The organism is Erythrobacter tepidarius (genome assembly GCF_002155695.1).
Lineage (GTDB): Bacteria > Pseudomonadota > Alphaproteobacteria > Sphingomonadales > Sphingomonadaceae > Erythrobacter > Erythrobacter tepidarius.
Genome location: NZ_MUYJ01000002.1, coordinates 1 through 56,692, shown reverse-complemented (window position 1 = coordinate 56,692; position 56,692 = coordinate 1). Strand labels below are relative to the sequence as shown.

Annotated in this window: 47 protein-coding genes, 2 tRNA genes, 1 pseudogene and 1 riboswitch (1 of these 51 cut by a window edge); of the genes and pseudogenes, 27 read left to right on the top strand and 23 right to left on the bottom strand. The window is 66.6% G+C overall.

Going from position 1 to position 56,692, the window contains the following annotated elements:
- The 9 genes from BZF61_RS02025 to BZF61_RS01985 all read left to right on the top strand — a co-directional run.
- Positions 1–580, top strand: partial view of a Bax inhibitor-1/YccA family protein gene (locus tag BZF61_RS02025; protein ID WP_086616974.1) — the 3' portion only. The gene continues 158 nt to the left of window position 1, outside the view; 580 of the gene's 738 nt are visible here — the last part of the coding sequence; the start codon falls outside the window, past its left edge; it ends in the stop codon at positions 578–580.
- Positions 581–766: 186 nt separating this feature from the next.
- The gene (locus BZF61_RS02020; protein ID WP_086616973.1) at positions 767–1,690 is read left to right on the top strand and encodes a hypothetical protein; all 924 of its coding nucleotides are present in this window, start codon (positions 767–769) and stop codon (positions 1,688–1,690) included.
- A gap of 104 nt (positions 1,691–1,794) precedes the next feature.
- Positions 1,795–1,870 (top strand) — tRNA-Ala (locus tag BZF61_RS02015).
- Between the two features lie 170 nt (positions 1,871–2,040).
- A riboswitch (cobalamin riboswitch) is annotated at positions 2,041–2,232 on the top strand.
- A 119-nt stretch (positions 2,233–2,351) separates the two neighbouring features.
- Complete coding sequence (locus BZF61_RS02010; RefSeq protein WP_086616972.1) at positions 2,352–4,295, top strand: TonB-dependent receptor plug domain-containing protein; 1,944 nt, start codon at positions 2,352–2,354, stop codon at positions 4,293–4,295.
- A gap of 13 nt (positions 4,296–4,308) precedes the next feature.
- Positions 4,309–4,830 (top strand): hypothetical protein, encoded by a 522-nt coding sequence (locus tag BZF61_RS02005; RefSeq protein WP_086616971.1) that lies wholly within the window; start codon positions 4,309–4,311, stop codon positions 4,828–4,830.
- Entirely contained in the window at positions 4,830–5,744 is a 915-nt protein-coding gene (locus BZF61_RS02000) for a cobalamin-binding protein (protein WP_086616970.1), read from the top strand. Before BZF61_RS02005 ends, BZF61_RS02000 begins: the two co-directional genes overlap by 1 nt.
- A gap of 48 nt (positions 5,745–5,792) precedes the next feature.
- Entirely contained in the window at positions 5,793–6,857 is a 1,065-nt protein-coding gene (gene cgtA / locus BZF61_RS01995; protein ID WP_086616969.1) for an Obg family GTPase CgtA, read from the top strand.
- A 23-nt stretch (positions 6,858–6,880) separates the two neighbouring features.
- Entirely contained in the window at positions 6,881–7,999 is a 1,119-nt protein-coding gene (proB, locus tag BZF61_RS01990; protein ID WP_086616968.1) for a glutamate 5-kinase, read from the top strand.
- Positions 7,996–8,913 carry an NAD-dependent epimerase/dehydratase family protein gene (locus tag BZF61_RS01985; protein WP_086616967.1) on the top strand — a complete coding sequence of 306 codons (918 nt, stop codon included), beginning with the start codon at positions 7,996–7,998 and terminating at the stop codon, positions 8,911–8,913. The genes proB and BZF61_RS01985 overlap by 4 nt, the downstream gene beginning before the upstream one ends.
- Before the next feature lie 4 nt (positions 8,914–8,917).
- Here the strand turns inward: BZF61_RS01985 and BZF61_RS01980 are convergent, their stop codons facing one another.
- The 9 genes from BZF61_RS01980 to BZF61_RS01940 all read right to left on the bottom strand — a co-directional run bounded on the left by BZF61_RS01980 (position 8,918) and on the right by BZF61_RS01940 (position 16,927).
- Positions 8,918–9,703 carry a phosphoadenylyl-sulfate reductase gene (locus tag BZF61_RS01980; protein ID WP_086616966.1) on the bottom strand — a complete coding sequence of 262 codons (786 nt, stop codon included), beginning with the start codon at positions 9,701–9,703 and terminating at the stop codon, positions 8,918–8,920.
- Positions 9,693–10,148, bottom strand: coding sequence for a DUF934 domain-containing protein (locus BZF61_RS01975; protein ID WP_086616965.1), 456 nt, complete (start codon positions 10,146–10,148; stop codon positions 9,693–9,695). The genes BZF61_RS01980 and BZF61_RS01975 overlap by 11 nt, the downstream gene beginning before the upstream one ends.
- 89 nt (positions 10,149–10,237) lie before the next feature.
- A complete protein-coding gene (locus BZF61_RS01970; protein ID WP_086616964.1) occupies positions 10,238–11,869 on the bottom strand; it encodes a nitrite/sulfite reductase in 1,632 nt (543 codons plus the stop codon).
- Between the two features lies 1 nt (position 11,870).
- Positions 11,871–12,170 (bottom strand): DUF2849 domain-containing protein, encoded by a 300-nt coding sequence (locus BZF61_RS01965; protein WP_086616963.1) that lies wholly within the window; start codon positions 12,168–12,170, stop codon positions 11,871–11,873.
- A complete protein-coding gene (gene cobA, locus BZF61_RS01960) occupies positions 12,167–12,925 on the bottom strand; it encodes a uroporphyrinogen-III C-methyltransferase (protein ID WP_086616962.1) in 759 nt (252 codons plus the stop codon). The genes BZF61_RS01965 and cobA overlap by 4 nt, the downstream gene beginning before the upstream one ends.
- A 67-nt stretch (positions 12,926–12,992) precedes the next feature.
- Positions 12,993–14,066, bottom strand: coding sequence for a mechanosensitive ion channel family protein (locus BZF61_RS01955; protein WP_211276700.1), 1,074 nt, complete (start codon positions 14,064–14,066; stop codon positions 12,993–12,995).
- Complete coding sequence (metC, locus tag BZF61_RS01950) at positions 14,063–15,265, bottom strand: cystathionine beta-lyase (RefSeq protein ID WP_086616961.1); 1,203 nt, start codon at positions 15,263–15,265, stop codon at positions 14,063–14,065. Before metC ends, BZF61_RS01955 begins: the two co-directional genes overlap by 4 nt.
- Positions 15,262–16,119, bottom strand: a complete 858-nt coding sequence (locus BZF61_RS01945; RefSeq protein WP_086616960.1) for a sulfurtransferase — start codon at positions 16,117–16,119, stop codon at positions 15,262–15,264. The genes metC and BZF61_RS01945 overlap by 4 nt, the downstream gene beginning before the upstream one ends.
- Before the next feature lie 49 nt (positions 16,120–16,168).
- Complete coding sequence (locus tag BZF61_RS01940) at positions 16,169–16,927, bottom strand: hypothetical protein (protein WP_086616959.1); 759 nt, start codon at positions 16,925–16,927, stop codon at positions 16,169–16,171.
- 484 nt (positions 16,928–17,411) lie between these two features.
- Here BZF61_RS01940 and queF point away from each other — a divergent pair, with 484 nt between their 5' ends.
- Positions 17,412–17,885 carry a preQ(1) synthase gene (gene queF / locus BZF61_RS01935; RefSeq protein WP_086616958.1) on the top strand — a complete coding sequence of 158 codons (474 nt, stop codon included), beginning with the start codon at positions 17,412–17,414 and terminating at the stop codon, positions 17,883–17,885.
- Positions 17,886–17,994: 109 nt separating this feature from the next.
- Here the strand turns inward: queF and BZF61_RS01930 are convergent, their stop codons facing one another.
- On the bottom strand, positions 17,995–20,208 hold the full coding sequence (locus BZF61_RS01930) for a putative bifunctional diguanylate cyclase/phosphodiesterase (protein ID WP_086616957.1): 2,214 nt from the start codon (positions 20,206–20,208) through the stop codon (positions 17,995–17,997).
- A 317-nt stretch (positions 20,209–20,525) separates the two neighbouring features.
- Between BZF61_RS01930 and BZF61_RS01925 the strand changes: the two genes are divergently transcribed.
- The 3 genes from BZF61_RS01925 (at position 20,526) to BZF61_RS01915 (ending at position 30,753) form a co-directional block, all read left to right on the top strand.
- Entirely contained in the window at positions 20,526–26,018 is a 5,493-nt protein-coding gene (locus tag BZF61_RS01925) for an AMP-binding protein (RefSeq protein ID WP_169711925.1), read from the top strand.
- Positions 26,019–26,124: 106 nt separating this feature from the next.
- Complete coding sequence (locus BZF61_RS01920; RefSeq protein WP_086616956.1) at positions 26,125–29,817, top strand: SDR family NAD(P)-dependent oxidoreductase; 3,693 nt, start codon at positions 26,125–26,127, stop codon at positions 29,815–29,817.
- 9 nt (positions 29,818–29,826) lie between these two features.
- Positions 29,827–30,753 (top strand): acetyl-CoA carboxylase carboxyltransferase subunit alpha, encoded by a 927-nt coding sequence (locus BZF61_RS01915; protein ID WP_086616955.1) that lies wholly within the window; start codon positions 29,827–29,829, stop codon positions 30,751–30,753.
- A gap of 18 nt (positions 30,754–30,771) precedes the next feature.
- On the opposite strand, the gene BZF61_RS01910 is transcribed toward BZF61_RS01915, so the two are convergent.
- The 3 genes from BZF61_RS01910 to BZF61_RS01900 all read right to left on the bottom strand — a co-directional run bounded on the left by BZF61_RS01910 (position 30,772) and on the right by BZF61_RS01900 (position 33,146).
- A tRNA-Thr gene (locus BZF61_RS01910) sits at positions 30,772–30,844 on the bottom strand.
- Between the two features lie 98 nt (positions 30,845–30,942).
- Positions 30,943–31,827 carry a hypothetical protein gene (locus BZF61_RS01905; RefSeq protein ID WP_086616954.1) on the bottom strand — a complete coding sequence of 295 codons (885 nt, stop codon included), beginning with the start codon at positions 31,825–31,827 and terminating at the stop codon, positions 30,943–30,945.
- Complete coding sequence (locus tag BZF61_RS01900) at positions 31,824–33,146, bottom strand: replication-associated recombination protein A (protein ID WP_086616953.1); 1,323 nt, start codon at positions 33,144–33,146, stop codon at positions 31,824–31,826. The genes BZF61_RS01905 and BZF61_RS01900 overlap by 4 nt, the downstream gene beginning before the upstream one ends.
- A 119-nt stretch (positions 33,147–33,265) precedes the next feature.
- Between BZF61_RS01900 and BZF61_RS01895 the strand changes: the two genes are divergently transcribed.
- Positions 33,266–33,913, top strand: coding sequence for a PadR family transcriptional regulator (locus tag BZF61_RS01895; RefSeq protein WP_086616952.1), 648 nt, complete (start codon positions 33,266–33,268; stop codon positions 33,911–33,913).
- 78 nt (positions 33,914–33,991) lie between these two features.
- Positions 33,992–34,426, top strand: coding sequence for a hypothetical protein (locus tag BZF61_RS01890; protein WP_086617156.1), 435 nt, complete (start codon positions 33,992–33,994; stop codon positions 34,424–34,426).
- A gap of 1 nt (position 34,427) precedes the next feature.
- Here BZF61_RS01890 and BZF61_RS01885 read toward each other — a convergent pair whose 3' ends face one another.
- Positions 34,428–35,615: a glycosyltransferase family 4 protein gene (locus BZF61_RS01885; RefSeq protein ID WP_086616951.1), complete on the bottom strand. Its 1,188-nt coding sequence runs from the start codon at positions 35,613–35,615 to the stop codon at positions 34,428–34,430.
- A 186-nt stretch (positions 35,616–35,801) separates the two neighbouring features.
- On the opposite strand from BZF61_RS01885, the gene BZF61_RS01880 reads away from it, so the two are divergent.
- The 4 genes from BZF61_RS01880 (at position 35,802) to BZF61_RS01865 (ending at position 40,602) form a co-directional block, all read left to right on the top strand.
- Positions 35,802–36,980 (top strand): phosphoserine transaminase, encoded by a 1,179-nt coding sequence (locus tag BZF61_RS01880; RefSeq protein WP_086616950.1) that lies wholly within the window; start codon positions 35,802–35,804, stop codon positions 36,978–36,980.
- A 117-nt stretch (positions 36,981–37,097) separates the two neighbouring features.
- Entirely contained in the window at positions 37,098–38,684 is a 1,587-nt protein-coding gene (serA, locus tag BZF61_RS01875; protein WP_086616949.1) for a phosphoglycerate dehydrogenase, read from the top strand.
- Between the two features lie 243 nt (positions 38,685–38,927).
- Positions 38,928–39,284, top strand: a complete 357-nt coding sequence (locus tag BZF61_RS01870) for a hypothetical protein (protein WP_086616948.1) — start codon at positions 38,928–38,930, stop codon at positions 39,282–39,284.
- 202 nt (positions 39,285–39,486) lie between these two features.
- Positions 39,487–40,602 carry an ATP phosphoribosyltransferase regulatory subunit gene (locus tag BZF61_RS01865; protein ID WP_086616947.1) on the top strand — a complete coding sequence of 372 codons (1,116 nt, stop codon included), beginning with the start codon at positions 39,487–39,489 and terminating at the stop codon, positions 40,600–40,602.
- A 22-nt stretch (positions 40,603–40,624) separates the two neighbouring features.
- Here BZF61_RS01865 and BZF61_RS01860 read toward each other — a convergent pair whose 3' ends face one another.
- Entirely contained in the window at positions 40,625–41,683 is a 1,059-nt protein-coding gene (locus BZF61_RS01860) for an alpha/beta fold hydrolase (protein ID WP_086617155.1), read from the bottom strand.
- 356 nt (positions 41,684–42,039) lie between these two features.
- Here BZF61_RS01860 and BZF61_RS01855 point away from each other — a divergent pair, with 356 nt between their 5' ends.
- From BZF61_RS01855 to BZF61_RS01845, 3 genes are all read left to right on the top strand, one after another.
- Entirely contained in the window at positions 42,040–43,329 is a 1,290-nt protein-coding gene (locus BZF61_RS01855) for an adenylosuccinate synthase (protein WP_086616946.1), read from the top strand.
- A gap of 49 nt (positions 43,330–43,378) precedes the next feature.
- On the top strand, positions 43,379–43,936 hold the full coding sequence (locus BZF61_RS01850; protein ID WP_086616945.1) for a L,D-transpeptidase family protein: 558 nt from the start codon (positions 43,379–43,381) through the stop codon (positions 43,934–43,936).
- 197 nt (positions 43,937–44,133) lie between these two features.
- Positions 44,134–45,135 (top strand): helix-turn-helix domain-containing protein, encoded by a 1,002-nt coding sequence (locus BZF61_RS01845; RefSeq protein WP_086617154.1) that lies wholly within the window; start codon positions 44,134–44,136, stop codon positions 45,133–45,135.
- A 6-nt stretch (positions 45,136–45,141) separates the two neighbouring features.
- Here the strand turns inward: BZF61_RS01845 and BZF61_RS01840 are convergent, their stop codons facing one another.
- The 4 genes from BZF61_RS01840 to argH are packed head-to-tail and all read right to left on the bottom strand — an operon-like array spanning position 45,142 to position 48,833.
- Positions 45,142–45,942 (bottom strand): precorrin-2 dehydrogenase/sirohydrochlorin ferrochelatase family protein, encoded by an 801-nt coding sequence (locus tag BZF61_RS01840; RefSeq protein ID WP_086616944.1) that lies wholly within the window; start codon positions 45,940–45,942, stop codon positions 45,142–45,144.
- A 7-nt stretch (positions 45,943–45,949) separates the two neighbouring features.
- Complete coding sequence (lysA, locus tag BZF61_RS01835) at positions 45,950–47,209, bottom strand: diaminopimelate decarboxylase (protein WP_086616943.1); 1,260 nt, start codon at positions 47,207–47,209, stop codon at positions 45,950–45,952.
- 11 nt (positions 47,210–47,220) lie between these two features.
- Positions 47,221–47,460 (bottom strand): hypothetical protein, encoded by a 240-nt coding sequence (locus BZF61_RS01830; protein ID WP_425429592.1) that lies wholly within the window; start codon positions 47,458–47,460, stop codon positions 47,221–47,223.
- Entirely contained in the window at positions 47,457–48,833 is a 1,377-nt protein-coding gene (gene argH, locus BZF61_RS01825; RefSeq protein WP_086617152.1) for an argininosuccinate lyase, read from the bottom strand. Before argH ends, BZF61_RS01830 begins: the two co-directional genes overlap by 4 nt.
- 34 nt (positions 48,834–48,867) lie before the next feature.
- Between argH and BZF61_RS01820 the strand changes: the two genes are divergently transcribed.
- Positions 48,868–49,440, top strand: a complete 573-nt coding sequence (locus BZF61_RS01820) for a TlpA family protein disulfide reductase (protein ID WP_169711923.1) — start codon at positions 48,868–48,870, stop codon at positions 49,438–49,440.
- 95 nt (positions 49,441–49,535) lie between these two features.
- Here BZF61_RS01820 and BZF61_RS01815 read toward each other — a convergent pair whose 3' ends face one another.
- Positions 49,536–50,276, bottom strand: a complete 741-nt coding sequence (locus BZF61_RS01815; RefSeq protein WP_086616942.1) for an SDR family oxidoreductase — start codon at positions 50,274–50,276, stop codon at positions 49,536–49,538.
- A 244-nt stretch (positions 50,277–50,520) separates the two neighbouring features.
- Between BZF61_RS01815 and BZF61_RS01810 the strand changes: the two genes are divergently transcribed.
- The 4 genes from BZF61_RS01810 (at position 50,521) to BZF61_RS01795 (ending at position 54,829) form a co-directional block, all read left to right on the top strand.
- Positions 50,521–51,807 carry a tyrosine-type recombinase/integrase gene (locus BZF61_RS01810; RefSeq protein ID WP_086616941.1) on the top strand — a complete coding sequence of 429 codons (1,287 nt, stop codon included), beginning with the start codon at positions 50,521–50,523 and terminating at the stop codon, positions 51,805–51,807.
- Positions 51,767–52,339 (top strand): hypothetical protein, encoded by a 573-nt coding sequence (locus BZF61_RS01805; RefSeq protein WP_086616940.1) that lies wholly within the window; start codon positions 51,767–51,769, stop codon positions 52,337–52,339. The genes BZF61_RS01810 and BZF61_RS01805 overlap by 41 nt, the downstream gene beginning before the upstream one ends.
- Before the next feature lie 136 nt (positions 52,340–52,475).
- Positions 52,476–52,694: a helix-turn-helix transcriptional regulator gene (locus BZF61_RS01800; protein ID WP_211276699.1), complete on the top strand. Its 219-nt coding sequence runs from the start codon at positions 52,476–52,478 to the stop codon at positions 52,692–52,694.
- Positions 52,676–54,829 (top strand): phage/plasmid primase, P4 family, encoded by a 2,154-nt coding sequence (locus tag BZF61_RS01795; RefSeq protein ID WP_086616939.1) that lies wholly within the window; start codon positions 52,676–52,678, stop codon positions 54,827–54,829. The genes BZF61_RS01800 and BZF61_RS01795 overlap by 19 nt, the downstream gene beginning before the upstream one ends.
- Here the strand turns inward: BZF61_RS01795 and tnpC are convergent.
- From tnpC to tnpA, 3 genes and pseudogenes are all read right to left on the bottom strand, one after another.
- A pseudogene (gene tnpC, locus BZF61_RS01790) lies at positions 54,727–55,845 on the bottom strand (IS66 family transposase); the annotation flags it as partial. The gene BZF61_RS01795 and the pseudogene tnpC overlap by 103 nt on opposite strands.
- 60 nt (positions 55,846–55,905) lie before the next feature.
- Positions 55,906–56,247, bottom strand: a complete 342-nt coding sequence (tnpB, locus tag BZF61_RS01785) for an IS66 family insertion sequence element accessory protein TnpB (RefSeq protein WP_086616938.1) — start codon at positions 56,245–56,247, stop codon at positions 55,906–55,908.
- Entirely contained in the window at positions 56,244–56,621 is a 378-nt protein-coding gene (tnpA, locus tag BZF61_RS01780; protein WP_086616937.1) for an IS66-like element accessory protein TnpA, read from the bottom strand. The genes tnpB and tnpA overlap by 4 nt, the downstream gene beginning before the upstream one ends.
- Positions 56,622–56,692 lie beyond the last annotated feature (71 nt).

Sequence of the window (56,692 nt, the reverse complement as noted above, 5' to 3'; positions counted from 1 at the left end):
TGCACTGGGCGCGGTCAGTACCGGCATCACCCAGGCGCTGGCCGCGACGCCGCTGATGTGGGTGGTGATGCTCGCGCCGCTCGCCTTTGTGCTGGTGATGAGCTTCGGCCTGCACAAGATCAGCCAGGGCACGCTCAATCTCCTGTTCTGGTCCTATGCTGCGGTGATGGGCCTGTCGATGTCGACCATCTTCCTCGTCTATACCGGGGAATCGATCGCCACGACTTTCTTCGCGACGGCGGGTGCCTTCGCGGGGCTGAGCCTGTTCGGCTACACCACCAAGAAGAACCTGTCGGGCTTCGGCACCTTCCTCATCATGGGGGTGATCGGCCTGATCATCGCCAGCTTGGTGAACCTGTTCCTGCAGTCGAGCGGACTGTCCTTCGTCATCAGCGGCCTGGGCGTGCTGATCTTCGCGGGGCTTACCGCCTATGACACGCAGCGCCTGAAGGAAGAGTATGCCTACCTGCGCGGCACCGCCTATATCGGCAAGGCCGTGATCATGGGGGCGCTGTCGCTCTACCTCGATTTCATCAACATGTTCATGTATCTGCTGCGCTTCCTCGGCAACCGCGAGTAACCGGCGCTGGGCTTTCCCCGGCGCACGGGGCCAACGCAGATGTTGAAATATCGGATGCCCGGGGCCTGTCTGAAGGCTCCGGGCATTTGCTTTGCAAGCCGGGGCGGCTATCCGGTTGCTTCAGGCTGGAGCAAGCCGCGCCGTGGCAGAGCGGCAAGGCTCCGGTGCGAGGAGAGGTTGAAGCCAATGTCCGTCATTCCCCCGCAAGCATCCGCGCCCGTCGGGCGTGTGCCCTTTGGTCTCACGATCACGGTGGTTGCGGCCAGTGCCGCGCTGCTGGCGGCCTGCGCCACCCCGCCGCCACCGCCGCCACCGCCGCCCCCCGCGCCGCCGCCAGTGGTCGAGACCGTGCCCTATCGTCCGCTTCCCCCGGGCGGGGCGCACTATGTGATGAACATTCCCCCGCGCGGTCCTGACGGGCGGCGGGTGACGGTCAACAGCGGCATCTCCAACGACCACCTCGTCTGGCACCTGCGCTCGGCCTGGAACGTGGCCGCGCTCAATTGCCTCGCGCCCGAATACGAACCGATCCTCGAAGGCTATCGCGGCTTCCTGACCAGGAATGCGCGCACGCTCAAGGCGGTGAATGACCGGATCGAGGCGGAGTACCTCAAGAAGCACAAGAACAAGCGCGCGGCGATGGTGGCGCGCGATGGACAGGTGACGCAGGTCTATAACTTCTTCGCGCTGCCCGCCGCGCGCGCGGGCTTCTGCCGCGCGGCGCTTGACATGGCCAATCGTGCGCTGGCCGCCCCGCCGACCAATCCGCTGGCCTTTGCGCAGGAGAATTTCGACGGGCTGCTGGTGCCCTTCGAGACCTTCTTCGACGAATATGAGGCTTATCAGCGCGCCTCGGCCGAATGGGATGCCAAGTGGGGCGCGCAATATGGCCCCTCGCAGCCCGGCTGGGTGGCGGTCCAGGAGGCGCGTGCCAAGGGCCTGCCGGTTCCGAGCGTGGTCGATCTCGCCAGCCAGGGCGTGAACGTGCAGAACGTGATCGATCCGGTGACGGGGCAGCCGGTGCCGGTTGTGCCGGTCAACGAAGGCGTCACCTCGCAGCCGGTGGTGCAGCCGCTCGCCGAACCGCCGCCGCGCAAATCGGGGCAGTAAGCAAAGGCGGCAGCGGCGCTCAAAAACGCCGTTGCAAGCCCGCGCGCTTCTCGCTAATGCGCGCGCTCGCCTGAGGCCTGAAGGCCAGGCGCGAGATCTGGAACGGGGCCGTAGCTCAGATGGGAGAGCGCGTCGTTCGCAATGACGAGGTCAGGGGTTCGATCCCCCTCGGCTCCACCAGTTTTTCCGACTGAGGTTCCGCGTGCGGGCCGTGCGGCCCGGCCGGCTTGTGCCGCAGGAGCGGCGCGGGACGGCCCCGCGGCGCTGCGCGCCGGATCGGCACTCTCAAAATCGGCAGTCGCACATGCTCCCTCGCTTGGCGCGCTTGCCGCAAGGTTCGCCCGACGCTATCATCCGCGCCACGCCAAGGTAACGGGAATGCGGTGCAAATCCGCAGCTGTCCCTGCAACTGTAAGCGGTGAGTATCGGGTGCGCGCTTCCCTGTCCGGGAGGCAGCCACTGGAGCCAAAGCGCTCTGGGAAGGCGAGCATCCCATGCCTTGATCCGCAAGCCAGGAGACCGACCGGGGCGTGTCGCTCTATGCCGGGTTCAGGGATTGGCCGGGCGCGGAAACTGACTTTCGTTGTGAGCGACATCGTCGTGCCGTGGGGGATTTGGTGTCCCTTGCGGGCCATCATGTTGCTGATGACGGGAGGAATCCGTGAAGAATTTTACCTTGTTGGGCGGTGCCGCTGCGGTGGCGCTGGTTTGGGCCGTGCCGGCGGCAGCGCAGGTGAATGCCGAGCCGCAGGAGAGCGAGACTGCCGCGAACGCCGATCCGGGCTTGTCGCCCGAAATCCTGGTCTCGGCCAGCCGCGACGGATCGCTGGGGCGTGACAGCTTCACCGGATCGGCCCTTGTCATCACCGCCCAGCAGCTCGCGCAGCGCCAGACCCGCGACATTGCCGATGTGCTACGCGATGTTCCCGGGGTCGCGGTCGCGGGCGTGGCGGGACAGACCCAGGTCCGCCTGCGCGGCAGCGAGGCCAACCATGTGCTGGTGCTGGTCGACGGGATCGAGGTTTCCGATCCTTTCGCCGGCGAGTTCGACATGGGCACGCTTCAGGCCGAGCCGGGCGCGCGTCTCGAAGTGTTGCGCGGCCCGCAATCGGCGCTTTACGGCCCCGACGCGATCGGCGGCGTGATCGCCTACGAAACCGCCAGCGGACGCGCGGTTCCGGGGTTTGTCGCGCGGATCGAGGGCGGCACCGAGGAGACGGTCAACGGCGCTTTGCGCTACGGCGCTGCGGGCGAAAGCTGGGATGCGGCGCTTGCCGCCGTCCTCGTCAGCACCGACGGCCAGCCCAACGCCCGCAATGGCACCCGCGATATCGGCCGCGACAGCTACACCCTTTCGGGCAAGGGCAGCCTCGATCTGGCCGAGGGCTTCGCTCTGCGTGCCGCCGCCCGCTTCATCCGCACCGAGGGCCGGTTCAACAACCAGGACTTCAATTCTGCCAATCCCACCTTCGGCTTGGTGATCGACAGCCCCCAAACCCGCTTCACCAACGAGGCGGTCTACGCTCTGATCGGCGCGCGGGTGGAGGCGCTGGAGGGGCGCTGGACGCATGATCTTTCGGCCCAGATCGCCAATGTCGAGCGCGAGACCTTCGGCCCCTTCGGGCAGTCGAGCGGCAGCGAGGGCGACCGGGTCAAGGTCTCCTATGTCAGCGCGCTCAGGCTGGCGGACCGACACAATCTCACCTTCGCCGCCGATTACGAGGTCGAAGGCTTCCGCAACACGACGCCCGGCGGCTTTGCCTTCAACGGGCGGCGCGAGATCGAGCAGGTCGGGCTGGTGGGCGAGTATCGCTATGCCGGGACGGCATTCGATTTCACGGCGGCGCTGCGGCACGATTTCAACGATCTGTTCCGCGATGCCACCACCTTCCGCGTGGGTGCAGGGTATCGTCTCACCGACACCACCCGGCTCCGGGCTGCGGCTGGGAGCGGAACCAAGAACCCCGGCTTCTTCGAGCTTTACGGATTTGTCGATGGTCGCTTCATCGGCAATGCCGCGCTGCGGCCCGAGAAGTCCACGGGCTGGGAAGTGGGCCTCGACCACGCCCTCGGTGACAGTGCCAGTCTCGCGGTGACCTATTTCGCCAGCGAGCTGGAGGGCGAGATTTTCACAACCTTCCCGCCGCCGAACTTCATCGCCACCCCCGCCAACCGCACCACCGAAAGCCGCCAGCGCGGTATCGAGGTGTCCTTCAACGCCCGCCTCGGCACGGCATGGAGCCTTGATGCGGCCTACAGCTATCTCGATGCCGAGGAGAACGGGGTCGAGGAAGTGCGTCGCCCAGAGCACATCGCCAGCGCCGCGCTCACCTGGGCCGCGCCGGGCGATGCCGCTTCGGCCACGCTGGTGGTGCGCTACAACGGACAAACCCCCGACGTCGCCTTCACCGATCCGAGCTTCGTGCCGGTGCGGGTGACGCTGGACGATTACACCCTCGTGAACTTCAATGCCCGCGCAAGGCTGGCCGATGGTCTCGATGCCTTCGCCCGGATCGAGAACCTGCTGGATGAACGCTACGAGCAGGTGTTCAGCTTCGTCTCGCCGGGCCGCTCGGCGGCCGTGGGCATCGAGGCGCGCTTCTGAGAGGAGAGCGGACATGACCGGGATCGACAAGACGCTCGGCACGGCGGCGCTGCCGGCCATCCTTGCGGCGACCACCCTCAGCGGCAGCATCGTGCTGGCCTGTATGATGCCTTTCGCCGCCATCGCCACCATCGCTGCCCTGGCGATGCCGGCGCGGCGCGCATTGGCCAGCGTGGCCTTGTGCTGGCTCGGCAATCAGGTGCTGGGTTTCGGCATTATGGGCTATCCATGGGATGCGCCGACCTTTGCGGCGGGTCTTTCGCTGCTGGTGTCGAGCCTGATCGCCTTCGCGGCGGCGCGGGCCGTGAAGGCGCGGGGCGGCAACCCCGTTCTGGCCTTGCTCGCCGCCTTCGCGGGTTTCGAGCTGAGCCTTTTCGCCTATGCGCTGCCCTTTGGCGATCCGGCGCTGTTTGCGCCTGACATCGTCGCTCAGATCGCGCTCAACGATGGGCTGTGGTTTGCCGGCTTGTGGCTCGGCTGGCAGATGCTCTCGCGGCTCCCGGCGCTGGCGCGGCAGATCCGGCGGCAGGTGTGATGAACGCGCCGTGCAGGATCGTCTCGCTGCTCCCCAGCGCCACCGAGATAGCCGTGGCCCTGGGGTTGCAGGATCGCCTCGTGGGGCGCAGCCACGAATGCGATTTCCCCCCGGCGGTCAAGGCGCTGCCCGCGTGCACTTCGACCAAGCTGGACAAGGGGCTGACGTCGCAGGCCATCGAGGATCGGGTCAAGGAAATCGTCGAGAAGGGCCTGTCGGTCTATGATGTCGATGCGCCGCTGCTCAAATCGCTGCGGCCTGACGTGATCCTGACGCAGGCGCAATGCGCCGTCTGCGCGGTGACCCCCGCCGATCTGGAGGAGGCGCTGGCGACGTGGGTGGGGACTCCGCCGCGGCTGGTTTCGCTCGCGCCCGACGATCTGGCCGATGTGTTCGGCGATCTGGAGCGCGTGGCCGAGGCCGCGGGCGTGCCCGAACGTGCGCCCGAGGCGAAGGCGCGGATGCAGGCGGGGCTGGGCGCGCTGCCGCCTGCGCCGGCGATCCGCCCCAAGCTGCTTGCCATCGAGTGGATCGCGCCGCTGATGGTGGCGGGCAACTGGGTGCCCGAACTCATCATCGCCGCCGGGGCCGAGCCGCTGCTCGCCGATCCCGGCACGCATTCGCACTGGATCACCTTCGATGCCATCGCTGCCGCGGACCCCGACATCATTGCCCTGATGCCCTGCGGCTACCAGCTCGGCCAGACCCTGCCCGAAGCCCGCGCCCTGCTGGCCGAGCCGCGCTGGCAGGGGCTGCGGGCGGTGCGCGAAGGACGGATATTCGCGGTCGATGGGCATCACCTGTTCAACCGTCCCGGTCCGCGACTGGTGCAAAGCGCCGAGGTGCTTTCCTGCCTGGTTCACTCGCCCGATGCCGTGCCGGAAGCGCTTGGGCCCTTTATCGCGCGGCTGTAGATTGCCATTCCCCTCGCATTCCGGACGCGAATTGCCTATGCGGCGCCCATGCATTTCCTCGATCAGGCCAAGATCTATGTGAAGTCCGGTGCTGGCGGCCCCGGTGCCGTCTCGTTCCGGCGTGAGAAATATATCGAATATGGTGGCCCCGACGGCGGCAATGGCGGGAACGGCGGGGATATCGTGTTCGAGGCGGTGGCGGGGCTCAACACCCTGATCGACTTTCGCTACACCCAGCACTTCAAGGCCCCGCGCGGCGGCCACGGCATGGGCCGGGATCGCACCGGTGCCAGCGCCAAGCCGCTGGTGATCGCGGTGCCCGTCGGCACGCAGATCCTCTCGGAGGACAAGCAAGAGGTGCTCGCCGATTTCACCGAGGTCGGCCAGCGCGTGGTGTTGCTCCATGGCGGCATGGGCGGGCGCGGCAACGCCTCCTACAAGAGCGCGACCAACCGCGCCCCGCGTCAGCATCAGCCCGGAAAGCCCGGGCAGGAGATGTGGGTGTGGCTGCGGCTCAAGCTGCTCGCTGATGTCGGCCTTGTCGGCCTGCCCAATGCGGGCAAGTCGACCTTCATCAATGCCGTGTCGAACGCACAGGCCAAGGTCGGCGATTATGCCTTCACCACGCTGGTGCCCAAGCTCGGCGTGGTGCGCCACAAGGGCCGCGAATTCGTGCTGGCCGACATTCCCGGTCTGATCGAGGGCGCAGCCGAGGGCGCGGGTATCGGTGACCGCTTTCTTGGCCATATCGAACGCTGCCGGGTGCTGATCCACCTGATCGACATCACCGGCACCGGCGATGCCGATCCGGCCGAGGCGATGCGCATCGTCGCGGATGAACTGGCCGCCTATGGTGCCAATCTGGAAGACAAGCCGCGGCTGGTGGTGCTCAACAAGCTCGATCTGGCCGACACCGAACTGGTCGAGGCGTTCCGCAAGGAATTGCTGGCGGCAGGTGCGGACAAGGTGTTCGCGGTGTCCGGTGCGACGGGGGCGGGAATTCCCGAACTGCTCGACGCGGTGATCGGCTACCTGCCCGATCGCACCGCGACCGAGACAAGGGCGGTGGAGGTCGAGGATGATGGCGATGCGCCCGGCTGGTCGCCGCTGTGATCTGACGCGATGCTGATCGGATCATGCTGAACACTCTGGCAGACATCACCGCCGCACGGCGGATCGTGGTCAAGATCGGCTCGGCCTTGCTGGTCGGCGGCGGGCAGGCGCGTGAGGCATGGCTGATGCGCATGGCGGGCGAGCTGGCGATGCTGCGCCAGCATGGCGCGCAAGTTATCGTGGTCAGCTCGGGCGCGATTGCGCTGGGCGCGGCGCGACTGGCCTTGCCCAGGGGCGGACGCGGGAGCCTCGCCGATGCGCAGGCCGCGGCTGCCGTCGGCCAGATCGCGCTCGCCGATCTGTGGAGCCGCGCGCTCGGGGCCGAGGGCATCACCGCCGCGCAGATGCTGCTGACGCTGGGCGACCTCGAAGAACGCCGCCGCTATCTCAACGCCTCGGCCACGCTCGACCGCCTGCTCGAGGCGGGCGTGATCCCGGTCATCAACGAGAACGATTCGGTCGCCACCGAGGAAATCCGCTTCGGCGACAATGATCGCCTTGCCGCGCGGGTGGCGCAGGCGGCCAATGCCGATCTGGTGCTGCTGCTGTCGGATGTCGACGGCCTGTTCGATCGTGACCCGCGCGAGGAAGGGGCAAGCCTCATTCCCGTGGTGGACGCCGTGACACCGGAAGTGATGGCGATGGCGAGCGGCGCCTCGTCCTCAGGCCTTGGGTCGGGTGGGATGGTGTCCAAGCTGCAAGCCGCGCAGATCGCCACGCGCGCCGGGATTGCGCTCGCCATTCTCAATGGCACGCATGACGCACCGATCACCCATGCGCTTGCTGCCGGGACGGGGACGCTGTTCCTGCCGGTCAGCGCGGCCTCGGCGCGCAAGGCATGGCTCGGCGGACGGCTCGCGCCGGCGGGCGAATTGCGCGTCGACATGGGCTGCGCGGAGGCCTTGAAGGGCGGGGCCAGCCTGCTGGCGGCGGGGGTGATCGGCGTTTCCGGCAGCTTCCGGCGCGGCGATCTGGTCAGCGTGGTGAGCCTGAAGGGCGAGCGGCTGGGGCAGGGCCTTGCCGAATATGACGCGGCCGAGGTCCAGCTGATCGCCGGCAGGCGCGTGGAGGAGCAGGCCGAACGGCTGGGCTATGCGCCGCGATCCTGCGTGATTCACCGCGATCACATGGTTCTGCTGTGAGCAATCTTGCGCTTACCGGCGCGACCGGGTTCGTCGGCAGCGCTGTGCTCGATGCGGCGCTGGCCGAGGGGCATCAGCTGCGCGCGCTCGCCCGGCGCGACCAGCCTGCCCGCGATGGCGTGAGCTGGGTGCGCGGCGACCTTGGCGACAGGGCGGCGCTGGCGGCCCTGGTCGCGGGCGCGGATGCGGTCATCCATGTTGCCGGGCTGACCAACACGCCCGATCCGGCCGCGTTCGCGACCGCCAATGTCGCCGGCACCGCCAATGTCCTTGCCGCCATGGACGCGGCGGGAGTGCGGCGGCTGGTGTTCGTCTCCTCGCTCGCCGCCCGCGAGCCGCAGCTTTCGGCCTATGGCGCGTCCAAGGCCAAGGCAGAGGCAGAGGTACAAGCCTCTGGCCTTGATTGGACCACGGTGCGCCCGCCCGGGGTCTATGGTCCGCGCGATATCGATTATCTCGAGATGTTCCGCACCGCCAAGTGGGGCTTCGTGCCGCTTCCGCCCGGCGGAGCCAGCTCGATCATCCATGCCGATGACTTGGCGCGGCTGTTGGTCTTGCTCGCGCGCGCTGATGCTGCGCCGACCCGGCACCAGACTTACGAGCCCGATGACGGGCGCGAGGGCGGGTGGAGCCACAAGGAGCTTGCTGCGGCCATCGGCCGGGCGGTCGGGCGCGAAAGGGTGTTTGCGCCGCACCTGCCGCGCTTCGTGCTCAAGGCTGCTGCCGCGGCCGACCGGCTCCTGCGCGGCGACCGCGCCAAACTCACCGCCGACCGGATCGGCTACATCTGCCACCCCAACTGGGTCGTCCGCGCGCATCTGCGGCCTCCGCCGGCCATCTGGCAGCCGCGGATCACCGGCGAGGAGGGGCTGAGGGCGACCGCCGAATGGTATGCCCGCGAAGGGTGGCTCTGATGCCCTAGAGGAACGGTTCCTCGCCCGGCTTGTGGATGCCGCATTCGGTTTTGTCCCAACCCTTCCAGCGGCCCGAGCGCGGGTCTTCGCCCGGAGCGACCTTGCTGGTGCAAGGCGAGCAGCCGATCGAAGGGTAGCCCTGCGCGATCAACGGGTGGCGGGGCAGATCGTGCTGGATGAAATAGCCCTCGATCTGTGCGGGATCCCAGTCGATCAGCGGGTTGATCTTCAATCGTCCCTGCGCGTCGGAGGTGTCGATCTCGAAGCGCGGCAGGTTGGCGCGGGTCTTGGCCTGAAACGCCTTCCGGCCGGTGAAGCTCGCATCGTAATTCACCAGCGCCTTTTCCAGCGGCCGCACCTTCCTGATCTCGCAGCAGCCGTCCGGGTCATAGGACCACCTGAGGCCGGTTTCGTCCCGCTTTGCCAGTTCCTCGGCGTCGGGGGTCAGCACCACGAGGTTGAGGCCGAGCCGTGCCACCAGCGTGTCGCGATAGGCCAGGGTTTCGGCAAAATGCTTGCCCGTGTCGAGGAACAGCACCGGCACCGATGCATCGATGCTGGCGACGAGATGCAGCAGCACCGCACTTTCCGCACCGAAGCTGGAAACCACCGCCAGATCGCCCGCCAGCCGATCACGGATCACCGCTTCGAGCATCTCGGCCGTGGTGCTGCCGCGAAACATCCGGTTGAGGCGCAAGGCGTCATGCGCGGTGAAGCGCGGGGAAAGGTCGAGGGTGTCGCGGGTGCGATCCTGCGGCGCGGCGGGGCTGGTCGTGGTGTCAGGCTTCATGGCGCTTGTCCGCAATCGTGGCGCGGGCGTCGGCCGCACGCTGGTAGACATTCTCCCACGTGGCAAAAGCGCGGGCTGCGTCCTGCTCGTCGAGGCGCTTGTCGGGGGCGAAGCTGTCGAAACCGCAGCGGCGCATGTGCGAGAGCTGGTCGATCAGCACCTCGCCCACCGCGCGCAGTTCACCGGTGTAGCCCGCCTCGCGCAGGATGCGGGCCGAGGAATAGCCGCGCCCGTCGCCGAAGGCGGGGAAGTTGACCTCCACCAAGGCGAGGCGATCAAGGAAGGGCAGCAGGAGGCGCGCATCGTCTCCCGGCTCGATACGGACGGCGGTGGCGTTGGTCTGCTCCAGCACGCAGTCCACGGTCACGGCAGCGTGATCCACCGGCTCGTCGTCGCGGAAGCGGAACTGCACCTCGTCGGGGGAGGTGCCCAGGTCATTATCCATCCCGGCCTCCGTAGAGGGCATGGCTGCCCGCAAAAGCGTTGTGAAAATGGACTGCCATCGCTGCGCGTGCAGCGGTCCTGAGGCCGGCTTCAACCATACAATGCCTCCTTGAACGGCTCCATGCCGATGCGGCGGTAGGTATCGAGGAAGCGTTCGCCCTGCGCACGCTGCGCGAGATAGACCTCGGTGACCTTTTCGACCGCGGCGATCACGCCGTCCTCGTCGAAGCCGGGGCCGGTGATTTTGGCGAGACTGACATCCTCGCCTTCGCTGCCGCCGAGGGAGAGCTGGTAGTTCTCGACCCCCTTCTTGTCGACACCGAGGATGCCGATGTGGCCCGCGTGGTGGTGCCCGCAAGCGTTGATACAGCCGGAGATCTTGAGCTTCAATTCGCCCACTTGCTCCGTGCGGCCGGTCTGCGCGAAGCGCTCGGAAATGCGCTGGGCGAGGGGAATCGAACGCGCATTGGCAAGGCTGCAATAATCGAGTCCGGGACAGGCGATGATGTCCTCGATCGTGTCCATGTTGGCAGCGCCAAGGCCCGCCGCCTCGAGCGCCTGCCATACGGCCGGCAGATCGGCGATGCGGACATGGGGCAGCAGCAGGTTCTGGGTGTGCATCACCCGCAACTCGTCGAAGCTGTATTCGCGCGCCAGCCGGGCAACGAGGCGCATCTGCGCGGCGCTGGCATCGCCCGGAATGCCGCCGGGGGGCTTGAGGCTGATGACCGCCGAGACATAGGCGTCGTGCTTGTGGCGGTGGGTGTTGCGATCCACCCAGAGCGCGAAATCGGGGTCCGAACGGTCGATGGTCTTGGGGCCGTCGACAAAGGCAGGCGGGGCAAAATGCGCCTTGATCCGTTCGAGCTCGGCCAGCGGCGGTTCCACTCCGACGCGCAGCAGATGCGCGAATTCCTCCTCGACCTGGCGGGAATATTCCGCCGCGCCCAGTTCATGGACGAGGATCTTGATGCGCGCCTTGTACTTGTTGTCGCGCCGGCCGTAGCGGTTATAGACCCGCAAGGCTGCCTCGGCATAGGTGATGAACTGGTCGATCGGCACGAAGTCGCGGATCAGCGGGGCAATCATCGGCGTGCGCCCCATCCCGCCGCCGACATAGAACTGCGCCCCCACTTCGCCCGCGTCATTCTTCACGATCCGCACCCCGATATCGTGGAGCCGCATCGCCGCGCGGTCCTTCGCGGACGCGATCACCGCGATCTTGAACTTGCGCGGCAGGTAGGAGAACTCCGGGTGGAAGCTCGACCACTGGCGCATCAGCTCGGCATAGGGGCGGGGGTCCACCACCTCGTCGGCCGCCGCGCCGGCGAAGTGATCGGACGAGATGTTGCGGATGCAGTTGCCGCTGGTCTGGATCGCGTGCATCTCGACCGTCGCCAGATCGGCGAGAATGTCGGCGGCATCCTCCAGCCTGATCCAGTTGAACTGGATGTTCTGGCGGGTGGTGAAATGGCCGTAGCCGCGGTCATATTTCTCGGCAATGTCAGCCAGCATCTCCATCTGGCGGCTGCTGAGCGTGCCATAGGGAATCGCGACGCGCAGCATGTAGGCGTGGAGCTGGAGATAGAGCCCGTTCATCAGCCGCAGCGGCTTGAACTGGTCCTCGGTCAGCTTGCCTTCGAGGCGACGGCGGGCCTGATCGCGGAATTCGGCGACGCGGGCTTCGACCATCGCCTGATCGTATGAATCGTAACGGTACATCTCAGATCACCCAGTCCCAGCCGGTCTTCTCGGCGGTCGTCACGGCGAGATCGCGCCGCACGGTCGGGCCGAGCGCGCGCACCCGGTCCTTGATATGGGCTGGCCTGACATGCCCGGCAGCGTCGATGCTGGCCTGACAGACGTAGGGCACATTGACCCGCCGCGCGGCTTCCTCGCGGGCGAGGATTTCCTCGGCATCCTCGCCCACATCGACAGCATCATCGACGAACAGCGACCAACCGGAACCGGTCCACCAGATGACCGCGCCGGTGCGCAGATCATTGCCGGTCAGGATCTTCATCGCGCGGCCTCCTGCACCAAACTGGCAAGGGCGATGTCGTCACGCGCGGTCACTTCGCCGATGACGATCAGCGCCGGGCTCTTCACCGCCTCGGCTTCGACCAGATCGGGCAGGCCCGCCAGCAGCCCGCGCAGCACCCGCATTTCGGGGCGTGCGGCGTTTTCGATCACGGCGACGGGCATCGAAGGCGCAAGGCCATCGGCCATCAGCTTCTCGGCGATTCTGCCGGCGGTCGATACTCCCATGTAGATCACCAGCGTGCGCCCCTTGCCGGCGAGGCCCGACCAGTCTTGTTCCGAGAGGCCCTTGCACTGGCCCGCGACGAAGGAGACGATGCTCGATGCCTCGCGGTGGGTGAGCGCAATCTGCGCGGCGGCGGCAGCGCCATTGGCCGCGGAAATGCCGGGGACGATCTCGACCGCAACCCCCGCGGCGCGCGCGGCCTCCGCCTCCTCGCCGCCGCGGCCGAAGATCAAGGGATCGCCGCCCTTGAGCCGCACAACGTCATGGCCCGCGAGGGCCTCGCGCACCAGCAGCGCGTTGATCGCTTGCTGCGACATGGTGTGGCGGGCGCGCTGCTTGGCGACCGAGATCAGCCGGGCATCGTCTTGCGCAAGACCGAGGATGTCGGGGCCGATCAACCCATCATGCACGATCACTTCGGCCCGCTCGATCAGGCGGACGGCGCGCAGGGTGAGCAAGTCCACCGGACCCGGCCCTGCGCCGACAAGATAGATGGTGCCGCTCTTTCGCATGGCACTGCACATGGTCGAGCGCGCGCCGGCGTGCCAGCGAGAATGGTTTGGCAGGGCAGAAGCCCAGCTATCGCAGCGCTTGCGCCTTGTCCTCAGCCCGCCCGGCCAGCGCCGCGATCAGCGCCCGCAGCTGCGCGCTGTCGCGCAGGTTGATGTCGCGTTGGGGGAAGGGAATTTCGATCCCATGTTCCTTGAACAGCCACCACAGGTTCTTGAGTACCGCACTGCGAACATTGCCGATGCCTTCCTCGGGATCCTCGATCCAGCAATGGATGGTGAAATCGACCGAATTGTCGCCATAGCCGCACATCCACACCGTTGGTGGCGGGGTGTCGAGCACGCGCGGGGCGGCCTTGGCGGCTTTCAGCATCAGTTCCTCGGCCAGCTTCATATCGGCATTGTAACTGACCCCGACCTGGACCTGCATCCGCACCCGCTTGGAGGAATAGGACCAGTTCTCCACCTGGTTGATCATCAGGTTTTCGTTGGGAATCAGGTATTCGCGCTCGTCACGGGTGGTGACCGAGACCGCGCGGATGCCGATCTTGCGGATCTGGCCGAAGGTCTCGTTGCCGGCCATGTCGGTCACCGCGATGACGTCGCCGGGCTTGATCGACTTGTCCATCAAAAGGATGATCCCGGCGATGAGGTTGCCGAAGGTCTTCTGCAGCCCGAAACCGATTGCGAGGCCGAAGGCACCGCCGAAAAAGGCCAGCGCGGTCAAGTCGATGCCGAGCAGGTCAACGCCGATCAAGAACGCCGCCGTCCAGACAATCACGGTCAGGATCTTTTCCGACAGCAGCTTCTGCGTGTCGTCGAACCGGCTGATATTGCGGATCAGCCGTTGCCCGATGCGGTTGAACAGGATCGCCGCGGCGATGACCAGCAGGATGACGCTTGCCGTCAGCAGCGCATCGAGCAGCGAAAAGCGGATGTCCCCCATTTCCAGCGCGAAACCGTCAAGCCGCTCGAGAAACGCTCCGGCGGTCTCGCTCTTACTGGTGACGCCCTGTTTGAGCCGGTCGGCCGCTTCGACCACTTCGAGCGGATCGCTTGCGGCAGGAGCGGAGGCAACCGCGGGCGCGGCTTCGCTCGTTGGGGTGGGCGCGGGGTGCGGATTGTCGGCGGCGGGAATGGTCATCTCGTCTCCAGTCGGGCCAGCGCCTGCGCGAGATCGGCGATCAGATCGTCCGGGTCTTCCAGCCCGATTGACAGGCGGATCGCCGGCTTGCCGCCGGTCCCCTCCATGATGCTGCGATAATCGTCCGGCGTAATGGCCAGGGCGAGGCTTTCATACCCGCCCCAACTGTAGCCGATGCCAAACAGTTCCAAGCCATCCACCACCCGCGCCGAGGCTGCCGGATCATCGCTCGCCAGGTCAAAGGCGAACAGCCCGCAGCCGCCGGTAAAGTCGCGCCGCCACAGCGCATGGCCGGGATCGGAGGGGAGCAGCGGGCACCGCACCCGCGCGACCTGCGGCTGGGTTTCGAGCCACTGCGCCACCTTGAGCGCCGCGCGGGTCTGTGCCTCCAGCCGCACCGCCATGGTGCGCAATCCGCGCGCGGCGAGCGCGGCATCATCGGGTGAGACCACCTGCCCCAGCTCTTGCGCGGTGCGGCGCAGCGCGCCGTACCAGCGCTTGCCCGCGCTCGCGCTGCCCATCAGCAGGTCGGAATGGCCGCCGACGTGCTTGGACAGGCTCATCATCACGATGTCGCAGCCATGCGCGAGCGCGGCAAAGCCGAGCGGGCTGGCCCAGGTGTTGTCGATCAGGCTGACCGCGCCGTGTTCGCGGGCGATCGCGGCGAGCGCGGGAACATCGCACATCTCGAAGGTGAGGCTGCCGGGCGCTTCGAGCCACACGGCCTGTGCGCCCTCGGAGCAGAGCGCGGCAAATCGGTCCAGATCGCGCGGGTCGAAGAAGATCGTTGCCACCCCCAGGCGCGCCAGCAGGCCTGTCGCCATGCTGCGCGAGGGATCATAGGCATTGTCGGCCATCAGCAGCCGGTCACCTGGCTTCAGCACGCTAAGCAGGCATCCGGCAATCGCCGCCACACCGCTGGGGTAAAGCACGGTGCCGTAAGCGCCCGGCTCGATTGTGGTCAGCGCCTCGGCCAGCGCCCACTGGGTCGGTGCGCCGCGGCGGCCGTAGAAGAACTGCCCGTCAACATTGTTCTTGCCCGCCTCGCGCCGCGCCGCGTCGCTTTCGTAAAGATGGGTCGAGGCGCGCCACACCGGCGGGTTGACCACCGGGCCGGTCCATTCCGGCCGCCGGCCGCCGCGCACGAGGCGGGTGGCAGGCTTGCGGGCGGGATCCTCGCTCCTGCCGCCGCCGCTCATGCCGCTGACCCCTGGGCCTTGGGCGTTGCCGGGTCTGCGCCCCATTCGCTCCAGCTGCCATCGTAGAGCGCCGTGTCGTGCTTGCCGATCAGATGTGCAGCAAACAGAATGACGCTCGCGGTGACGCCGCTGCCGCAGGTGGCAACCAGCGGGCGGGTGAGATCGACACCCGCCGCCGCGAAGGCAGCCCGCAGCGCATCGGGCGATTTGTAGGTGCCGTCGGGGTTGAACAGATCGGTGTAGGGCAGGTTGCCGCTGCCCGGAATCCGCCCCATCGGCAGGCCGTTGACCGGATCGATGCCGGTGCCGAACACCCGCTCGGCGCTGCGCGCATCGATCACCTGCTCGGCATGGCTTGCGAGATTGGCGAGCATATCGGCCTTGCTGCGCACCCGGACCGGGGCGGTGAAGGCCGCCGGGGCGACGGGTGCGATATCCGGCACGCCGCATTCGAGCGCGCGGCCTTCGGCGCGCCACTTGGCAATTCCGCCGTCGAGGATTGCGACATCGTCGCGCCCGCTCGCCGTCAGCACGAACCACGCCCGGGCGGCGGAACGGATCGCGCTGTCGTCATAGATGACGATGGCATCCTCAGCGCCCACGCCAAGGCCGGCGAGGCGCGCGGCGATCTGATCGGGGGTGGGGAAGGCATAAGGCACCCTCGATCCGCCATCGAACAGGCTGGCAAGGCCGAGGAAGCGCGCGCCGGGGATGTGTCCGGCTGCGAATTCTGCCGCCGCATCGCGCTTGGCCGCCGGCAGGTGGTAGGAGGCATCGAGCACCACGAGGCCAGGCGCGCCCAGACGGGCGGCCAGCCACTCGGTCGATACGAGGCTTGGGAAAGTGTCGCTCATGCCCCAAGGCCTAGCGCGCCTGCGCCGCCGCGCCAAGGGCAGCGGGCCATCACGCGGGCAAGGGCGCCTCGATCGCCCGCGCGCGCAGGTCCGGCAGGGAGCCGGGCAGGATGTCCATGCGCAGCGGCTGAACCCGCCCTTCGGCCATGCCCGGCGTGCCGATCACGAAGCTGCGAACCAGCCTCTGCTGGCCTTCGCCTTCGACGGTGACGTGAAGCAGCGGGATGAACAGCCTGATGCGGCCCTGTATCACCGGGGCAATCTCGGCGAAGGGCAGCTGCACCTCGCCCGTCACGCTGCGGCTCTGGTGCGGGCCGATCCGCTCGACGCGGGCGATGCTGCGGGCGGCGGCAAGCGGCGCGGCGTTGCTCTGGCCCTGGCGCGCGGTGGTGAGCTGCACCGCAAGGGCAAGATCATTGACCGCGCGCTCGGACCGGTTGGCAAGGGTGATGCGGTACCGCAGGGTAAAGGTCATCAGGCTGCGGCTTGCGCCTGGAATGTCGAGCGAAATATCGATGCGCGGCGGTGCGGGCGGTTCAGCCTCCTTGGGTGCCGCCACCGGCGGTGCCAGCCGCAAGACCTTCGGCTTGCGCTGCCGCCACACCAGCCAGCCGCCAGCAAGGCTCGTCAGCACCAGCGCTCCGGCTGCCAGCCAGCGCCAGTCGATCACCGCCGCGCCCAGCGCCTCGGAAGGCGGTGCAGCAGCCGAAGGCGGAGCGATCGGGGCAGCTGGCAGCGTGGCCGCCGCGATACCGGGCGTGGCACCGGCAGGCGGCGCGGCCGCGGGCGCCGGGTAGGGTGTCGGCACGGAGGAGGGGGCTGAGGGTAAAGGCGCAGGGGCCGCTGCCGGACTGGCGGACCGGGCCGGCGCGGTTTGGCCGGACGAGGAGGAGCGGGGGGAAGGCGATGCTTCTGCAACTGGCGCAGGCATGGGCACCGGGACGGGCGTGATCCGCGGCTGATCGACGCGGCGTGGCGGGATCGCGACACCCGCCACTTCGTCCGCCGGTCCGGCCGGCGCGGGGGATGGGGTGGGCGCAGGCTCCGGCAGCGAGAAACTCCCACCCGGGGTCGCCTGCGCCGCCAGCGGCAGGCCGGCAGCCAGCGCAAGAAGGGCGGCGGAATGTCGGACGAGGGGCAGGGACGCGCGGTTCATGGTGGCGGGATCGGGCAGACGGGCACAATGCTGGCGCTCGCCAGCTGAACATTTGCTGGCCCCATAGGGAATCTTGGCCCGTTCCGTCCAGTTGTCCGCTTGCGCCCATGGCCCATTCGAGGCAACAGCCTGTCCCATGACGACTACACCCGAGCCGCCCAAGCCCGCGCCGCAATTTCTCGGCAGGGAGACACCGCTACCGGCCTCGCCAGAGGAAGCGGTGCTCGACTATGTTCCCAATCCGCGCCCCGGGCTGACCTATCTGGTGCGGTTTGTCGCGCCCGAGTTCACCTCGCTGTGTCCGGTCACGAATCAGCCCGATTTCGCGCATCTGGTGATCGATTACGTTCCCGGCGATACGATCGTGGAGAGCAAGAGCCTCAAGCTGTTCCTCGGCTCATTCCGCAACCACAATGGCTTTCACGAGGATGTGACGGTCGGCATCGGCGTGCGCCTGTTCGAGGAAATGCGCCCGCAATGGCTGCGCATCGGCGGCTATTGGTATCCGCGCGGCGGGATTCCGATCGACGTCTTCTGGCAATCTGGCGCGGCCCCGCAAGGCTTGTGGCTGCCCGATCAGGGCGTGCCTTCCTATCGCGGGCGCGGTTGATTGCCGCGCCGCCGGCGCAGCGGATCATTGTCCCTTCATTGTCGCTTCATTGCCTGATCTTTGCCCGCTTGCGCGCTGTTTCCCGTGAAACATCCCGCCGCGAACAGGCCTAGACGCTGAGATCGAGCTGGACGAATTTGGGCGGGCTCTTGTGGCCTTCGCGCCACTTGGCGAGCGGGAAGGCGCCCGCACCCAGCGCCGCCAGCGGGATGCCTGCTTCGGCCAGCGCATAGGGCGAGATCCGGTGCCGGGTCATGAACCCGCCGCTGCCATCGCTGATCAGCGGGGTCTCGAACTTGAGGCCCTGGCTGTTCTCGGTGGCATTGACCACGCGGCTCACCACCAGCTGTCCGTGGCCCAGATCGAGCACCACATCGGTTCCGATCGGAACCCCCGCCAGCCCGTTGATGCGCGCGCCCGTCTTGGACAGGTTGCGCAGAATCACGTCATAATAGTGGTCCTCGTGGATCAGGCCGACCTTGCGGAAGATCGTGATCCGCTCCGCGCGGTAGCGCGGCGGGCCGCTCGGCGTGACCTTCATGGTGCCGTCGGCAAGAGCAATCTTGACCTGTTCCTGCGAGATCGCCGGCGAATAGACATAGCCCTGCACCAGATCGGCGCCGCGTTGGCGCACCAGTTCCAGCTCGTCCATCGCCTCGACCCCTTCGGCCACGGTCTCCATGCCGAGTGCCTTGGCCAGCGCGACGATGGCGGTGATGATCGCCGGGTTGATGTCGCCGTTCTCGGTGCAGCCGCGCACGAAGCTCTGATCGATCTTGAGCTTGTCGAAATGGCCGTTCTTGAGATAGGCGAGCGAGGAATAGCCAGTGCCGAAATCGTCGAGCGCGAAGCGCACCCCGAGCTTCTTCAGATCGCGGAAAATCGCGTCGACGGCTTCGAGATCGCCCACGAACACGCTTTCTGTGATCTCCAGCTCGAGCCGGGATGACGCAAGGCCCGAAGCCTGCAGCGCGCCGGCCACCGTCTTGACGAAGCCCGGCCGGACGAACTGCTTGGCCGAGACGTTGACCGCGACGCGGATTGTCTCCGGCCACTGCATGGCATCGGTGCAGGCCTGCCGCAGCGCCATCTCGCCGATGCGCAAAATGAGATCGTCATTTTCCGCGATCGGGATGAAATCGGCAGGCGAGATCGCGCCCTCCTCGCCGTCATGCCAGCGCAGCAGCGCCTCGAAACAGCGCACCTCGTTGGTGGCCGGATCGACCAGCGGCTGGTAGGCGAGATTCAGCTGACCCTGATCGACCGCATCGCGCAGCCTTTCGCCGAGCCGGGCGGTCTTGGTGGCGGCTTCGCGCAGTTCGTTAGTGAAGAAACAGAAGATGCCGCTGCGGGTCTCCTTGGCGGCATAGAGCGCCATGTCGGCCGCATGGGTCAGTTCGGCGGCGGTCACCCCGTCATAGGGTGCGATCGCGATGCCGACCGAGGTGCCGATGATCGCCCGCCGGCCGTTGATCTGGTAGGGCTGTGACAGCGACTGGACGATGCGGTTGGCCAATTCCCCCAGCGTTCCGCGGTCGTCCATGTCGGGCAGCAGCACCTGAAACTCGTCGCCGCCCAGGCGGCCGACTTCGCCGAGATCCCTGACGATGTTCTTGAGCCTGTCGGCGACCTGCTTGAGCAGCTCGTCGCCGGCCGGATGGCCCATGGTGTCGTTGACGTGCTTGAAGCGGTCGAGATCGAGCATCATCAGCGCGCAGGAACGCTGGCTGGCGCGGAAGGCCGCCAGCGTTGCCGCCAACCGCTCGCCGAGCTTGCGACGATTGGCAAGGCCGGTCAGCTCGTCGATCTGCGACTGGCGGGCGACCTGCATCTCATGGGCATACTGGCTGGTGATGTCGACCGCGCTGCCACGGTAGCCGAGGAAATTGCCGGCCGCATCGGTCATCGCACGTCCGTTGAGCCGCCACCAGCGGGTGGCGCATCCAGCCTTGCCGGCCTTGTCTGCACTCACCGCAACGACGTGTTCCTCGATCCGCGAATGGGCTTTGATCTTGAAGCCGAACGCGCGCTGCAAAGGGGCGCCGGGCTCGGGATCGACATCCCTGAACACCTGCGTAACCGGCTTGCCCACCAGGTCCTCGGCCGTGAACCCGAGATCCTCGAGCGCCCTTTGCGAGAGGAACGAGAGCCGTCCTTGCGCATCGGTTGCCCAGAACATGCCGATGCCGAGCGTTTCGATATCGCTGAGCACACTTGCGCGTTCGGGCAAGCTCTGTTCCTCGCCGCCGCCCGCACCGGATTTGCCGGTGTTCGCCGGGCGTGGCGCCTGATCCCTGACCGACTTGAGAAACCCCAATGGCATTTTTCATCCTCGCACGAGCATAGACAAGCGCCCGAGATGCCGTCCGGGTCGGTCCGCAGCGCAGGTTCCGGGCCCGGTTCACCTTGCGCCACCTAATCCACGGCGATTGAAAAAACGTTACGCACCCCACCGTGGCTGGACTCTGCGTGGCCGGCAGCACCGCGCGCAGGAACGTCCCGCGAGATGGCGCGTTACGGCACCATTCGGGCCTTGCGGAAGAAAATTGTCCGAAGGCTGTTGATGACGTAATTTTCATGCAGGCAGCCTGGCGCGGGGGGATCGGCGAAAGGCGGCGGCTGAGATTGGGGGAAGCGAGGATGCCCGAAGCCGGTGCAGGCACTGCCGGGTTTGCAGCCGTAGTCAATCGCGTTCGCACCCGCGCCGACTGGGAGGCGATGCGTGCGGCGGCGCTGGCCGATCCGGGCGCGTTTCATGGCGCGATTGCCGCGCGCAACATGCACTGGTTCGTCGGCGAGGCCGGGCCAGCCGGCGCGTGGCTGGCCAAGGGTGAGGATGGCCTATGGCACGGCTGGGATGCCGCCACTGCCATGCCGGTTTCGCCCGATCTTCCGCACGACTTCACGCCCTGGCACACCGGTTTCGACGGCACCAACCCGCCGCATTGGCGCTGGTTCGTGGGCGGACGCACCAATGCGGCCTTCTCCGAGCTCGATCGCCACGTCCTGGCCGGCCACGGTGATGAAATCGCGCTGATCTTCGAAGGCGACCGCTGGGACATGTCCGCCAACGGCGGCAAGGGCGCGCCGATCGATTGCTTTACCGTAAGCCGCAAGCAATTGCTGCTGGAGGTGGCGAAATGCGCGGTGGCGCTGGAGGCGCTGGGACTGAAGCCGGGCGACCGTATCGCGCTGAACATGCCGAGCATCGTCCCGCAGATCTACTGGACCGAGGCCGCCAAGCGCATGGGGGTGGTCTATACGGCGGTGTTCGGCGGGTTCTCCGACAAGACCCTGTCCGATCGCATCGCCGATACCGGCGCGCGGGTGATCGTCACCTGCGACGGCAGCTATCGCAACGCGCAGGTTGCGCCCTTCAAGAACGCCTATACCGATCCGGCGCTCGACAATTTCGTGCCGGTGACGACGGCGCTTTCGATCCTTTCGGACCTCGACATGGGGCTACCGGCAGCGGACGCGGCGACCATCGTCGATACCGTGCGCGAGGCGCTTGCCGGAGAGATCACGGTCGATCGCTCGGACGTGATGCGGGGCGTGGGCCGGGCGCTGATCAACCTCGGCGCCGAGGGGCGCATCACCAGCGCCGATGCCGCGCGGGTAAGGATCGCGATTGCCTCCAGCCTCGTCACCCTGCCGCCGCGCGTGGAGGCGGTGATCGTGTGCCGTCACACCCACCAAAGCGACATGATCTGGCGCGAGGAACGCGACCGCTGGAGCCACGAGCTGACCGATGCGGCGCTGGTGACGGTGCTGGACAAGGCGCGCGCAGCGGGCTTTGCGGTGCAGTCCGAAGCCGATTTGCTGGCGCTGTCCGATAGCGATTTCGTCCGCGCGATCTGGGCTTCGTCCAGGCCGATGCCGGTCGATGCCGACTATCCGATGTTCTTCATCTACACCTCGGGCAGCACCGGCAAGCCCAAGGGGATCGTCCATTCCCACGGCTATGCCGCAGGCGTTGCCGAGACGATGGCAGTAAGCTTCGATGCGCGCCCCGGCGACACGCTCTTCGTGGTTACCGATCCGGGCTGGATCACCGGTCAAAGCTACCTGATCTGCGCACCCTTGATGACGCGGGTGACCTCGCTGGTCAGTGAAGGCTCGCCGGTCTTCCCGCACGCGGGTCGCTTCGCCTCGATGATCGAGCGGCACAAGGTGCGCATCTTCAAGGCGGGGGTGACTTTCCTCAAGTCGATCATGTCCGATCCGGCCAACCTCGCGCAAGTCCAGCGCTACGACATGAGCGGCCTCAGGGTGGCGACCTTCTGCGCCGAGCCCGTCAGCCCCAGCGTGCAGGCCTTCGGGATGGCGCATGTCACGCCCCGCTACATCAATTCCTACTGGGCGACCGAACACGGCGGGATCGCATGGACGCATATGTCCGGCAACGACGATTTTCCTCTGCGCCCCGATGCCCATGCTTACCCGCTGCCGTGGATTGTCGGCGACGTGTGGGTGGAGGACGAGGCCGGGCCTGGGGGCGATGCGCCCTTTGCCCGCGCCGATGATGGCGGCGTGTCGTGGCGCAAGGCCGATATCGGCGAGAAGGGCGAGATCGTGATCGCTGCGCCCTATCCCTACCTCGCGCGCACCATCTGGGGGGATATTGCGGGCTTCAAGGTCGAGAACGGCCGCGTCGATCCGGCATGGCGCGGCGATGCGGTGCGCTGGGAAGAAGGCTACTGGAAGCGCTGGAAGGGCGCCTGGGCCTATACCCAGGGCGATTTCGCGATCCGGCATGAGGACGGCTCGTTTTCCTTCCACGGGCGTTCGGACGATGTCATCAACGTCTCGGGCCATCGCATGGGCACCGAGGAAATCGAGGGTGCGGTGCTGCGCGACAAGGCGCTCGCGCCGGATTCGCCGGTCGGCAATGTGCTGGTGGTCGGCGCGCCGCACCGCGAGAAGGGGCTGACCCCGATCGCCTTCGTGGTGCCGGTGGCGGGGCGCAAGCTGACCCAAGAGGACAAGCGCCGCCTGTCCGATCTGGTGCGCACCGAAAAGGGCGCGGTCGCGGTGCCGGCGGACTTCATCGAGGTCAGCCAGTTCCCCGAAACCCGCTCGGGCAAATATATGCGCCGCATGGTCCGCGCGCTGGTGGTGGGCGAAGATGTCGGCGACGTCACCACCTTGCGCAACCCCGAAGCGCTGGACGAGCTGCGCACCGTTATCGCCGACTGGCAGCGCAAGCAGCGCATGAGCGACGAGCAGGCGCTGTTCGACCGCCACCGCTATTTCCTCGTCCAGTACAACACGGTTGCGCCCGGCAAGCAGGTGGCGACGGTCACCGTCACCAACCCGCCGGTCAATGCGCTGAACGAGCGCGCCATCGACGAGCTGGTTCTGGTCACCGCGACGCTGGCACGCGATGACAGCGTGGTGGCGGTGGTGTTCACCGGCGAGGGCACATCGTCCTTCGTCGCGGGCGCGGACATCCGCCAGATGCTGGAGGAAATCCACACGGTTGAAGAGGCGATCGTGCTGCCCAACAATGCGCATCTCGCCTTTCGCACCATCGAGCGGATGGGCAAGCCCTGCGTCGCGGCGGTGCAGGGCGTGGCGCTGGGCGGCGGCATGGAATTCGCGCTCGCCTGCCATTACCGCATCGCCGAACCGGTCGCGCGCTTCGGCCAGCCCGAGATCCGTCTGCGCCTGCTGCCGGGCTATGGCGGCACCCAGCGCCTCCCGCGCCTGCTGGCCGACCGGCGCGGGGCCGAAGGCGTGCGCGATGCGCTCGACCTGATCCTCGGCGGGCGTAGCATCACCGCACAGGCCGCGGCCGCCATCGGCCTCGTCGATCAACTGGTCGACGGCGCGCTTGACGCGCTTTCGGCCGCCCATGCCGCGGTGCGCGACTATGTGCGGCACGGGCCCGAATCGGCGCTTGGCAAGGCGTTTGCCGAGCGGCAGGTGGCGGTTGCCCGCTGGGAGAGCGCGTCGGACATCAGCCTCGATGCGGTTCTGGAAGATGACTTCCTCCAGCGCATCCTGCGTCAGCTCGACTGGGCCGGGCGCGGCACTGCGGGCGCGCGGGCGCTCGACGCGGTGCGCACCGGGCTTAAACAAGGCTTCACTGCTGGCCTCGCGCGCGAAGCGGCGCTGTTTGCCGAGGCGATCGTCGATCCCGATGGCGGCAAGACCGGCATCAGGCAGTTCATGGACAAGGTCGCCCCGCCGCTCCCCGTCCGACGTGACGGCGTATGGATTGACGCGGAGCACGCAATGCGCGCGCAGGCGATGGAGGCGGCGGGCGAACTGCTGCCCGTGGGCGCGCCCTTCTATCCCGGCGTCACCCCGATCCCGGCGTACCAATATGCTTTTGGCATCGCCCGCGATCCCGACACCGGCCAGCCGCGCTTCGGCCCGCCCGCGAGCCACGAGAAGGAGCTGATTGTCAAGGTGCCCGAGCCGGGACCGAACGAGGCGCTGCTCTACATGCTGACCAGCGAGGTCAACTTCAACGACATCTGGGCGCTCACCGGCATTCCCGTCTCGCCTTTCGATGCGCATGAGGAAGACGTGCAGATCACCGGCTCGGGCGGCATCGCGCTGGTCGCGGCGCTGGGCAGCGAAGCCCGCGCGCAGGGGCGGATCAAGGTCGGCGATCTGGTGACGGTCTATTCGGGAACCAATGATCTGCTCTCCCCGCAGGTCGGCAATGATCCGATGTATGCGGACTTTGCCATTCAGGGCTACGAGACCGAGACGGGGAGCCATGCGCAGTTCCTGACCGTGCAGGCGCCGCAGATGCACAAGGTGCCGCCTGATCTGACGCTGGAGCAGGCGGGCAGCTACGTGCTCAATCTCGGCACCATCGTGCGCTGCCTGTTCACCACCTTGCAGATCGCGCCGGGACGGACGCTGTTCGTCGAGGGCGCGGCTACCGGGACGGGGCTGGATGCGCTGCGTTCGGCGGTGCGCACCGGCCTTCAGGTGACGGGCCTCGTCTCCTCTGAGGAACGTGCGGACTTCATCACCAGAGTGCAGGGCGCGGTGGGCGCGATCAACCGCAAGGATGCGCGGTTTGCCGATCTCTACACCGTCGTGCCCGAGGACAAGGCCGAGGCGCAAGGCTGGGAGGCCGCCGGAGCGCCGCTGATCGCGGCATACAAGGCGATCAATGGCGGCAAGCTTGCCGATTATGTCGTCAGCCACGCGGGTGAGACCGCCTTCCCACGCTCGTTCCAGTTGCTTGCCGAAGGCGGCACGCTGGCCTTCTATGGTGCCTCGTCGGGCTACCATTTCAGCTTCATGGGCAAGCCGGGGACGGCAAGCCCGGAAGAAATGCTCCGCCGCGCTGCATTGCGCGGGGGTGAGGCGGTGCTGATTTTCTACGGGCCGGGCTCCTCCGAACTGCTCGACGAAACGGGCCTCGAAATGATCGAGGCCGCGCGCCGGTTCAACGCGCGCAGCGTCATCGCCACCACCACCGACGGCCAGCGCGAATTCCTGCAATCGCTGGGGCTGGAGGAAGCGATCGAGGGGATCGTCTCGCTCGAAAGCATCCGCCGCCGCGAGGGGGCGAACTTTCATTGGCCCGAAACCATGCCGCGCCTGCCTGATGCCAAGGCCGATATCGAGGTCTTCAAGGCGGCGGTGCGTGACTATCAGGACCGGGTGATGAAGCCCTTCGGTTCGGCCGTGGGCAAGATCCTGCGCTCGCCCGACAATCCGCGCGGCAGCCCCGATCTGGTGTTCGAGCGCGCGGGGCAGGACACGCTCGGCATCTCGACCTCGCTGGTCAAGCCCTTCACCGGCCGGGTGGTCTTCGCCGAAGACCTGAGCGGGTGCCGCTTCACCTTCTATGCCCCGCAGGTCTGGACCCGGCAACGAAGGATCTACATGCCGACCGCGCAGATCTTCGGCACGCACCTGTGCAACGCCTACGAGGTTGCGCGGATGAACGACATGATCGCCGCCGGCCTGCTCGAAGTGACCGATCCGGAAGTAGTGGCGTGGGACGGCCTGCCCGAAGCGCACCAGGCGATGTGGGAGAATAGGCACACCGGATCGACTTACGTCGTCAACCATGCGCTGCCCGAACTCGGGCTCAGAAGCCGCGATGCCCTGCTCGAAGCATGGTCTGCGGCAAGTGCCGGGGAACCGGAGCGCTGACCTGAGCGTTGCAGTTTTTGAAACGAACCCAGCTCTCCTCCCCGGGGTTGAACGAAACACGAAGCGAAGCGCCGCTTCGCCGCAGTTCTGTGAGGAGAGAGAGCTTATGGCCAAATCAAAAGCTGTTGCCGCTGGCCCTGCCTTGCAGGGTGTTGTTCCGGGCCGTCTGGCGGGCAAGATCGCGGTTGTCACCGGCGCTGCGGGCAATCTGGGCGGGCATATCGTCACGCACTATCTTGCAGAAGGCGCAACCGTGGTGATGACGGGCCGCACCCCCGATCGCACCGAGGCCGCGGCGCAGGCGCTGCTCAAGGCCACCGGTGCCGATCCGGCGCGGCTCGCCACCGTGGCGCTCGATGGCGGTGACATCGCCTCGGTCCGCGCCGCAATTGCCGAGGTGGTGCGCAAATTCGGGCGGATCGACATTCTGGTGAACAACGCCGGCAGCGCCGGGCCGAAGCAGCCGATCGAGAACCTGCCCCTGTCGGCAGAGGAACTGGCCGCGCTCCAGAAGAAGGGCAGCACCGACAGCGAGACCGTGGGCGATGCCCTGCGCAACATCTTCGCGGTCGCGTGGAACGTTGCGCGGGTCGCGGCCGAGCATATTCCCGAAGGCGGTTCGATCATCAACGTCTCGACCATCTTCAGCCGCACGCCCTATTATGCGCGGGCGGCCTATGTTGTCCCCAAGGCGGCGCTGAATGCCTGGAGCCGTGAGCTCAGTCTCGAGCTTGGCCCCAGGGGCATCCGCGTCAATCTGGTCTATCCCGGCCCGATCGAGAGCGAGCGCATCCGCAGCGTGTTTGCCGCGATGGACGCGGCGCGCGGCGATGAAGCGGGCACCACCGCCAAGCAGTTCTTCGACATGATGAGCCTCGAACGCGCCGCCAGCGGGAAAGAGAAGGCCAAGACCTTCCCCATGCCCGAAGACGTCGCCGCCACCTGCGTGTTCCTCGGCTCGGACGAGAGCGCGGCCTATAACGGCCACGATTTTGAGATCACCCATGGGATGAGCGTGAGGAAGGAGCAGCGCTCGACCTATCTCGCCCGGCCCACCATGCGCTCGATGGATGGCACGGGTCTAGCCGTGCTCATCGCCGCCGGCGACGACTGGGAGGAGGCGCTGGAGATCGCGCAGGTGCAGCTCGCCTGCGGAGCCGAAGTGGTGCTCGGCCTGCCGCGCGCCGCCGACGTCGCCATTGCCGAGAAGCGCTGCAAGGCGCTCGGCCTGTCCGACAAGCTTGCGATCATCCGCTTCAATCGCAAGGACCCGGCAGGCATGGAAGCGGCGCTGGAGGAATACACCAGAAAGGGCACGCCGATCAGCGGCGCGCTGTTCCTGCCGGCGCTTGGCGCGGGCGAATTGTCGGGCGCGATCACCGCGGTGGAGGATTCGGTGGTCGAGGCGCTGATGGATGTCGAATTGGCGGGCAACATGGCACTCGCGCGCACCCTGAGCCGCTACTGGAAGCGCCACGACAGTCTGCTCCAGCCGCCGCGCTTCGTCTTCGTCAGCCATGCCAGCGACGGGAAGGGCGACATCTACGGCCACATCCTGCGCGCCGCGACCGAACAGCTGATCCGCATCTGGCGTGACGAGAGCGCGATCGATACCGCCCATGGCCGCCGCCGGCAGGCCGAGTGGGGCAACCAGATCGTCCGCTTCACCAACACCGAGGCCGAGAACATCCGCTTCACCGCGGGCCATGCGGCGCGCATCCTGCTGAAGGAAAGCAAGATCGGCGAGATCACGCTCTATGTCCCGCCGAATATCGGCGAGGCGACGGGCGCGAGGAAGGCGATGCCCGGCTTTTCCGAAAACATCACCGGGCTGCATCTGGGCAAGGTCGCGCTGATCACCGGCGGGTCGGCCGGGATCGGCGGGCAGGTGGCGCGGCTGCTGGCGCTGGCAGGCGGCAAGGTGATGATGGTCGCCCGGCGCGAAAGCGAACTCGCGCTGGCCCGGGCGCGGATCGTCAGCGAGCTGGAGGACATCGGCTTTGCCGGGGTCGAACGCCGGGTGCAGACCCTTGCCAATGTCGACGTCAGCAATTTCGAAAGCCTCAAGCGCGCAGTCGATGCGACGCTCAAGGCCTTCGGACGGATCGACTACCTCATCAACAATGCGGGCGTTGCGGGCGCGGAGGACATGGTTGTCGACATGACGGTCGATGCCTGGAACTACACGCTCGATGCGAACCTCGTGTCGAACTACTTTCTCATCCACCATGTCGCGCCGCTGATGAAGGCGCAAGGGTCGGGCTATATCCTCAATGTTTCGAGCTATTTCGGGGGTGAGAAATATCTTGCGGTCGCTTACCCGAACCGCGCCGACTACGCGGTGTCTAAGGCGGGCCAGCGCGCGATGGTGGAATCGATGGCGCGTTACCTTGGCCCCGAAGTGCAGTTCAACGCGATCGCGCCGGGGCCGGTGGATGGCGATCGGCTTTCGGGCACCGGCGGCAAGCCCGGCCTGTTCGAACGGCGCGGCAAGCTGATCCTCGAAAACAAGCGGCTCAACGCCGTTCACGCTGCCGCGATCAAGGCGATCCGGCGCGGGGTGCGGGTCGAGGCGGTGCTGGCCCGGCTCGCCCGTAACGATACCGTCAGGATGAGCCATGACACCAACAACCCGCACGAACTGCGCGAACTGGCGCTGGCTTGCGCGCGGGAAGGTGATGGCACCTGCACCTGGGACCAGTATCTCCTGACGCCGCAAATCGCCGCTGCGCTGATCGGGCGGCTACGGCAGGCGGGGCTGTTCCTCGACGCGCCCGAATGGTCTGAGCGCCCGGCCTCGGAAGATGGCAATTGGCTGCTGCGCGTCCCGCCCGAGGATGCGCCCTTTCTGCCCGTGGACAAGATCGCCGCCGAAGCCAAAAAGGTCGGTTTGGGCGTGCTGTCCAAGCTCTATCTCGGCAAGATGCCGACCGAGCACGACGTGGCGCAGGCGACGGTGTTCTTCCTCGCCGACCGGGCCGTTTCGGGCGAAACCTTCATGCCATCGGGGGGCTTGAGCGTGGAGCGCTCGACCACCGAGCGCGAGCTGTTCGGCAGCCCCAAGCAGGAGCGGCTCGACCAGATGCGTGGGCGTACGGTGTGGATCATCGGCGAGCATCTCGCCGATTACCTCGCCGAGACCGCGCGCGCCTTCATCGAGGATTGCCATGTCGCCAGAGTGGTGGTGATCACCCGCACCGCAGAGGCCTTTGCGGCGATCAAGGCGCAGCTCGAACCCGATACTGCCGAGGCATTGACCTCGCTGGTCAAGACCGCCGACATCGAAGCCGCGATGGACGAGGCGCTGCGCGCCTGGGGCAAGCCCACCACGATCCTCTCAACGCCGATGTCGGCGCTGCCGGCCAAGCTGTTCGAGACGGCTGATCCGCTCACCCCCGAGGCGATTCGCGAGGTGTTGGCCGACAACCTTACCCACCATTTCCGCGTTGCCCGCCGCGCGTCCCTTTATGATGATTGCCAGCTGGTGCTGACCAGCCCCGACGTGCCGATAGGCGATAAGTCCCCGGCCTTCGCGCTGGCGAATTTCATCAAGACGACGCTCCACGCCTTCACCGCGACGCTGGCCGTGGAGAACGAGCGGCTCGTCAACGATGTTCCGGTCAACCAGATCAACCTCACCCGCCGGGTGCAGTCGGAAGAACCGCGCGATCTCGACGAGCATCTGGAGGAAGTCCGCCGCTTTGCCCGGGCGGTGCTGCTGGTCGGCGCGCCCCTGCCCGATGCCGAGGATTCGCGTTACCGAGCGCGGATCTATCGCGGCATGTCGATGACGGTGTGAGGCAGGGCCGTGGTCCAGTACCTGCCCTTCGAAAAGCCGATCGAGGCGCTTGAGAAGCATGTGGCCGAGCTTGCCGCCCATGCCGAGGGCACGGCCGAGGCGCGGATGCTCAGGGAGCGGGCCGACAAGTTGCTCGCGGACACCTATGCCCGGCTCACCCCGTGGCAGCGCACGCTCGTGGCCCGTCACCCCCAGCGACCGCGGTTCGAGCAGCTGGTGGCGGGGCTATTCACCGGTTTTCTCCCCGTCGCGGGGGACCGCAGGTTCGGGGACGATCAGGCGATCATCGGCGGCTTTGCCCGCTTCGAGGGCCGCAAGGTGATGGTGATCGGCCATGTCAAGGGCGAGGACACGCCGGGACGCCTTAAGCACAATTTCGGCATGGCGCGGCCAGAAGGCTATCGCAAGGCGATCCGGCTGATGGATCTTGCCGACCGCTTCGGGCTGCCGGTGGTGACCCTGGTCGATACCCCAGGCGCCTTCCCCGGGATCGATGCTGAAGCGCGCGGGCAGGCGGAAGCAATCGCCCGCTCGACCGAGGCCTGTCTGGCACTGGGCGTCCCGCTCATCGCTGTGGTCGCGGGCGAGGGCGGATCGGGCGGGGCGGTGGCGCTTGCTGCCGCCAACCGCGTGCTGATGTGCGAACACGCGGTCTATTCGGTGATCAGTCCCGAAGGCTGCGCCTCGATCCTGTGGCGCAGCGCCAGCCATGCGGCTGATGCGGCCGAGGCGATGAAGCTCACTGCGCCGGAGCTATTGAAGCTCGGCGTGATCCATCGCATTGTCTACGAGCCGCGCGGCGGGGCGCATCGCGATCCGGAGACGATGGTCAAGCGCCTGGCGCTGGCGCTGCGCGCCGAGCTTGACGAGCTGGCCGCGATGGCTCCCGCCGAGCTGCGCCGCGAGCGCGAGGAGTTCTTTCTGCGGCTCGGCTAGGGTTTCATTGAAACGCGGTGCCGGCTGCAGGGATCGAACCCGCGGCCCCCTGATTACAAATCAGGTGCTCTACCATCTGAGCTAAGCCGGCGCTGCGTGGAGGCGCGTCTATCGTCAATCTGCCTCGCCCTCAAGTGGCCAAGCGACAGGGCACCCCATGCACCCCCGAAAAGCGCGGCCCCGGCGCGACTAGAACGCGCCGAAAGTCCAGCCTTCGGTGCGCGCGACATCGGGGGTGAGGCCCTGCGGGTGCCACAGGTCTTGTTCCCCGTGCATCCGGCGCAGCCAGGCGGCGGTGATCAGCGCGTCGGAGGAATGATCATCGATCACCCCGCTGCCTTCGACCGGCGGCGAGCCGAGCCTGTCGAGCGCATCGTTAAGCGCCTCGACACTGCGCAGCTTGGTTGCCGCGCCGGCCACCCCGCCCAGACGCGCCGCAATCGCGGTGTAGATCTCGACCACCACCGGGCCGTCATCGGGCAAAGGATCGACCGGCCATACCGGCATCCGCCCGCCAAGACGATGGAGCATCCGCATCCCCGTGAGGCTGGACTTGCCGACCTGCGCCGCGCCGACGAGGTTGAAATTGCTCACCGGTCGCACACCAGCCGCGCGCTGGGCGGCTTCGGTGAGGCGAAAGCGGCCTTCGCGGTTGGCCGCTTGGGGATGCAGAAAGCGGTCGCCCTCGATCCCGGCACCGTGGCGGAAGTAGCGGGCCGCCTCGGGGTGTGCGAGGAAGCCTCCGGCCTCCAGATGCGGGTCATCGCGGCACAGGCCATCGATCAGTGCCCATAACGCGCGCGCGTCGGACGGACTGGCATCCCACCCCGGAAAAAACGCGCCGGCATCGAGAAAGGGCAGCGAGATGCCGAGATCGAGACCGACCAGCGTCGGGGCTTCCAGCCTTGCCAGCAGCGCCATCACCTCCGGGCGTGTCCAGCCTCCGGGATGAGGCGGCGCAAGCAGCGCTGGCGGTCCGCCTTGGGCGGGTGCGATCGCCAGGGCGATGCCCTTGTGCCGGGCGCCTCTGGCCCCCGACCAATCGACCGCGAGGAATGCGGCGAAACGCCTCACTTGTTCCGCTCCGCCCGCAGCTTGTTCCAATAGTCGAGCCGCCGCTTCACCTCGCGTTCGAACCCGCGTTCCACCGGCGTGTAGAACTGTTCCGCCGCCATCCCCTCGGGCCAGTAGTTGGCGCCTGAAAAGCCCTCTGGCGCATCGTGATCATAGGCGTAGCCCGCGCCGTAGCCGATGTCCTTCATCAGTTTGGTCGGCGCGTTGAGGATATTGGCCGGCGGGGCGAGGCTGCCGGTCTCCCTGGCCGCCTTCCACGCGGCCTTCTGCGCCATGTAGGCGGCGTTCGATTTGGGGGCGGTGGCAAGATAGAGGCAGGCCTGCACCAGCGCCAGTTCGCCCTCGGGGCTGCCGAGCAAGCGGTAGGCCTCCATTGCCGCCATGCATTGCGGGAGCGCGTGGGGATCGGCCAGGCCGATATCCTCCACTGCCATGCGCACCAGCCGCCGGGCGAGGAAGAGCGGCTCCTCGCCCGCCACCAGCATCCGCGCGAGCCAGTAAAGCGCCGCCTGCGGATCGGAGCCGCGCACGGCTTTGTGAAGCGCGCTGATGAGGTTGTAATGCCCGTCGCGATCCCTGTCGTAAACCGCCACGCGGCGTTGCAGGAAACCGCCGAGCCCGGCCGGATCGAGTGGCTTGGCGAGCCGGGCATGGTAGAGCGTCTCGGCCTGCCCCAGCAGGAAGCGCCCGTCGCCATCGGCCTGCGCGATCAGCGCGGTGCGGGCCTCAGGCGTAAGCGGGAGGGGGCCTTCAAGCGCTTCCGCTTTCGCCAGCAGCGCGGCCAGCGCAGGTTCGTCCAGCCGGTTCAGCACCAGCACCTGGACGCGCGAGAGCAGCGCGGCGTTGAGCGCAAAGCTCGGGTTTTCGGTGGTCGCGCCCACCAGCGTCACCACGCCGCTTTCTACATAGGGCAGGAAGCCGTCCTGCTGGGCGCGGTTGAAGCGGTGGATCTCGTCCACGAACAGCAGCGTCTTGCGGCCGGCCTTGGCCATCTTTTCCGCTTCGGTAAAGGCCTGCTTCAAGTCCGCCACGCCCGAAAACACCGCGCTGATCGCGGCGTAGCGCATCCCTACGCGATCGGCGAGCAGGCGGGCGATCGAGGTCTTGCCGGTGCCGGGCGGCCCCCACAGGATCATGCTGGCAAGACGGCCCGCCGCCACCATCCGCCCGATCGCGCCGTCAGGGCCGGTCAGGTGCTCCTGCCCGACGACCTCGGCCAAGGTCTGCGGCCGCAACCGGTCCGCCAGCGGTGCATCGGGGGCGGGGATGTCGTCGCCACGCGGCGCCTCGGGGGCATCTTGTCCGAACAGGTCAGCCATTCATCGGGCGTGATAGGCCACTTGGCGGAAAAGGAAACTCCCGTCGGCGGGATGGCTTGAAACGATAGCTCTAAGATATATCTTGGATGTATCGCAGATGCAGGCTTGGAGATGGCATCATGAATTGGAACCGGTACGGCCGCGGTAATGGCTGGGAAAAGCTCGCCGAGGCAATGGCGACGATGGCGATGAACGGGACCATGAACTTCGGCGGTCCGAACTGGAAGATGCGCGCGCGCTTCGACGAGGATTTCCCGGGCGGCCGCGAAGCCGATGGCGAGGGCGATGATCGCCCGCGCGCGCGCCGGGGGCGGATGTTCGGTCAGGGCGAGCTGCGCCTTGCCCTGCTGGCGCTGATCGCGGAAGCGCCCCGTCACGGCTACGAATTGATCAAGGCGATCGAGGACATGACCGGCGGTGCCTATGCTCCGAGTCCCGGCGCGGTCTATCCGACGCTCCAGCTGCTGGAAGACGAAGGCGCGATCGAGGAGGCCGAGGCCGAAGGCGCGAAGAAGCCCTTTGCCGTCACCGCGCAGGGCCGCGCCGAGCTGGAGGAACGCAGGGACGAGGTCGAGGGTCTGATGCGCCGCCTCGGCCGTCACGGCGAACGCACCACCACGGTGCGCTCGCACGATCTGTTCCGGGCGATGGGCAACCTCGGCTCGGTGCTCAAGAACCGCGCCCGTGCTGGCAAGCTCGACGAACGCACCATCAACGAGATCGTCGACATGATCGACGAAATGGCCAAGCGCATCGAGCGGCTTTGACGTCCGCCGATTGTCGCAGGGCCGAGCGCGGCCTATTGCCTCTCCATTCGGGTCGCGCCGGGTGGGGAAGAAGTGGTGATGAACAGGTCGACAATCGGCGGCGCCATGGCGCCGTGGCATCTCTGGGTGGTGGGCATCGCGACGCTGCTGTTCAATGCAATGGGCGCGCTGAGCTACACCGTGACCAAGCTCGGCATGCTCGCCGAAATCGGCATGACCCCCGAACAGATTGCCTTCATGGACAGCTACCCGGCATGGGTGAGCGCTCTGTGGGCGCTGGGCGTGTGGGGCGCCTTGGCCGGATCGGTGCTGTTGCTGCTGCGTTCGCGTCTGGCGGTTGCGGCGATGCTGGTGGCGCTGGTCGGGCTGATCGGAACGACGGTCTATAACTACGCCCTGATCGATATGCCCGCGAGCATGCAGGCTCCCGCGCTCGATGGGGCGATCTGGGGGGTAACGCTGTTCCTGCTGGCCTACGCCCGCAGCATGCGCGCGGCAGGGGTGCTGCGGTAATTCACGCGGCCTCTGCCGCCTGCAAGGCCCGGCGCGCTTCGACGAGGCGGATGTAGGTGTCCGCCACCACCGCGTTGATCGCATCCCAGCTGTATTCGCAGGCGCGCGTCTCGCCCGCGGCCCCGTGTGCCGCGCGCAATGCCGGATCTTGGCAATAGGGCGTGAGCGCCTCGGCGAAGGCGAGGGCATCGGCATCCTTGCTCGTGGGTGTCACCAGCCGGCCGGTTACCCCTTCGATCACCAAGCTCGCGCTGCCCGTTGCTCCGGCAGCGACCACGGGCAGGCCGCTCGCCATGGCTTCGAGCGTGACGTTGCCGAAGGTCTCGGTGACCGAGGGGTTGAAGAACACATCCCCGCTCGCCAACGCCTGCCCCAGCGCCTCGCCGGTCTTGAAGCCGGCGAAGATCCCGCCGGGCAGGTTCGCCTCGAACCAGCCGCGCGCCGGGCCATCGCCGATCACCAGCACCTTGTGCGGCACCTGCCGGCGACGCAGCTGGACGATGGTTTCGGCGAACACGTCCAGCCCCTTTTCCATCACCAGCCGCCCGAGGAACACGATCGCCACATCGTCGTCGGCAAGGCCCAGCGAACGCCGCCATTCGAGATCGCGCCGCGCAGAGGAGAAGATCGTGCGATCCACCCCGCGGCTCCACAGCCCGATGTCGTCGTGCATTTCCATCGCCAGCAATTCGTCGATCATCGACTGCGAGGGCGCAACCAATGCATCGCAGCGGTTGTAGAAGCGCCGCAGCATCCGCACGATCAGCGGTTCGAGGAAGGCCATCTTGTAGTAGCGCGGATAGGTTTCGAACCGGGTGTGGACGCTGGCGAGCACCGGAATGTCGTGGTCCTGCGCCCAGCGCAGCGCCGCATGGCCTGCCGGATCGGGCGAGGAGAGGTGGACGATATTGGGCTTGAACCGTGCCAGATCGCGCTTCACCGCCGCGCCGAGACCGGTCGGCAGACGATATTCGCCGCGTCCCTTCACCGGCATCGGCACATTGGGCAGGCCCACCAGATCGCCGGTGGGGGGAAAATCGGGATTGGCGACCTTGGGCGAATAGACCCGCACGGCCGCGCCCTTGGCCAGCAGCCAGCCGACCAGCCGGTTCAGGGCCTGGTTCGCCCCGTCCCGGGTATAGTTGTAGTTGCCGCTGAACAGGGCAATGCGAAGGTCACGGATTTCCATGGAGCGGCCTGATTAGTGGCATTTGCGCCACTTGGCGAGAGGGCGCGCGCGGCAATTTGATTGTTGCCGCGCAGCGGGGTGGGGCGGTCACGCTATTTCACGTTGACTCTTTGCCGCGCAACTCTAGAGCGGCCAGCGGGCCACGCGGTCCCAACGCCGCGCGCGCTCTCTGCAAGGAGAGAATACATGACTGACTACGTTCGCGGGCTCGCGCACGAGCCTACGCTGAAGCCTGAGCGTCCCTTCTTTTCCTCGGGTCCCACGGCTAAATTCCCCGGCTGGTCGCTCGACAAGCTCAAGACCGATTCTCTCGGCCGCTCGCACCGCTCGGCGCTCGGCAAGGCGCGGCTGAAATATGCCATCGATCTCAGCCGCGAACTGCTCGGCATCCCCGACGACTACCTTGTCGGCATCATGCCCGCATCGGATACCGGCGCGCTCGAAGCGGCGATGTGGTCGATGCTCGATCCCGCGCGCCCGGTGACGGTCGCAGCGTGGGAGAGCTTCGGCAATATCTGGATCCAGGACGCGGTGAAGCAACTGAAGCTGCCCAACCTGCAGGTGCTGACCGCCGATTACGGCGAGATCCCGGATCTCACCACCATTCCGCAGCGCAACGACGTGGTCTTCACCTGGAACGGCACGACCTCGGGCGCGATGATCCCCAATACCGACTGGCTCGAGCCGGGCCGCGAGGGCATCACCATCAACGATGCGACCAGCGCGATCTTCGCGCAGGAGATGGACTGGGCCAAGCTCGATGCCACCACCTATTCGTGGCAGAAGGTGATGGGCTCGGAAGCCCAGCACGGGATGCTGATCCTCAGCCCCAAGGCGGTTGAGCGGATCGAAAGCTACGATCCCGCCTGGCCTCTGCCCAAGCTGTTCCGTCTGAAGAAGGGCAACAAGATCAACGCCGGCATCTTTGCGGGCGAGACGATCAACACCCCTTCGATGCTGGCGACCGAGGATTATATCGCCGCGCTCGAATGGGCCAAGGCGATCGGCGGGCGCAAGGCGCTGATCGAGCGGGCCAATGCCAATGCCAAGATCGTCAAGGACTGGATCGAGGCCACCCCGTGGCTGCGCAACATGGTGTCCGACCCGGCCAAGCAGACCAATACCGGGGTGTGCATGGTGTTCCAGGGCGAATGGTACGAGAGCCTCTCCGACGAGGACAAGGCCGCGGTTCCCAAGAAGATCGTCAAGCTCCTAGAAGAACGCGGGGTCGGCTATGATTTCAACGGCTACCGCGACGCGCCGCCGTCCTTGCGCATCTGGTGCGGTTCGACCGTCGAGCAGGAAGACCTCAAGCGTCTGCTGCCGTGGATCGAATGGGCCTACGAGAAGGTCAAGAACGGCTGAGGCCGTGCGAACTTGCGTCGCCCCGGACGTGCTCCGGGGCGGCTTTCCCCGATTCCCCCAGCGCGTGCTGCGCGCGGTCCCGGACCAGGTCCGGGATGACGATGAAAGGTATTTGACATGACCCGTCCCAGAGTTCTCATTTCCGACAAGATGGACCCCAACGCCGCACGAATCCTGCAGGAGCGCGGCTGCGATGTCGATGTGATCACCGGCGAAACCTCCGAACAGCTGATCGCCCGCATCGGCGCCTATGATGGCCTCGCGATCCGTTCCGCGACCAAGGTCACCAAGGCGGTGCTCGATGCTGCGACCAATCTCAAGGTCATCGGCCGCGCCGGGATCGGGGTCGACAATGTCGACATTCCCTATGCTTCGGCGAAGGGCGTGGTGGTGATGAACACCCCGTTCGGCAACTCGATCACCACCGCCGAACACGCGATCGCGCTGATGTTTGCACTGGCCCGCCAGATCCCGGAAGCCAATGCCCGCACCCAGGCCGGCCTGTGGCCCAAGAGCGACTTCATGGGTGTCGAAGTCACCGGCAAGACCCTCGGCCTGATCGGCGCGGGTAATATCGGCTCGATCGTCGCATCGCGCGCGCTCGGCCTCAAGATGAAGGTGATCGCCTATGATCCCTTCCTCACCGAGGATCGCGCGGTGGAAATGGGCGTCGAGAAGGTCGATCTCGACACGCTGCTCGCGCGCGCAGACTTCGTCACGTTGCACACGCCTTTGACCGACGAGACCCGCAACATCCTCAGCCGCGAGCGGCTCGAGAACGCGAAGAAGGGCATCCGCATCATCAATTGCGCGCGCGGCGGGCTGATCGATGAAGTCGCGCTCAAGGACTGCCTCGACAGCGGCCAGGTGGCAGGCGCGGCGCTCGACGTGTTCGAGAGCGAGCCGCCGGCGGCCGATCACCCGCTGTTCGGCACCAAGAACTTCATCTGCACCCCGCACCTTGGCGCTTCGACCAACGAAGCGCAGGTCAATGTCGCGCTCCAGGTCGCCGAGCAGCTCGCCGATTACCTCGTCAACGGCGGCGTCACCAATGCGCTCAACATGCCTTCGCTGAGCGCCGATGAGGCCCCCAAGCTGCGTCCCTACATGGCGCTGGCCGATAAGCTGGGTTCGCTGGTCGGCCAGCTGGCGCATGGCAACCTCACCCACATCAGCATCGAGCGCGAGGGCGCGGCGGCCGGGCTCAACGGCAAGCCGATCACCGCGGCAGTGCTGGCTGGTCTCATGCGCCGCTATTCGGACAGCGTGAACATGGTCAACGCGCCGTTCCTCGCCAAGGAGCGCGGGCTCGACGTGAGCGAGATCCGCCACGAGCGCGAGGGGGCGTTCAACACGCTGGTGCGGGTGACGGTGGAAACCTCGGCCGGGCCGCGCTCGGTGGCGGGCACGCTGTTCGGCACCGAGGCGCCGCGTCTGGTGGAAATCTTCGGGATCGGGATCGAGGCCGAACTCGCCGGGCACATGCTCTATATCGTCAACGACGACAAGCCAGGCTTCATCGGCCGGATCGGCACGCTGCTCGGCAATCACGGCATCAATATCGGCACCTTCAACCTCGGCCGCCGCGAAGCGGGCGGGGAAGCGGTGCTGCTGCTGAGCCTCGACGATCCCCTGACCCCTCAAGTCGTGGCCGAGGCCGAGAAGGTCGAAGGCGTGAAGATGGTCAAGGCCTTGACGTTCTGATCGCCCGAGGCCTTGGCCTGCGGCCCTGAGACCCGCCCCGGGCTTGACCCGGGGCACCCCCCTTTGGCCCATGCGGGCCGAGGCGCAGCCACCCCCATCCGGACTAAGCCGGACGGGCGATGTGTGCGTGCTGCGTTTGCGTCATCTCTGCGCAGACCCCGAGACCTGCGGGGTTCTGGAAAGATAGGAGAGACCAAAGTGCAAAAGAAACCCCTTTGGGCTGTTTTTGCGGCAGCCTCGATCATGACGGTTCAGGCCGCCGCTCCTGTGCCGGCCCTTGCGCAGAGCGCCGCTTTGCCGACCAGCGGGCAGTTCTGGGCCTGCGATCCGGGCTTCACGCTCCAGACCAGCGGCAACGCTGCGCGCTGTATCAAGGCGGGCGAGCGGGTGGAGACCAACCCCGGCAACTGCGTTGCCCCCTCGCAGAAGCGCATCGATTACCGCGGGCAGGTGGATGCCTGCGTGGCCGGGCCGATCGCGGGCGACATGGTCTGTCTCGATCCCACCACCCGGATCGAAGTGCGGCGCGGCATCGACGTCTGCGTGAAGAACACTGAGCCGACCATCCGCCAGCCGGCATCGCGCATCACCCGCAGCTAAGGCAGGGGGCGAGCCTGCCCGGCTGATCGGACAGAGGGGGCGGCTTGGGGCGTTACCGATAGGCCGCAAGCCATCCTTTCGCGCCGTCGCTTGCGCAAACGCAAGCTAGCCGTTGCCCAATTGCTGCACTTCTTCTAGCGCCGCCAGTCTGAAAAGTGGGCAGGGCTTCGACAAGCCGTGTCCGAACGGATAAGCGGCCATCATGACACAGCCCAAGGATCTCCTGCCCGAAGGTCTGGAAGACCGCCTGCCCGCCGAGACCGCGCGGATCAACGCGGCGATGCACGCCTGCCTCGATGTGCTCGATGCGCATGGCTATGATCGCGTACGCCCGCCGCTGCTCGAGTTCGAAGCCTCGCTGGCAGGGCGTATGGCCGGGGTCTCGGTCGGCGAGAGCAGTTCCATGTTCCGCTTCGTCGATCCGGCCTCGCTGCGCACGCTCGCGCTGCGCAGCGACATGACCCCGCAGATCGGCCGCATCGCCGCGACGGGCCTTGCTGCTGCCCCGCGTCCGTTGCGGCTCGCCTATTGCGGCGACACGGTGGTGATCAAGGCCAGTCAGCTCGATCCCGCGCGCGAGCGGTTGCAGCTCGGGGCCGAGCTGATCGGCGCGGACAGCGTCGCGGCCGCCTGCGAGATCGTCGGCCTCGCCGTCGAGGCGCTGGGCGCGGCGGGGCTGACCGGGATCTCGGTCGACTTCACCTTGCCCGATCTGGTCGATACGCTTGCCGAGCGGGCCTTCCCGCTCGCCCCCGAGCAGATCGAGGACGTGCGGCGCGAACTCGATACCAAGGATGCCGGCGGGCTCAAGGTGGCAGGGGGCGCTGCCTATCTGCCGCTGCTCTACGCCACCGGCCCCTTTGCCGAGGCGCTTGCCGCAATGCGCACGATCGATGCGGGCGGGGCGCTGGGCACGCGGCTCGATGCGCTCGAAGCCATCGCCGCGAGCATCGCCGGGAGCGCGCGCATCACCCTCGACCCGACCGAGCGCCACGGCTTCGAATACCAGTCGTGGTTCGGCTTCACGCTCTATGCCGAGGGCCTGCGCCGGGCTGCGGGACGAGGCGGCACCTACCGCATCGCTGGCAGCAACGAACCCGCCACCGGCTTCACGCTTTACCTCGACCGTCTGGCCGAAGCCGCGCCCCAGCCCCCGGCCGTGCGCACCTGCTATCTTCCGCTGGGGCACGACCGTGCGGCCGCCGCGCGCCTCAGGGCCGAAGGCTGGCGCACGGTGGCGCAACTGGCCGAAGGCGAAGATGCACGCGCGCTGGGTTGCGGCTGGGTGCTCGGGCCAGGCGGGCCGGAGGCGCTCTGACGCGTAGATCCCTGATCGGCGATCATCCCAGAACCTTCTTCAGCCACGCATCCATCACCGGTGTCGCCGGGTAGTCCGGCTCACCGAGCTTGCGGTTGATCTCCATGTGGCCGAGCAGGCCCTCGCCGGGGAAGCCTGCGACCTCGACCTCGGATCCGCCCTGCCTGAGCGCCTCTGCCAGCGCGCGCGCCTGCGCGATGCCATCCTCGCGCTGGACGTGGAGCAGCAGGAAGGCGGGCGCGTTGGGCGCGGCGGCGTGCAGCGTGGGGGAAAGCGCCCTCTGCCGGGCCGGATCGGTGCCAAAGGCCTGTTCATACGTGCTTTTCATCATCGGCCCGGCCCGCTTCATCTGTGCCGCCACATCATAGGCCGCGCCGTCATTGGGCATCACCCCGTCGATATCGGCAAAGCTCAGGCCGGCGGCCTTGAGATAGCTTTCGTCCGTTCCCACCAACGCCACCAGATGGGCGCCTGCCGAATGGCCGGTGAGGACCACCCGGCCGCGGTCGATCCCCAGTTCATCGGCGCGCTTGAGCACGTGGGCGAGCGCGGCCGCCACATCCGCCGCCTGCTGTTCCACGCTCGCGGCGGGCACCAGCCGGTAATCGATCGAGGCGAAGGCATAGCCTTGCTCCAGCATGTGCCCAGGCAGGCTGCGGCTCATCGCGTTGCTTTTCGATCCGCGCTTCCAGCCGCCGCCATGGACGAACAGCACCAGCGGCGCCCGCTTGGCGCCCTTAGGCACCCACAGGTCGAGCGTCTGCAAGCGATCGCTGCCATAGGCCAGCGTCTGCGGCGCCGGGGCCTGCACCGCCGAGCCCATGGGCTTGCCGGGCATTTCGGCTTGTCCACCGCGCGCCTTGATCCGCTGGCTGACCGCCATGCGGCAGTCTTCGGACAATTCGGTGAAATTTTCGCGCAGGCAGGTGCGGATCTGGCTGCGGTCATTTCCGCACAGCGTCGTGATCTCCTCGCGGCATGCGGTGGGCAGGCGCTCGCCCCCGCGCCGCTGCGCGAGGATCGGGGTGGCCAGCACGGCGGCGGCGGAGAGAGCGAGCAGGGCTTTGGCGGCAGTCTTCATCATTTCTTCCTTTGTCCGTCGGGTCCGGCTCTGCAACGCGCGAAGCGCGCCAACCCTTCGTGCCGCGCGCCGCCCGTTCAGCTTCGGGGCCGCTTTGCTGAAGTTGGAGACACAAGAGACACTGTCCTGGAACCAAAAACCGCCTCCCCTCCACGCCCGCAAAGCCAGGGCCTGCGCGGCAAGGCAGGCGCGCCCTGCGCGGGGCGGGCGGAAAGCGCGGGACATCGCGCCAGCCTGCCCCAACCAGCCGGCGTAGGAAAGCGCGAAAGCCGTGGCGGCCCCGCTTGCCTCCGGGGCCCCAAACGCCTAGGCCCCGCGCCGCCAGACTTACGTCCAGCAGATATCGAAGGATAGCAATGGCCAACGTCACCGTGATCGGCGCCCAGTGGGGCGATGAGGGCAAGGGCAAGATCGTCGACTGGCTCGCCAGCCGCGCCGATGTGGTGGTGCGCTTTCAGGGCGGGCACAATGCCGGCCACACCCTGGTGATTGACGGCAAGACCTACAAGCTCTCGCTGCTGCCTTCGGGCATCGTTTCGGGGACGCTGTCGGTGATCGGCAACGGCGTGGTGCTCGATCCCTGGGCGCTGCGCGACGAGGTTGCCAAGGTCGAAGCGCAAGGGGTGGCGATCACCGCCGAGAACCTTGCGATTGCCGACAACTGCCCGCTGATCCTGCCGCTCCACCGCGATCTCGACGCGTTGCGCGAAACCGCGGCGGGCAAGGGCAAGATCGGCACCACCGGGCGCGGCATCGGCCCGGCCTATGAAGACAAGGTCGGCAGGCGCGCGATCCGGGTGTGCGACCTTGCGCATCTCGACACGCTGGAGCCGCAGCTTGATCGCCTCTGCGCGCACCATGACGCGCTGCGCGCCGGCTTCGGCCAGCCCCCGGTTGACCGCGCCGCGCTGCTCGAAGAACTGCGCGAGATTGCGCCTTTCGTGCTCAGGTTCGCCCAGCCGGTGTGGAAGCGGCTGAAGAAGGTGCGCCGGGCGGGTGCGAAAATCCTGTTCGAGGGCGCGCAGGGCGTGCTGCTCGATGTCGATCACGGCACCTATCCCTTCGTCACCTCCTCGAACACGGTGAGCGGCACGGCGGCGTCTGGCTCGGGCCTCGGCCCCAATTCGACCGGCTTCGTGCTCGGTATCGTCAAGGCCTACACCACCCGCGTCGGCTCCGGTCCGTTCCCGACCGAGCTGGAAGACGAGATCGGCCAGCGCCTCGGCGAGCGGGGCCATGAATTCGGCACCGTCACCGGCCGCAAGCGCCGCGTGGGCTGGTTCGATGCGGTGCTGGTGCGCCAGTCCTGCGCGATTTCCGGCGTCACCGGCATCGCGCTCACCAAGATCGACGTGCTCGACGGGCTGGAGAAGGTCAAGATCTGCACCGGCTACCGCCTGCGCGGCAAGGTCTATGACTACCTGCCCAGCCATTCTGCCGATCAGGCGGCGTGCGAGCCGATCTACGAGGACATGCCCGGCTGGAGCGAGAGCACCGCAGGCGCGCGCAGCTATGCCGATCTGCCCGCCAATGCGATCAAGTACATCCAGCGCATCCAGGAGCTGATCGAATGCCCGGTGGCGCTGGTTTCGACTAGCCCGGAGCGTGACGACACGATCCTGATGCGCGATCCCTTCGTCGACTAGGCCCTTCGTGGATTGATTGCTGGGCCGCCAAGGGGTTATCCTCGGCACCATGCAACGCCTCACCCTGCTGCCGCTGCTGGCGCTCGCCGCCTGCGCGGGTCCGCCGCCCAAGGTGGCCGAGGGGCCGTCTGCCGCCCGGCCGGAGCTGGAGCGCAAGGCCGCGCGGATCGTGCCCGAGCGGCGCTTTGCCCATGTCGATTACCTGCTGGTCGACAAGTCCGAGCGGCTGATGATCGGCTATGCCGCGGGCCAGCCGGTCAAGGTGTGGCGGGGGCTGCAATTCGGCGATCAGCCGCAGGGCCACAAGCGCTTCGCGGGCGATGAACGCACGCCCGAGGGGCGCTATTATATCGAAGGCCGCAATCCGCGCAGTGCCTATCATCTCAGCCTCAAGATTTCCTACCCCAACGCCGCAGACCGGGCCTATGCCGCGCAGTATGGCCGTTCGCCGGGGGGCGATATCTTCCTCCACGGCCAGCCCAACGGCCTTCCCTTCGGGCGCCTGCCGGGCGACTGGACCGACGGCTGCATCGCCCTTGCCAACGACGAGATCGAGGAATTGTGGCGCATCGTGCCAGATGGGACGGTGATCGAGATAAGGCCCTGATTTGTCGCGCGGCCAGCCGGGCGCAGAGGTTCCGGTTCTCTGTCCGCCCCGGCTCCCCGCCCGGCCTCCAATTGCACCACCATTGTGTGGTGGCCGGGTGAGGCGGCTGGGCGCAGGTCTGACCCGGACAGGTAGTTATACTTGACCTGATCCGGTTTTGTTCTATTCTCGTTCCAGCCTTGTTGGAGTTCGAGTCGATGCTCACTGACACCTCTCCCCCTGCCGATTTTTCCTATGACATGGCGCAGGACGGCGCGGGCCTGCCCGCGCGGGTGGCGATCTATGGCGAGGATGCGGCGCTGCGCAAACAGATCGCCGCCGATCTCGGCGGGGCGGGGTTCCGCACCATCGACGGCGGCAGCATCGCCGCGCTGATCGAAGGGCCGATCGCGCTGCTGGGCGATGTGGTGCTGGTCGATTGTCCGGTGGCGGGCAGCCGCGGGATGGACGGGCTGATGCTCGCCGGCCTCGCGCGGCTCGACATGCGGGTGGCGCGTTCGGGGGCGAAACTGATCGTCTCGACCAACCTTGCGGGGTTGGATGATGTCTTCGCCGTGCTTGACCAGTCGACTCCGCAGATTCTGGTCGATCCCGGCCGGGCCGAGCGTATTGTCGCGGTTGCCCGGACGATGGGCGAAGCGGGCGCGGCGCGGGTGCGGGAATTGGCCGAGGAAGACCGGCTGACGTTGCTGCGGCTGTCCCAGCAGGTCGAGGCGATTGCGCGCTCGCTTGACCGGATCTCGCGGCCCGATCCGCGCGCGGCGCGGCCGATCGACAGCGTCCGGCGCGATACGCCGGGTATGGCCGGCGTTTCCGCCAAGGGCTTCGTCACCCCCGCCGGCCAGCCACCCCTGCCCGATCCGCGCGTGGTGCGGCAAGTGATCGCCAACCGCCAGGCGCGTGCGCGCTTCTTCGATGCCGAACTGTTCGGCGATCCGGCCTGGGACATGCTGCTCGATCTCACCGCCGCGCATGGCGAAGGCGTGCAGGTCTCGGTCACCTCGCTGTGCATCGCCGCTGGCGTGCCTGCGACCACGGCGCTGCGCTGGCTGACCCAGATGGTCGAAACCGGGCTGTTCGTGCGGGTGCCCGATCCCTCCGACAGACGCCGGGCCTTCATCGCGCTGTCCGACCGATCGCTGACGGCGATGGCAGGCTATTTTGCGAGCCTGCGCGGTCCGGTGACGCTTGCGGCCTAGCGGTCTTCAGGGCCGGTAGCGCAGCACCAGCGTCAGGCCAGCTTGCGCTGCGCCCGAGGGTGCGTGCGCATCCCATCGCCGCCGCGTCGCATCGGCGCGGGCGCGGGCGAGGATTGCGGGCGGAACCGGCCCGTCGAGCAGCAGCACATCCGCCTCGCCCAGCAGCCGCGCCTGCTTCAGCGTCAGGTCTTCAGGGTCCGCGCTGGCGAGGATGATCTGCGCCATCCTGGGCTCCGGCGCAGCGGTGCTGCCCGTCGCCCAGTCCGCCACCCGCTCATGCGCCTGCGGATCGAACGGATCGAGCACGCCGCCTTCGCGCAGCGCCGCATCGACCGCGCGCCGCCGCTCGGCCCCGTCCGGAAAACGCGCCCGCAGCACGGGGCGCGCCGCGTCCAGCGCCTTGGCCAGCAGCCCCAGCGTCTCCGGCAGCACCCGTTCGAGCCGAAGCCGGACGTGCTTGGCCAGCCCCGCCGAGGCTCCGCCAGTGCCGATCGCCACCAGCAGCGGATCGCGGTCGAGAATGCTCGGCGTGGTGAAGTCGCATAGCTCGGGCCGGTCGACGACATTGACCAGCATCCCGGCACAGCGGGCATTGATCGCCGCGACCTCGCACGCCCGCGCATCGTCATAGGCGATGAAGGCGAGCCGCACGCCCTCGTCGATCGCGCGGGCGAGATCGTCCACCACCACGCCGCCCGCGCGCTCCACCAGCCGCCGCTTGGGCTCGGCCGACGGCCCTTCACCCAGCACCAGCACCTGTTGCCCGGCGATCCGGTGAAACAGCGGCAGGCTGGCGATCTGGCTCATGCGCGGCTCAGGCGAGCCATTCCGGCACGCGCTCGGCGTCCATGATCGCGCCCGCCTCGATCCGGTCGGCGACCACGGCGAACCTGTCGCCATCGACCAGCACTTCGGCGACAAAGCCGCGCGAATTGTAGGAGGAGGCCATGGTCGCGCCATAGGCTCCGGCGGTGCGGAATACCGCGAGATCGCCCGCCTGGAGCGCATCGCATGTCCGGCCCATCGCGAAGGTGTCTCCCGTCTCGCAGATCGGCCCGACGATATTGGCGGTCATCTGTGCGCCGCGGGGTTCGACCGCCTCGAAATGGTGATAGGCCCCGTAGAGCGCCGGACGGGCGAGATCGTTCATCGCCGCATCGACGATCACGAAGGGATCCTTGATCCCGCGCTTGACCCTGATCACGCGGGTCAGCAGCACCCCGGCATTGCCCGCGATCACGCGGCCCGGTTCGAAAATCAGCTTCACGCCCCAGTCCCGCGTCACCCGCGCCACCATCGCGCCATATTCGGCAGGCTGGGGCAGCACCTCGCCCACGCGGTAGGGCACGCCAAGCCCGCCGCCGAGATCGACATGGGTGATGGTGTGGCCCGCCCCGCGCAAGCTGGTCACCAGCGCGCCGAGCTTTTCAAAGGCGGTCTCCAGCGGTGCGAGATCGGCGAGCTGGCTGCCGATATGCACCGCCACACCGCGCAAGGCCACCCCCGGCAGGCCCGCCAGCTTGCCGAAGATCTGCCCCGCCGCGCTGATCGGCACGCCGAACTTGTTGTCGGCCTTGCCGGTCGAGATCTTGTCATGGGTGCCCGCATCGACATCGGGATTGATGCGCAAGGTGCACTGCGCGGTCATCCCGCGCGCGGCGGCGATCGCGGCAAGCTCGACGCCCTCTTCCTCGCTCTCGATGTTGAACTGGCCGATCCCGGCGTCCAGCGCGGCGACCATTTCGGCCGCGGTCTTGCCGACGCCCGAAAAGACGATCATCTCCGGCGCGATTCCCGCCGCCAGCGCACGGCGCATCTCGCCCACCGATACCACGTCTGCGCCCATGCCCTGGCCTTGCAGCACCTTGAGCACGGCAAGGTTCGGATTGGACTTGACCGCGAAGGCGATGAGCTTGTCCGGCACATCGGCCAGCGCCTCGCGGAACACCCGCGCGTGGCGTTCCAGCGTCGCGCGCGAATAGACATAGACAGGGGTGCCGACGGCCTCTGCAATCCGCGGCAGCGGCACGTCTTCGGCGTGCATCACGCCGTTTCTGAGAGTGAAGTGGTCCATGGTTCTTTTCGTTATTCGGGCGGCAGATCGAAGGGATCGTCCTGCCGTTCTTCCGAACGGCGGCGCAGTTCGACGCTGCGCTCGGGCGCGGCAAGCGCGTCGCGGCGCAGCAATTCATCGGCGCTCGGCGCAGTGCTGGCCCCGTGCGGAGCAACCGGCAGGCGGGCACCGGCGGGCGGGGTGAGCGGCGCGCGCGCACCGCAGGCAGCCAGCAGCATCGCAACGACAAGCAGGATAACAGGCCGCATCATTCCTCCATTCCCAGCGCTGCGCGGGCGCGGGCCACCTGCCAACGGACCTGATCGGGCGCGGTTCCGCCATAGGAGGCCCGCGCCGCGACCGAGGCATCCACCGACAGCGCAGCATAGACGCTTTCGTCGATCCGCGGATCGATTGCCTGAAGATCGGCGAGCGGCAGTTGGTCGAGCGCCACGCCGCGGTTCTCGGCCAGCTTCACCGCGCTCCCCGTGATGTGGTGCGCCTCGCGGAACGGGATGCCGCGCGCGCGCACCAACCAGTCGGCAAGGTCGGTGGCGGTGGCATAGCCGAGTTCGGCCGCGGCGCGCATCCGGGCCGTGTTGAAGCTGCTGCCGGCGATCATGCCCGTCATCGCCGCGATCGCCAGTTCCATCAGGCTCGCGGCCTCGAACACCGGCGGCTTGTCGTCCTGCATGTCCTTGGAATAGGCGAGCGGCAGGCCCTTCATGGTGATCATCAGGCTGGTCAGCGCGCCGATCACCCGGCCCGAATGCCCGCGCACCAGTTCGGCGGCATCGGGGTTCTTCTTCTGCGGCATGATCGACGAGCCGGTCGAGAGGCTGTCGGGCAGGCGGATGAAGCCGAAGGGTTGGCTGGCCCACAGGATCAGCTCCTCGGCAAGGCGCGAGAGGTGGAGCGCGGTGGTCGAGCAGCACCACAGGAAATCGAGCGCGAAGTCGCGGTCGGAGACCGAATCGAGCGAATTGGCGGTCGGGGCGTCGAAGCCGAGCGCGGCGGCGGTCGCATCGCGGTCGATCGGAAAGCCGGTTCCGGCCAGCGCAGCGCTGCCCAGCGGACATTCGTTCATCCGCGCGCGCGCATCGGCAAGGCGCGAACGGTCGCGCCGCAGCATCTCGTAATAGGCCATCAGGTGGTGGCCGAGGGTGACCGGCTGCGCGGTCTGCAAGTGGGTGAAACCGGGCATGATGCTGTCGGCGTGCTCGCCTGCGCGGGTGACCAGCGCCCGTTGCAGCCGGGCGAGGCCTTCGTCCATCCGGTCTAAGGCGGCGCGCACCCACAGGCGGAAATCGGTCGCCACTTGGTCATTGCGGCTGCGCGCAGTGTGGAGGCGCCCGGCGGCAGGGCCGATCAGTTCAGCGAGCCGCGCCTCGGTGGTCATGTGGATGTCTTCGAGATCCCAGTTCTCGGGCACGCCATTGGCTTCGTATTCGGCGGCCACCGCATCAAGCCCGGCGCTGATCGCCTGCGCGTCCTTGGCTGGGATGATGCCGCTTGCGCCGAGCATCGCGACATGGGCCTTGGAGGCGGCGATATCCTCGCGCCAGAGCGCCTTGTCGAACGGGATCGAGGCGTTGATTTCGCGCATGATGGCGCTAGGGCCATCGGCGAAGCGGCCGCCCCACATCGCGTTGGTCGCGGCCCCCTGACTGGAGCCTGTCATGTCCCGCTCATCCTTCATCCTGGCACTGCCGCTCTTGCTGCTGGCGGCCTGCGATAGGCCCGCCGACGCGCCAGCGCAACCGGCTGAGACGGGCGCTGCGGCCAAGGCGGCGGCCGGCGTGGTCGAGCGCCGCTTTGCCGGCACGCCGCTGCCGGCGATGCAGTTCACCGATCCGGAGGGCAGGACGCTCGATCTCGCGGTGCAGGACGGGCCGGTGCTGCTCAACCTGTGGGCCACCTGGTGCGCGCCCTGCGTGATCGAAATGCCGCAGCTCGATGCGCTCGCGGGCGAGCTGGAGGGCGAGGTCAGGGTCATCACCGTCAGTCAGGACATCCGCGGTGCCGAGGTGGTGACGCCGTTCTTCGCCGAAAAAGGCTTCACCCGGCTCGAGGCCTGGCTCGATCCCGAAACCCGGCTTTCGGCGCAGTTCAGCCCCGAAGGCGTGCTGCCGCTGACGATCCTGTTCGATCCAGCGGGCAAGGAGGTGCTACGGGTGACGGGCGGCTATCAATGGGACAGCCCCGAGGCCATCGCGCTGATCCGCGACAGCCTCAAGCCCGCCCGGCGCTGAGGCGGAGGAGGCAGGCAGCTGACCGGCCCGCGCGCGGATTTCGGCACCGTCTTGCGCGCCTTCGCCGGCGCGTCCTGCGCGCCGCGGCCGAAGGTCTAGAGCGTCGCGGTCTGTCCGCCGTCGACCTTGATCGCGCTGCCGGTGATGAAACTTGCGCGCGGGGAGGCGAGGAAGGCGGCGATGTCGCCGAACTCCTCTGGCCGTCCGAGCCGCCCCGCCGGGATCGCCGCGACCGAGCGGGCGGTGACCTGCTCGGCAGTAAGGCCCTGCGCTGCCGCCATGCCGGCGTGCAGGCTGGCAAGGCGATCGGTGGCGATCTGGCCGGGCAACAGCAGGTTGACCGTCACCCCGTCGGCAGCGACCTCGGCCGCCAGCGTCTTGCACCACGTGGCCAGCATCGCGCGCACCGCGTTGGAGAGCACGAGGCCGGGGATCGGGGTGACGAGACTGGTCGATGCCACGGCGAGAATCCGTCCGTAGCCGCGCGCGCGCATTCCCGGCAGCAGCGCCTGCGCGAGCGCGATCTGGGTGTTGAACATCCGCCCCATCACCGCCGCAAATGCATCCGGCCCGGTGCTCACGGCCGTCCCCATCGGCGGACCGCCGCTGTTGAGCACGAGAATATCGAGCGCCGCGCCGTCGAGCGCGGCAAGGATCGCCTGCGCGGCGCCGGGATCGTCGAGATCGGCGATGATGTGGCGCTCGCCCGGATTGCCCGAGCGCGCCACGGTCGAAACCTCTGCGCCTTCGGCCGCGAGACTTTCGGCAATCGCGCGGCCCAGCCCCTTGCTCGCGCCGAGCACCAGCGCCTTCTTGCCTGCGAGCCCAAGATCCATCGCCACGATCTCCCGTTCCGGCGTGCTGCGCGTGGTGGGCGGTGACGGGCTCGAACCGCCGACCCTCTCGGTGTAAGTCTGTGAAATAATATTGTCAATAGATATCATTAAATATCAAAATCAAGGCATTTTACGACGTAAAATATTGATTTTAAGTCACTTTTATGCTACACGTCATCTCGCCAGAGATCACCCTAATCCGCGCTCTGCGGATACACGGCTGGATACACGAGGAGACATAGTGATGGGCGCATCGCGGCTCAAACCGCTCACAGTCAAAGAAATCCAGAAGCTGACGGCGACCCCGCCATCGACAATTAAGCACAGGTCCTTGGGCGGCGTGCCGGGCTTCGTCTTGGTCCACACTCCAGCCGGCTACACTGGGTACGGGTTGATCTACCGGGCTGGGGGTGAACGTAAGAAGCTGACCCTTGGCAGCACGAAAATGCTGTCCCTAGGCGAAGCGCGCAAACTCGCTGGGCAGTTCCGGGCCAAGGTAGAGGCTGGCTACGACCCCCACGGCGAGAGGCTGGAGAAGCGGCGCCAGGAGCTTGAGCAGCGCCGGCTAGAAGAACAACGCCTCAAGCTCGATGTGGAGCGGATGTACGCGAAGTACATGGATCTGGTGGGAAGCCAGTTGCGCAGCCGGCGCGAGAAAGAACGCATTTTCCGGATGTATATCCTCCCGTACGTGCAGGGCCTATGTGTGACTGAGATCATGAAGAACCACGCACTCGAAGCGATTGACGCTCTCGTCGCTCGCGGCCGACGTCCCATGGCCGACAAGGTTCGTCAGGAAGGCTCCGCATTCTTCGAGTGGCTCATCGAGCGCGATCACGTCGACCGCAACGTGTTTGGCCGCATCCGCAAAATGAAGAACGTCAAGACGATCCGCAGGCGCGTGCTTTCCGATCAGGAAGTCCGGGCCATCTCGCACGCCAGCGAGACGGAGGGGCGTTGGAGCTGCTGGATCAAACTCCTCATCCTTACAGGATGTAGAAACATGGAGGTGCGCGGCGCGTCGTGGTCGGAATTCGATTTCGAGGCTCGTCTTTGGACTATCCCTGCCGAGCGCTACAAGAATGGGCTCCCCCACACGATCTACCTTACGGATGCCATATTGGAGGTTCTGGACGCGGTTCCGCGGTTCAAGGATGTCGATCTTCTATTTCCCGCTGTGGGCAACGCGAACAACCCGATGTCGGGCGACCAGAAGATGAAGGACAGGATCGATAAGCTAGTGCGCAAAAGCATGGCGGAGGCTGGGGCGCCTGAGCCCGACAACTGGTGCGTGCACGATTTCCGCCGGACGATTGCCACAGGGCTGCAGCGTCTTGGGTTTCGGCCGGACATTGCCGACCAGGTTATTGGGCACGTTGGTTCGACCCGGCGCGGCGCAGGCGTCCACTATCTCCATCACGGTTACGATGAGGAAAGAAAGCAGGCGCTAGAAGTCTGGTCTCAGCACATTATCAAGGTGATACGTGGCGATGACGAAGGGCAACAAGGATCCGGCGCGCGGGAGCAGTAAGCCCAGCAAGAGTATACCCGACTTCATGATTCCGGACAGTGACGAGCACCGCCGACAATCCCTTACGGAGAATATAGATCTTTGGGTTGATGCGGCGACCTATGGCAGCCTCAGCGCCGGTGACTGGGAAGATCGATTGTCACTCATAATGATGGCCAAGGAAGTTACCGAGGCTGCCCGAGCTGCGCAGTGGTCCGATGCGGTCGGTAGGACGCATGTGGAGCTGGGATTGGCAGATAGGTCTGGCCAACGAAATAGCCACGATGAGCTCGCTCGTTCGTTCTATCTTCGGACCGCGTTGCTGCACCTCTTGGAGATCGTCGAAGCGCCTCAACACTTTAAGGATGACGTGTCGAGATGGCTTGATCACAAGATGCCCAAGAATGCGCCCAAGAGAGGAGCCGTTCAGCGGGTCTTGATCGAGCAGCCTGAGCTCGCAGGGCAACTTGCTCAGCTAGCCAAAGAAGCTGCTTGCAGTCGGCGCCTTGTGGATCGCTATCTTAAGGAGGGGAGCGTTCAGCTGATGCCGTAGTTGGACACTAAAGGGTTTGTGTCCATGCTCTCTGCTGTTTTTATGTGTAAGCCGCCGATGGGCGGTGAGTATCAATGCTATGAAATAAAATAGCATTTTTGTCGTCTCCTGTCGGCAACAGAACAGGAGAAAGACTATGATGAACGAACAGAAACGGCCCATCCGCTTCATCAGACTGGAGGAGGTGAAGGCGCGAACTGGTCTCTGTGCAATGACGATCTATCGCATGGAGAAGGACGAAGCATTCCCCCAGCGTCGGAAGATCGGCAAACATGCCGTCGCGTGGGTCGAAGCCGAAATCGATGATTGGTGCGAAAAGCGCGCCTCGGGTGAACCGTGGGGAGGCGAGCAGTGATCGCCGAGACCCCCGTGTTGACGCCGCTCCAGGAGCTTGCGTTGCAACTGCTCCGCAGAGGTTACCATCCACTCGCGCTGCCGCTAGGCAGCAAGGCTCCAGGAGCCCCAGGTTGGCAAAACAGGCTACCTACCGAGGAATCTCTGATCCGCGACTTCCAAGTTCAGCGGAACATAGGGTTGCTGCAGGGTGTTCCGGCTCCCGACAACACCTTCCTGGTGACCATCGATATCGACATTGATGACCACCCCCTGATGACTTGTGTGGGGAGGGCCATTGGTCGAGATGTACCCACCAAGAGGGGCAAGAAGGGGGCGTCGTATCTCGTCCGTGGAGTCGGCGAGATCAAATCGCAGACCCTTCATGATTATCGTGGCGGGAAGAAGCGGCCGGCAGGCGATATTCTCGCAAAAGGGAAACTCACGGTCATTCCCCCCTCAACTCACCCCGACACGAAGTTACCATATCAATGGGTCAACGATCTGACGCCGCTATCCGTTCGCTACGAGGAGCTGCCGCTCATAAGCGAGGCCACAATCGATGAGATCAAGGTCTTTCTGCGAGATGATAACAACCCGATCGCTGCGCTAAACGACATGGTCTGGAAGGGCGTGGGCGGGGGAGGAAACACGCACGACACGTGCGTGAGCGCAGTTGCGAGCATGGTCGCCCGCGGCTGGCCAGACGATGCCATCATTGCCCGCATCCGCCGTGCGAAACGCGAAGCCTGCGAGGACGCCGGTGAAGCCTACAACTGGCCGAAAGACTTGCAGACCATTCAGGAGTGGATCGATAGCTCCCGCGAGAAGCAGTTCGGCTCGCGGAGATCGAAATCTAAGCCTTCGCACGGTGAGCTCGCCAATTTCGTCGTCGCCAAACATGGCAGCATTATTCGCCGCGATAGGGGGCGGCGGGACTGGTGCGTGTTCAACGGCAAGTTCTGGGGGGAGGGGGCGACCGAGGAGGTGAAGACCCTCATCCGATCGTGCTTGCCCGACGAGCAAGTGTTCAAGGGCACCATCGATGGCATTGAAGGTGTGATGCGGCTCTACCCAGAACTTTCTGTCGAACCTGACCGCTGGGACGCCCACAAACACCTGTTGAACTGCCCTGATGGAACGTACGATCTGCGGACGGGAGAGCGGCATGATCACGATCCGGGTAACCACATCACCAAGATCACACGAGTTTCCCCGCGGTTCGACTACCAGGAAAGCCGGTGGCTCAAGGCGATCGATACTTGGTTCGGCGGCGATCCCGTGGAGATCGAGTACATCCAGACCCTCTTCGGCTTGTTTCTGACCGGCGAAACCCGCGACGAGTGCGTCGCCATGTGGATCGGCAAGAGCGGTGCGGGCAAAACCAAGATGACCGACATCATGGGCTACATTCTGGGCGATTATGCCCAGACGGCGACCGACACCGCATTCCTCGAGGTCCGCTACCACCCTCACCAGGAAGAGGTGGCCCGGATGCGGGGCAAGCGGCTGGTCTTCATCCACGAGGTTGAGGGCTACCTGAACCTTAGGCGGGTCAAATCTATCGCGTCGGGCGAAGCGGTTTCAGCCAGCTTCAAAGGTAAAGACAGCTTCGAATTCCGGCCCGAAGCGAAGATCTGGTTTGTTGGCAACGAGGCCCCGCCTACCAAATCGTCGGGTCGTGAGTTGCAGCGCCGGTTCCACGTCTACGAGTTCATGCGCCAAATCGAAGAGAAGGATATGGACCTCAACCTCGGGGCCAAGCTCCAGGAGGAGGCTGACCAAATTCTTGGTTGGGCCATTGATGGCGCCAAGAGCTACTATAGGGACGGTCTCGTTCGGTCGCCGCACGTGGTCGAGTCCACCAAGCGGTACTTCGCTGACGCTGACATTGTCGAACAGTGGATCGAGGAGCGTTGCATCGTCGAAGCCGGCGCTTCTGAGATAGTCGCCAACCTGTTTGATAGCCACAACATGTGGGCTGATGAATGCGGAATCCGACATAAGCTGGACAAGGGGCGGCTCTCACAGCGGCTTAAAGCAAAGGGATTTGCCCTAGAGCGCAAGGTTAAGTTGGCCAGCTCGAAGAACTTGCGCCTCGCATGGGCGAAGCAGCCTGCCTCGAGCACGGGGCCGGGGTCGCGTCCTTCGCGATAGAGGTCGTTGTAGCCGCTATAGGCATCGGCCTGTAGGATCCCGGACCAGCCTGCGAGATGGGCTTGCGGGTGCTCGCCGCGCCGATCGCGCGAGTAGTGGAACAGCGCCGCCGGTGGATCAGACCCGGCGAACGGCCGATCATCGCGGACGTAGACCCATAATCGGGCCACATCGGTCTTGCCCTTGGCCATGACCGGCACGGTGGTATCGTCGCCGTGGATGCGGTCTGCAGCCAGAACGTGCGCCTCGATCAGCTTGTAGATCGGCATCAGCGCGTGAGCAGCGGCGCCGACCTGATCGGCCAGGGTCGAGAGACTGAGCGGCACGCCTTCGCGAGCGAACCGCTCGGCCTGACGGTTGAGGGGCTGATGCTGCCCATACTTCTCGAACAGCAGCATGGCGAGAAAGCTGGGCCCGGCCCATCCGCGGGGCACCACATGGAAAGGAGCGGGGGCCTGAGCGATCTTCTCGCAGTCCCGGCACGCAAACTTCTCCCGGACCGTCTGGATCACCTTCCACGAGCGCGGGATGACCTCGAGCGTCTCGGTGACGTCCTCGCCGAGCTTGGACAGCCGGTCCCCACCGCAGGCCGGGCAGGAACAGGGGGCAGGCACCACCACGCGCTCGCGGGGGAGGTGCTCGGGGAACGGCTTCCTTGCCGGGCGCTTGCGCTCGAAGGCAGTGACCGTGGTGGTCTTCGCTGCCGCTTCCTCGGCAATCAGATCGTCCTCGGTGGCGTCAGCCTCGAGCTCTTCGAGCTGCAGCTCCATCTGACCCAGCAGGCGTCGGCTGCGCTCGGCGCTGGGGCCATACTGCTCGCGCTTCAGCTTGGCGATCTGCAGCTTGAGGTGAGCGATCAGCGCCTCGATGGCGCTCTGGTGGGCCATGGCGTTGGCGAGCTTGGCCGTGGCAGTGGCAGCGTTCTGCTCGGCCTCCTCGGCTCTGCGGGCCATCGTCGCCACCAGCGCCTTGAGCGCTTCAACGTCGTCTGGCAGGGGCGAGATGGCGGCTTCCACAGGAGAGATGGAATCATGTTCCACCCTCTGCCGCAAGGGCAAAACACCGCCTTGCGACGATTATCCTGCGCTCTGCGGCCGCCACGTATACTGGGGGTTCCTCCAGTCGATCCCCTCCAGCAGGCAGGCCAGCTGCGAGGGGGTCAGCGACACCGTTCCCTCCTTGGCCGACGGCCATACGAACCGGCCCTTCTCGAGCCGCTTGGCGTAGAGCGACATGCCGATCCCGTCGTGCCATATGATCTTGATCAGCGAGCCCGCGCGGCCGCGGAATACGAACAGATCCCCGCCATGCGGATTACGCTTCAGGCCCTGCTGCACCAGCAGTGCCAGGCCCTGCATGCCCTTCCTCATATCCGTGTGGCCCAGCGCGATCCACACCCGCGCGCCGGAAGGGATCATCGCAGAGCCTTCAGCGCGGCAGCGACCAGCGCCGGCGATGCCGCAGCGAAAACGCTCAGCCGCTTGCCGCGTGGCAGGTCGATGATCATCGCCGGGTGCTCGGCAGCGCTGACCGGCACCGCGTCCCCGTCGATCACCGCTTCGGCGAATACCGGCGTGGGAAGCGCATCCGGCGCCTCGGCCTCCTGCGCCGCGCCTGCATCGAGCAACTTGCGCCGCCAAGTGTAGATCAGCGCCGAGGAGATATCGTGCCGCCGACACACCTCGGCAACGCAGGCGCCAGGCGCGAACGCCTCGGAAAGGATCCGCAGCCGTTCTTCCTCGCTCCACCGGCGCCGCCGCTCCGGCCCCGAAAATACCGTCACCTGACCCATCGACCACTCCTAAGCGCGCTCAAAAGAGCACGCTAAAGAGCGCTCGCTACCTACCCGCGCAAGGCGGCCCC

What these genes read in the sequence shown, in the direction of transcription:
- BZF61_RS01840 (WP_086616944.1), bottom strand. Translation starts at nt 45,942, where the DNA reads ATGAGCCAGATCGCCAGCCTGCCGCTGTTTCACCGGATCGCCGGGCAA.
- lysA (WP_086616943.1), bottom strand. Translation starts at nt 47,209, where the DNA reads ATGGACCACTTCACTCTCAGAAACGGCGTGATGCACGCCGAAGACGTG.
- BZF61_RS01930 (WP_086616957.1), bottom strand. Translation starts at nt 20,208, where the DNA reads ATGCCATTGGGGTTTCTCAAGTCGGTCAGGGATCAGGCGCCACGCCCG.
- BZF61_RS01920 (WP_086616956.1), top strand. Translation starts at nt 26,125, where the DNA reads ATGGCCAAATCAAAAGCTGTTGCCGCTGGCCCTGCCTTGCAGGGTGTT.
- BZF61_RS01885 (WP_086616951.1), bottom strand. Translation starts at nt 35,615, where the DNA reads ATGGAAATCCGTGACCTTCGCATTGCCCTGTTCAGCGGCAACTACAAC.
- BZF61_RS01865 (WP_086616947.1), top strand. Translation starts at nt 39,487, where the DNA reads ATGACACAGCCCAAGGATCTCCTGCCCGAAGGTCTGGAAGACCGCCTG.
- BZF61_RS02005 (WP_086616971.1), top strand. Translation starts at nt 4,309, where the DNA reads ATGACCGGGATCGACAAGACGCTCGGCACGGCGGCGCTGCCGGCCATC.
- BZF61_RS01890 (WP_086617156.1), top strand. Translation starts at nt 33,992, where the DNA reads ATGAACAGGTCGACAATCGGCGGCGCCATGGCGCCGTGGCATCTCTGG.
- BZF61_RS02000 (WP_086616970.1), top strand. Translation starts at nt 4,830, where the DNA reads ATGAACGCGCCGTGCAGGATCGTCTCGCTGCTCCCCAGCGCCACCGAG.
- BZF61_RS01895 (WP_086616952.1), top strand. Translation starts at nt 33,266, where the DNA reads ATGAATTGGAACCGGTACGGCCGCGGTAATGGCTGGGAAAAGCTCGCC.
- BZF61_RS01900 (WP_086616953.1), bottom strand. Translation starts at nt 33,146, where the DNA reads ATGGCTGACCTGTTCGGACAAGATGCCCCCGAGGCGCCGCGTGGCGAC.
- BZF61_RS01800 (WP_211276699.1), top strand. Translation starts at nt 52,476, where the DNA reads ATGATGAACGAACAGAAACGGCCCATCCGCTTCATCAGACTGGAGGAG.
- tnpB (WP_086616938.1), bottom strand. Translation starts at nt 56,247, where the DNA reads ATGATCCCTTCCGGCGCGCGGGTGTGGATCGCGCTGGGCCACACGGAT.
- BZF61_RS01820 (WP_169711923.1), top strand. Translation starts at nt 48,868, where the DNA reads ATGTCCCGCTCATCCTTCATCCTGGCACTGCCGCTCTTGCTGCTGGCG.
- BZF61_RS01925 (WP_169711925.1), top strand. Translation starts at nt 20,526, where the DNA reads ATGCCCGAAGCCGGTGCAGGCACTGCCGGGTTTGCAGCCGTAGTCAAT.
- BZF61_RS01970 (WP_086616964.1), bottom strand. Translation starts at nt 11,869, where the DNA reads ATGTACCGTTACGATTCATACGATCAGGCGATGGTCGAAGCCCGCGTC.
- cgtA (WP_086616969.1), top strand. Translation starts at nt 5,793, where the DNA reads ATGCATTTCCTCGATCAGGCCAAGATCTATGTGAAGTCCGGTGCTGGC.
- BZF61_RS01805 (WP_086616940.1), top strand. Translation starts at nt 51,767, where the DNA reads ATGACGAAGGGCAACAAGGATCCGGCGCGCGGGAGCAGTAAGCCCAGC.
- serA (WP_086616949.1), top strand. Translation starts at nt 37,098, where the DNA reads ATGACCCGTCCCAGAGTTCTCATTTCCGACAAGATGGACCCCAACGCC.
- BZF61_RS01965 (WP_086616963.1), bottom strand. Translation starts at nt 12,170, where the DNA reads ATGAAGATCCTGACCGGCAATGATCTGCGCACCGGCGCGGTCATCTGG.
- BZF61_RS01830 (WP_425429592.1), bottom strand. Translation starts at nt 47,460, where the DNA reads ATGATGCGGCCTGTTATCCTGCTTGTCGTTGCGATGCTGCTGGCTGCC.
- metC (WP_086616961.1), bottom strand. Translation starts at nt 15,265, where the DNA reads ATGAGCGGCGGCGGCAGGAGCGAGGATCCCGCCCGCAAGCCTGCCACC.
- BZF61_RS01855 (WP_086616946.1), top strand. Translation starts at nt 42,040, where the DNA reads ATGGCCAACGTCACCGTGATCGGCGCCCAGTGGGGCGATGAGGGCAAG.
- BZF61_RS01980 (WP_086616966.1), bottom strand. Translation starts at nt 9,703, where the DNA reads ATGAAGCCTGACACCACGACCAGCCCCGCCGCGCCGCAGGATCGCACC.
- BZF61_RS01815 (WP_086616942.1), bottom strand. Translation starts at nt 50,276, where the DNA reads ATGGATCTTGGGCTCGCAGGCAAGAAGGCGCTGGTGCTCGGCGCGAGC.
- proB (WP_086616968.1), top strand. Translation starts at nt 6,881, where the DNA reads ATGCTGAACACTCTGGCAGACATCACCGCCGCACGGCGGATCGTGGTC.
- BZF61_RS01860 (WP_086617155.1), bottom strand. Translation starts at nt 41,683, where the DNA reads ATGAAGACTGCCGCCAAAGCCCTGCTCGCTCTCTCCGCCGCCGCCGTG.
- tnpA (WP_086616937.1), bottom strand. Translation starts at nt 56,621, where the DNA reads ATGGGTCAGGTGACGGTATTTTCGGGGCCGGAGCGGCGGCGCCGGTGG.
- argH (WP_086617152.1), bottom strand. Translation starts at nt 48,833, where the DNA reads ATGTGGGGCGGCCGCTTCGCCGATGGCCCTAGCGCCATCATGCGCGAA.
- BZF61_RS01975 (WP_086616965.1), bottom strand. Translation starts at nt 10,148, where the DNA reads ATGGATAATGACCTGGGCACCTCCCCCGACGAGGTGCAGTTCCGCTTC.
- BZF61_RS01880 (WP_086616950.1), top strand. Translation starts at nt 35,802, where the DNA reads ATGACTGACTACGTTCGCGGGCTCGCGCACGAGCCTACGCTGAAGCCT.
- BZF61_RS01955 (WP_211276700.1), bottom strand. Translation starts at nt 14,066, where the DNA reads ATGACCATTCCCGCCGCCGACAATCCGCACCCCGCGCCCACCCCAACG.
- BZF61_RS02020 (WP_086616973.1), top strand. Translation starts at nt 767, where the DNA reads ATGTCCGTCATTCCCCCGCAAGCATCCGCGCCCGTCGGGCGTGTGCCC.
- cobA (WP_086616962.1), bottom strand. Translation starts at nt 12,925, where the DNA reads ATGCGAAAGAGCGGCACCATCTATCTTGTCGGCGCAGGGCCGGGTCCG.
- BZF61_RS01810 (WP_086616941.1), top strand. Translation starts at nt 50,521, where the DNA reads ATGGGCGCATCGCGGCTCAAACCGCTCACAGTCAAAGAAATCCAGAAG.
- queF (WP_086616958.1), top strand. Translation starts at nt 17,412, where the DNA reads ATGACGACTACACCCGAGCCGCCCAAGCCCGCGCCGCAATTTCTCGGC.
- BZF61_RS01845 (WP_086617154.1), top strand. Translation starts at nt 44,134, where the DNA reads ATGCTCACTGACACCTCTCCCCCTGCCGATTTTTCCTATGACATGGCG.
- BZF61_RS01945 (WP_086616960.1), bottom strand. Translation starts at nt 16,119, where the DNA reads ATGAGCGACACTTTCCCAAGCCTCGTATCGACCGAGTGGCTGGCCGCC.
- BZF61_RS01850 (WP_086616945.1), top strand. Translation starts at nt 43,379, where the DNA reads ATGCAACGCCTCACCCTGCTGCCGCTGCTGGCGCTCGCCGCCTGCGCG.
- BZF61_RS01870 (WP_086616948.1), top strand. Translation starts at nt 38,928, where the DNA reads ATGACGGTTCAGGCCGCCGCTCCTGTGCCGGCCCTTGCGCAGAGCGCC.